The 57671-nt window shown below is 38.4% G+C and carries 48 protein-coding genes and 1 pseudogene (2 of these 49 cut by a window edge); 26 read left to right on the top strand and 23 right to left on the bottom strand.

All coding sequences use genetic code 11. The features are described from left to right. The 3 genes from ZA06_RS13815 to ZA06_RS13805 form a co-directional block, all read left to right on the top strand. Positions 1 to 1376, top strand: the 3' portion of a protein-coding gene (locus ZA06_RS13815) for a SulP family inorganic anion transporter (RefSeq protein WP_053978053.1). Its footprint begins 313 nt before the window's first position; the window shows 1376 of its 1689 coding nt (coding positions 314–1689); the start codon falls outside the window, past its left edge; it ends in the stop codon at positions 1374 to 1376. 93 nt (positions 1377 to 1469) lie between these two features. Continuing rightward, positions 1470 to 2777, top strand: a complete 1308-nt coding sequence (gene nhaA, locus ZA06_RS13810; RefSeq protein ID WP_053978052.1) for a Na+/H+ antiporter NhaA — start codon at positions 1470 to 1472, stop codon at positions 2775 to 2777. A 48-nt stretch (positions 2778 to 2825) separates the two neighbouring features. Further along, entirely contained in the window at positions 2826 to 3359 is a 534-nt protein-coding gene (locus ZA06_RS13805; RefSeq protein WP_053978051.1) for a DUF4251 domain-containing protein, read from the top strand. A 27-nt stretch (positions 3360 to 3386) separates the two neighbouring features. Here the strand turns inward: ZA06_RS13805 and ZA06_RS13800 are convergent, their stop codons facing one another. From ZA06_RS13800 to ZA06_RS13790, 3 genes are all read right to left on the bottom strand, one after another. Beyond that, positions 3387 to 4583 carry a porin gene (locus ZA06_RS13800; protein ID WP_053978050.1) on the bottom strand — a complete coding sequence of 399 codons (1197 nt, stop codon included), beginning with the start codon at positions 4581 to 4583 and terminating at the stop codon, positions 3387 to 3389. Positions 4584 to 4840: 257 nt separating this feature from the next. Next, entirely contained in the window at positions 4841 to 5227 is a 387-nt protein-coding gene (locus tag ZA06_RS13795; RefSeq protein WP_053978049.1) for an META domain-containing protein, read from the bottom strand. Positions 5228 to 5400: 173 nt separating this feature from the next. Further along, a complete protein-coding gene (locus tag ZA06_RS13790; protein ID WP_053978048.1) occupies positions 5401 to 6654 on the bottom strand; it encodes a porin family protein in 1254 nt (417 codons plus the stop codon). 323 nt (positions 6655 to 6977) lie between these two features. On the opposite strand from ZA06_RS13790, the gene ZA06_RS13785 reads away from it, so the two are divergent. Then, positions 6978 to 8108, top strand: coding sequence for an MFS transporter (locus ZA06_RS13785; RefSeq protein WP_053978047.1), 1131 nt, complete (start codon positions 6978 to 6980; stop codon positions 8106 to 8108). Between the two features lie 13 nt (positions 8109 to 8121). Here ZA06_RS13785 and ZA06_RS13780 read toward each other — a convergent pair whose 3' ends face one another. Further along, positions 8122 to 9399 carry a hypothetical protein gene (locus ZA06_RS13780; RefSeq protein ID WP_053978046.1) on the bottom strand — a complete coding sequence of 426 codons (1278 nt, stop codon included), beginning with the start codon at positions 9397 to 9399 and terminating at the stop codon, positions 8122 to 8124. 49 nt (positions 9400 to 9448) lie between these two features. Further along, on the bottom strand, positions 9449 to 10867 hold the full coding sequence (locus ZA06_RS13775) for an MFS transporter (protein WP_053978045.1): 1419 nt from the start codon (positions 10865 to 10867) through the stop codon (positions 9449 to 9451). A 461-nt stretch (positions 10868 to 11328) separates the two neighbouring features. Between ZA06_RS13775 and nirB the strand changes: the two genes are divergently transcribed. The 7 genes from nirB to ZA06_RS13740 all read left to right on the top strand — a co-directional run bounded on the left by nirB (position 11329) and on the right by ZA06_RS13740 (position 22531). Beyond that, positions 11329 to 13842: a nitrite reductase large subunit NirB gene (gene nirB / locus ZA06_RS13770; protein WP_053978044.1), complete on the top strand. Its 2514-nt coding sequence runs from the start codon at positions 11329 to 11331 to the stop codon at positions 13840 to 13842. 18 nt (positions 13843 to 13860) lie between these two features. Beyond that, a complete protein-coding gene (gene nirD / locus ZA06_RS13765; RefSeq protein WP_053978043.1) occupies positions 13861 to 14241 on the top strand; it encodes a nitrite reductase small subunit NirD in 381 nt (126 codons plus the stop codon). Positions 14242 to 14268: 27 nt separating this feature from the next. Then, positions 14269 to 14847, top strand: coding sequence for a DUF4202 domain-containing protein (locus tag ZA06_RS13760; RefSeq protein WP_053978042.1), 579 nt, complete (start codon positions 14269 to 14271; stop codon positions 14845 to 14847). A 10-nt stretch (positions 14848 to 14857) separates the two neighbouring features. After that, positions 14858 to 16669, top strand: a complete 1812-nt coding sequence (locus ZA06_RS13755; RefSeq protein ID WP_053978041.1) for a PAS domain-containing sensor histidine kinase — start codon at positions 14858 to 14860, stop codon at positions 16667 to 16669. 60 nt (positions 16670 to 16729) lie between these two features. After that, complete coding sequence (locus tag ZA06_RS13750; protein ID WP_053978040.1) at positions 16730 to 17392, top strand: response regulator transcription factor; 663 nt, start codon at positions 16730 to 16732, stop codon at positions 17390 to 17392. A gap of 169 nt (positions 17393 to 17561) precedes the next feature. Further along, a complete protein-coding gene (locus ZA06_RS13745; protein ID WP_053978039.1) occupies positions 17562 to 21083 on the top strand; it encodes a nitrate reductase in 3522 nt (1173 codons plus the stop codon). Then, positions 21083 to 22531, top strand: a complete 1449-nt coding sequence (locus ZA06_RS13740; protein WP_053978038.1) for a rubredoxin — start codon at positions 21083 to 21085, stop codon at positions 22529 to 22531. Before ZA06_RS13745 ends, ZA06_RS13740 begins: the two co-directional genes overlap by 1 nt. Here ZA06_RS13740 and moaA read toward each other — a convergent pair. The 10 genes and pseudogenes from moaA to ZA06_RS13695 all read right to left on the bottom strand — a co-directional run bounded on the left by moaA (position 22528) and on the right by ZA06_RS13695 (position 29581). Then, positions 22528 to 23532 carry a GTP 3',8-cyclase MoaA gene (gene moaA / locus ZA06_RS13735; RefSeq protein WP_053978037.1) on the bottom strand — a complete coding sequence of 335 codons (1005 nt, stop codon included), beginning with the start codon at positions 23530 to 23532 and terminating at the stop codon, positions 22528 to 22530. The genes ZA06_RS13740 and moaA overlap by 4 nt on opposite strands. Continuing rightward, the gene (moaCB, locus tag ZA06_RS13730) at positions 23533 to 24441 is read right to left on the bottom strand and encodes a bifunctional molybdenum cofactor biosynthesis protein MoaC/MoaB (protein ID WP_053978036.1); all 909 of its coding nucleotides are present in this window, start codon (positions 24439 to 24441) and stop codon (positions 23533 to 23535) included. Positions 24442 to 24444: 3 nt separating this feature from the next. Further along, on the bottom strand, positions 24445 to 24873 hold the full coding sequence (locus tag ZA06_RS13725) for a molybdenum cofactor biosynthesis protein MoaE (protein ID WP_053978035.1): 429 nt from the start codon (positions 24871 to 24873) through the stop codon (positions 24445 to 24447). Then, complete coding sequence (locus tag ZA06_RS13720; protein WP_053978100.1) at positions 24854 to 25906, bottom strand: HesA/MoeB/ThiF family protein; 1053 nt, start codon at positions 25904 to 25906, stop codon at positions 24854 to 24856. Before ZA06_RS13720 ends, ZA06_RS13725 begins: the two co-directional genes overlap by 20 nt. A 2-nt stretch (positions 25907 to 25908) precedes the next feature. Continuing rightward, entirely contained in the window at positions 25909 to 26145 is a 237-nt protein-coding gene (locus ZA06_RS13715; protein WP_053978034.1) for a MoaD/ThiS family protein, read from the bottom strand. A 1-nt stretch (position 26146) separates the two neighbouring features. After that, positions 26147 to 26731 carry a precorrin-2 dehydrogenase/sirohydrochlorin ferrochelatase family protein gene (locus tag ZA06_RS17165; RefSeq protein ID WP_053978099.1) on the bottom strand — a complete coding sequence of 195 codons (585 nt, stop codon included), beginning with the start codon at positions 26729 to 26731 and terminating at the stop codon, positions 26147 to 26149. Between the two features lie 135 nt (positions 26732 to 26866). Then, a pseudogene (gene mobA, locus ZA06_RS17160) lies at positions 26867 to 27331 on the bottom strand (molybdenum cofactor guanylyltransferase); the annotation flags it as partial. A 2-nt stretch (positions 27332 to 27333) separates the two neighbouring features. Beyond that, positions 27334 to 28080 carry a sulfite exporter TauE/SafE family protein gene (locus tag ZA06_RS13705; protein ID WP_053978033.1) on the bottom strand — a complete coding sequence of 249 codons (747 nt, stop codon included), beginning with the start codon at positions 28078 to 28080 and terminating at the stop codon, positions 27334 to 27336. Then, positions 28077 to 28406 carry a winged helix-turn-helix domain-containing protein gene (locus tag ZA06_RS13700; RefSeq protein ID WP_053978032.1) on the bottom strand — a complete coding sequence of 110 codons (330 nt, stop codon included), beginning with the start codon at positions 28404 to 28406 and terminating at the stop codon, positions 28077 to 28079. The genes ZA06_RS13705 and ZA06_RS13700 overlap by 4 nt, the downstream gene beginning before the upstream one ends. Continuing rightward, complete coding sequence (locus tag ZA06_RS13695; protein ID WP_053978031.1) at positions 28403 to 29581, bottom strand: molybdopterin molybdotransferase MoeA; 1179 nt, start codon at positions 29579 to 29581, stop codon at positions 28403 to 28405. Before ZA06_RS13695 ends, ZA06_RS13700 begins: the two co-directional genes overlap by 4 nt. A gap of 199 nt (positions 29582 to 29780) precedes the next feature. Here ZA06_RS13695 and ZA06_RS13690 point away from each other — a divergent pair, with 199 nt between their 5' ends. The 4 genes from ZA06_RS13690 (at position 29781) to ZA06_RS13675 (ending at position 33235) form a co-directional block, all read left to right on the top strand. Beyond that, the gene (locus ZA06_RS13690) at positions 29781 to 30413 is read left to right on the top strand and encodes a Crp/Fnr family transcriptional regulator (RefSeq protein WP_053978030.1); all 633 of its coding nucleotides are present in this window, start codon (positions 29781 to 29783) and stop codon (positions 30411 to 30413) included. Between the two features lie 66 nt (positions 30414 to 30479). Next, entirely contained in the window at positions 30480 to 31271 is a 792-nt protein-coding gene (locus ZA06_RS13685; RefSeq protein WP_053978029.1) for a sulfite exporter TauE/SafE family protein, read from the top strand. 59 nt (positions 31272 to 31330) lie between these two features. Further along, on the top strand, positions 31331 to 32743 hold the full coding sequence (locus ZA06_RS13680; RefSeq protein ID WP_053978028.1) for an MBL fold metallo-hydrolase: 1413 nt from the start codon (positions 31331 to 31333) through the stop codon (positions 32741 to 32743). Positions 32744 to 32896: 153 nt separating this feature from the next. Next, positions 32897 to 33235 (top strand): DUF4870 domain-containing protein, encoded by a 339-nt coding sequence (locus ZA06_RS13675; protein ID WP_053978027.1) that lies wholly within the window; start codon positions 32897 to 32899, stop codon positions 33233 to 33235. Between the two features lie 84 nt (positions 33236 to 33319). Here ZA06_RS13675 and dnaN read toward each other — a convergent pair whose 3' ends face one another. The 4 genes from dnaN to ZA06_RS13655 all read right to left on the bottom strand — a co-directional run bounded on the left by dnaN (position 33320) and on the right by ZA06_RS13655 (position 38145). Then, on the bottom strand, positions 33320 to 34438 hold the full coding sequence (dnaN, locus tag ZA06_RS13670) for a DNA polymerase III subunit beta (RefSeq protein ID WP_053978026.1): 1119 nt from the start codon (positions 34436 to 34438) through the stop codon (positions 33320 to 33322). An 80-nt stretch (positions 34439 to 34518) separates the two neighbouring features. Further along, entirely contained in the window at positions 34519 to 36906 is a 2388-nt protein-coding gene (gldG, locus tag ZA06_RS13665; RefSeq protein WP_053978025.1) for a gliding motility-associated ABC transporter substrate-binding protein GldG, read from the bottom strand. 72 nt (positions 36907 to 36978) lie between these two features. Then, positions 36979 to 37275 carry a putative quinol monooxygenase gene (locus ZA06_RS13660; protein ID WP_053978024.1) on the bottom strand — a complete coding sequence of 99 codons (297 nt, stop codon included), beginning with the start codon at positions 37273 to 37275 and terminating at the stop codon, positions 36979 to 36981. Positions 37276 to 37314: 39 nt separating this feature from the next. Continuing rightward, on the bottom strand, positions 37315 to 38145 hold the full coding sequence (locus ZA06_RS13655; protein WP_053978023.1) for an SAM hydrolase/SAM-dependent halogenase family protein: 831 nt from the start codon (positions 38143 to 38145) through the stop codon (positions 37315 to 37317). 210 nt (positions 38146 to 38355) lie between these two features. Here ZA06_RS13655 and ZA06_RS13650 point away from each other — a divergent pair, with 210 nt between their 5' ends. The 7 genes from ZA06_RS13650 to ZA06_RS13620 all read left to right on the top strand — a co-directional run bounded on the left by ZA06_RS13650 (position 38356) and on the right by ZA06_RS13620 (position 46679). Beyond that, positions 38356 to 39309: a PhoH family protein gene (locus ZA06_RS13650; RefSeq protein ID WP_053978022.1), complete on the top strand. Its 954-nt coding sequence runs from the start codon at positions 38356 to 38358 to the stop codon at positions 39307 to 39309. 137 nt (positions 39310 to 39446) lie between these two features. Next, positions 39447 to 40394, top strand: coding sequence for a phosphoribosylaminoimidazolesuccinocarboxamide synthase (locus tag ZA06_RS13645; RefSeq protein WP_053978021.1), 948 nt, complete (start codon positions 39447 to 39449; stop codon positions 40392 to 40394). A gap of 124 nt (positions 40395 to 40518) precedes the next feature. Beyond that, positions 40519 to 41757 carry a hypothetical protein gene (locus ZA06_RS13640; RefSeq protein WP_053978020.1) on the top strand — a complete coding sequence of 413 codons (1239 nt, stop codon included), beginning with the start codon at positions 40519 to 40521 and terminating at the stop codon, positions 41755 to 41757. Between the two features lie 107 nt (positions 41758 to 41864). Further along, positions 41865 to 43241, top strand: coding sequence for an alanine/glycine:cation symporter family protein (locus tag ZA06_RS13635; RefSeq protein WP_053978019.1), 1377 nt, complete (start codon positions 41865 to 41867; stop codon positions 43239 to 43241). Further along, positions 43234 to 43491 carry a DUF4212 domain-containing protein gene (locus ZA06_RS13630; protein ID WP_053978018.1) on the top strand — a complete coding sequence of 86 codons (258 nt, stop codon included), beginning with the start codon at positions 43234 to 43236 and terminating at the stop codon, positions 43489 to 43491. The genes ZA06_RS13635 and ZA06_RS13630 overlap by 8 nt, the downstream gene beginning before the upstream one ends. Positions 43492 to 43504: 13 nt before the next feature. Next, the gene (locus tag ZA06_RS13625; RefSeq protein ID WP_053978098.1) at positions 43505 to 45205 is read left to right on the top strand and encodes a sodium:solute symporter family protein; all 1701 of its coding nucleotides are present in this window, start codon (positions 43505 to 43507) and stop codon (positions 45203 to 45205) included. A 109-nt stretch (positions 45206 to 45314) separates the two neighbouring features. After that, positions 45315 to 46679 (top strand): GH1 family beta-glucosidase, encoded by a 1365-nt coding sequence (locus tag ZA06_RS13620; protein WP_053978017.1) that lies wholly within the window; start codon positions 45315 to 45317, stop codon positions 46677 to 46679. On the opposite strand, the gene ZA06_RS13615 is transcribed toward ZA06_RS13620, so the two are convergent. Further along, positions 46680 to 47597, bottom strand: coding sequence for an AraC family transcriptional regulator (locus tag ZA06_RS13615; RefSeq protein ID WP_053978016.1), 918 nt, complete (start codon positions 47595 to 47597; stop codon positions 46680 to 46682). 220 nt (positions 47598 to 47817) lie between these two features. Between ZA06_RS13615 and ZA06_RS13610 the strand changes: the two genes are divergently transcribed. The 4 genes from ZA06_RS13610 to ZA06_RS13595 all read left to right on the top strand — a co-directional run bounded on the left by ZA06_RS13610 (position 47818) and on the right by ZA06_RS13595 (position 52830). Next, complete coding sequence (locus ZA06_RS13610) at positions 47818 to 49317, top strand: aldehyde dehydrogenase family protein (protein ID WP_053978015.1); 1500 nt, start codon at positions 47818 to 47820, stop codon at positions 49315 to 49317. 66 nt (positions 49318 to 49383) lie between these two features. Then, entirely contained in the window at positions 49384 to 49743 is a 360-nt protein-coding gene (locus ZA06_RS13605; protein WP_053978014.1) for a DUF779 domain-containing protein, read from the top strand. Between the two features lie 148 nt (positions 49744 to 49891). Next, entirely contained in the window at positions 49892 to 51799 is a 1908-nt protein-coding gene (gene acs, locus ZA06_RS13600) for an acetate--CoA ligase (RefSeq protein ID WP_053978013.1), read from the top strand. Between the two features lie 128 nt (positions 51800 to 51927). Then, positions 51928 to 52830 (top strand): DUF2167 domain-containing protein, encoded by a 903-nt coding sequence (locus ZA06_RS13595; RefSeq protein WP_053978012.1) that lies wholly within the window; start codon positions 51928 to 51930, stop codon positions 52828 to 52830. Between the two features lie 84 nt (positions 52831 to 52914). Here ZA06_RS13595 and galB read toward each other — a convergent pair whose 3' ends face one another. The 3 genes from galB to ZA06_RS13580 all read right to left on the bottom strand — a co-directional run. Further along, the gene (gene galB, locus ZA06_RS13590; RefSeq protein WP_053978011.1) at positions 52915 to 55632 is read right to left on the bottom strand and encodes a beta-galactosidase GalB; all 2718 of its coding nucleotides are present in this window, start codon (positions 55630 to 55632) and stop codon (positions 52915 to 52917) included. Positions 55633 to 55815: 183 nt separating this feature from the next. Then, the gene (locus ZA06_RS13585) at positions 55816 to 56904 is read right to left on the bottom strand and encodes a Gfo/Idh/MocA family protein (RefSeq protein WP_053978010.1); all 1089 of its coding nucleotides are present in this window, start codon (positions 56902 to 56904) and stop codon (positions 55816 to 55818) included. Between the two features lie 62 nt (positions 56905 to 56966). Continuing rightward, on the bottom strand, positions 56967 to 57671 hold the 3' portion of the coding sequence (locus ZA06_RS13580; RefSeq protein ID WP_053978009.1) for a TonB-dependent receptor. It continues 1758 nt past the right edge of the window; 705 of the gene's 2463 nt are visible here — the last part of the coding sequence; its start codon lies beyond the right edge, outside the window; the stop codon is at positions 56967 to 56969.

The following is a 57671-nucleotide window of genomic DNA, read 5'->3' as shown; positions in this document are numbered from 1 at the left end:
CTGGTGTTATTTCAAACTATTTGCCTTCCAATGTGATAGAGGGAATGCTAGCAGGGATAGGAATTCTAATTATTTTAACCCAATTGCCTCATGCTGTAGGGTATGATGTGATTAATGAGGGAGATTTTTTTCACGTTAACAAGGAGGGAAAGCATGATTGGTTTTCCACAATAATTGATGCCATTAATTATGTGCATTTGGGTGCTGTGTTGGTAATGTTAGCTTCTCTTGGAGTAATTATTGCTTTTAGAAAAGTGCCGAGATTACAAAAAATCAAGTCGGTTCCTAGTTCCTTGGTTGCAGTTTTGGTTGGGGTGGCCATCAACGAAGTGTTTGTATATACAGGGTCTAGTTTAGCTATAAGTTCAGAACATTTGGTAAGCTTACCTATACCAGATTCAATGGCCGCGTTTTGGGGACAATTTAGTTTGCCAGATTTCACCCAAATTGTGAATCCACAGGTATGGGTCGTGGCCCTAACTATTGTAGCTGTAGCAAGCATAGAAACCCTTTTGTGTATTGAAGCTTCTGACAAATTAGATCCCCTGAAGCGTTATACCAATACCAATAGAGAATTGAAAGCTCAAGGGGTTGGGAATATGCTAAGTTGTATGATAGGAGGGATTCCAATGACCTCTGTAATTGTAAGATCTTCGGCCAATGTTGATTCAGGGGGAAGAACCAAATTAGCGACTATTTCACATGGATTCTTTTTGTTGTTAGCTGTTTTGGCGATTCCAACCGTTTTAAACAAAATTCCACTGGCTTCCTTGGCGGCAGTATTGATAGTTATTGGATACAATTTGGCGAGTCCAAAAGTGTTTATGCACATGTGGAGAAATAGCAAGAAATTTCAATTTATTCCTTTTGTCGTTACCGTAATTGCTATTGTATTGACTGATTTGTTGATAGGGGTTGCCATTGGATTGGCTGTGAGTGTCTATTTTATTTTGAGAGGGAATTTGAAATTGGCCTATTTCTTTAAAAAGGACGAACATCCAGAGGGCAAGACCATTCATATGGAATTGGCCCAAGAGGTATCCTTTTTAAACAAGGCAGCAATTAAGCAGACTTTTGCACATCTCCCGGAAAATAGCCGTTTAATTGTAGATGCCTCAAACACCATTTATATAGACCATGATGTATTGCAGCTTATAAAGGAATTTGCAAAAACAGGTTCCAAAGAAAAACATATAGACATTAGTTTGGTTGGGTTTAGAAGTGAATATAAAATAGAAAATTCTACAACTCATCTAACTTCTGTAATATCCGATAATGAACCTCCCGTTTCCCCAATGACTCTCAAAAACGGAGTGAAAGTGCCTTCCAATGTTCTTATTATAAAAGATCTTGTTAAGGCCGAGAATCTAAACTAAATTGTTTATTTATTGGATGTTACATCTCACTTTGACTATCGCTTTTTAGCGATGGTCAAAGTATTTTTATACCTTTAATACAAAATATCCAAAATGGCCAAAAAGTTAAACAGATCCATAGTTGCTCCTATTGCCAAATTTGTGAAAATTGAGAGTTTAAGTGGAATTTTGTTGTTTACGGCCACTATTACTGCCTTAATTTGGGCCAACTCTCCTTACGTTGAATCTTATCAAAACATATGGACTCATCACATAGGCTTTGAGATAGGGAGTTTTGAATTGTCTAAGCCTTTATCGCTTTGGGTAAATGATGGGCTTATGGCCATTTTCTTCTTTTTGATAGGTCTGGAGATTAAGCGTGAAATTTTGTTGGGGGAACTGAATAGTTTAAAAAAAGCGTCACTACCTATTTTTGCTGCCGTAGGAGGCGTTTTTATTCCAATAGGGTTGTTCTTGTTTTTAAACAAAGATCCTTTGACAGCAGATGGATGGGGAATTCCTATGGCCACAGATATTGCATTTTCTTTGGCCATTTTACAATTGTTAGGAGATCGAGTGCCCTTGTCGCTTAAAATATTTCTGACGGCCTTTGCTATTGTGGACGATTTAATGGCGGTTTTGGCCATTGCCATATTTTATAGTCATCATATAGATTGGGTGCTTATTGGCTATGCTTTATTGGTGTTGCTGATTTTGGTGGCTTTGAGTGCCAGAAGGTATTTCAATATGTATATTTATGCTGCTTGCGGAACCCTTGTGTGGCTATTGTTTTTAAAGTCCGGAATACATCCCACGATTGCTGGGGTTTTGGTAGCATTGATTATCCCCATTCGAAGAAAACATCCTTTAAAGGATAGTATTGATTACCTTGATGACATAACGACTAAACTTCACAGAACCAGTAATGATGGAGGAGAAATGCTTTCAAAACGGCAAATTTATTTGATTGATGGTATTCAGGATTGGGTGGCCAACGTACAGTCTCCTTTGCAGCAATTGGAGAACAACTTACATGGATGGGTAGCCTATTTTATCATCCCAATATTTGCCTTTGCTAATTCCGGAATTCCTTTAGGAGGAAGTAGTTCGGGGGATATGAGTCTAGCCATAAATTTAGCGTTGGCTTTATTGTTGGGAAAGAGTTTAGGGGTGATTTCCTTTTCGTTTTTAGGGGTGAAGTTAGGCATGGCTGCTTTACCCAAGGGGCTTAACTTTAAACATATTGTAGGGGTGAGCCTTTTGGCAGGTGTGGGGTTTACCATGGCTATTTTTATTGCAAATCTGGCCTTTGAAGACGAACCAAATTTTATTGAACTTTCCAAATTGGGAATTCTGTCTGGATCTCTTATTTCAGGATTTTTGGGATACCTGTTTTTGAGGATTGTCACGAAAAAGGGATGAGGATATAAGGTTTTAAAAGGTTTATATAGAGTAAAAAAAATAGTTGTTATGAAAAAAATAATAGTTAGGATATTCTTTTTGCTTGTTGCGGTCACAACAGTAAATGCCCAAACAAAAGCAGAGAAAAAAGCAATAAAAGAAGCTCAGGAACAAGAAGAGTTTGTGAAAACTAAAACGCTTGTGGAAGGGGAGGTGTTTACATTTACAGCCGATTGGGCAACTACACAAAAGGGACGCAGGATTAATTTAATAGGCAATCCTAATTTTTTAAGATTGGACCATCAAAAAGTAGATGCAGATTTGCCTTATTTTGGAGTAGCTCAGGTAGCTTCTGGATATGGATCGAGTTCCAGTGGAGGTGTTGTAGCTAAGGGAGATATTTATAATTACAGCCAAAAGATAGATGAAAAGAAAAGAAGAATTACCATTAGTTTTTCAGTTAAAAACAATTCAGAAAACTTTAAAATGATTCTAACAATTTATGGAAACGGAAATTCAAATCTGTCTGTGAGCAGTAGTAATAGAAATCGGATTACTTATGATGGGAAAATAGAAGCAAGTACAGTGGCCGTTGGCGAATAGATCAGAAGTGTGCTTTGATATAAAAGCCTAAATTAATTTTTTGATTTTGGTTTTGTACGTTTTTTCAATATTGATTCTAATTCCGATTGTGAATACATCATAATCTTTAACGCCAAGAGAAGATCTTCCATTGGAAATTCTGTATTCCGAGTAAAAATACGCTCGTTTTAGTGGGCGGTATTCGGCGCCAAGGATTAAATCTTCAATTTTGAACCCGTCAACAACAGGTTTTTGACCATCGGGAGCGGATATTTCTTTGGTTTCTGGATTGTATAGATTATACCCTACAATAAAAATAGCACTATGGTATTGGTATCTTCCGTAGAATTCAAATCCGGTGGCATCAAAAACTACGGAGGGAGAGGTGATTTCTGAATCTACTATTAAAACACCATGAGTTAAATCGCCATTGTTTTGGTGTGACAGCACTGCCGCCAACTGTAGTTTTTTGTCCTTGTATTGCAGTCCAAAAGCATAGTACTGGGGTTGTCCTTCAAGTCCTAAAACCAAATGGTCTTCAATTAGGGTTTCATTTAAATAAGCTTTATTGTAAGCCCCTGAAACTAAAAAGTGTTTTAAAAACTTTATTCTTAAGGAGGCACCATAACTGTCAAAAAACTTATTGTTAGTAGCAGACCTAGCCTGAATTTGAAGCCCGAGTGAAACTGGCCCAAGGGAATTTCTGTATACAAAGGCCTGGTCGGCCCTTCCGGTGCCAAGAGTACCTCCATCGGTCCCTCCGTAATAGGTAGGTGAACCACGGCCTCCAAAAACATTTAAACAGTCCGTAAGTCCGGTGACATCATAAAAGACACTCCATTGTTTTCCAAAGGTGAATTTACCATATTGTTTAAGGTCAAAACCTAAATATCCCAAGCGACTACCAAATACCTGTTCGGACTGGGGGGAATCGGCAACCAAAAAGCCTCCTGATAAATTAGCATCCGCATTAAAACCTAAGTTTCCCTTGAACATTTTAAGTTGAAGTTCACTTCCCATAAAAAAAGTGACACCTTTGGCCTTAATATCAATATTTAAGCCAATTCTGGAGGCATTTTCCTGAAATTCCAACTCCCTTTCAAATACCGCCATATGACCTCTAAAACTGCCATAGGGCTTTACAATAAGCTGTAGGGTATCACTTTTCTTAGTCTTTTCTTGAGCCCTTAGGTTGCAAAAGAGTAGTAAAGCAAGTAGTGTTATGGAAAAGGTTCTTAAATGCATCCCAAAATAGTAACTAATAAAATTATAGTCAGTAAATGTTTGTTGAGAACTAAGTTTTAAGTCGTTCTTATTGTAAGACTGTTATAAAAAACGCAAGTGTTTCTTTACAAGACTAATATAGTTATTTTTGAAGAAATAAAATGTAACTATCTGTAAGTAAATAATTAAGGGGTTCGTTTAATTTCCAAAACTCGCTTCTATGTAGGAAGGATTGAATATAGAAATTCCTCCAATGAAATGAATTTTAAAAGGCAATTTTACAGTTTGTGGAGCCTCATAGCAGCAATATCTCCGATGATCAAGTTGAGTGTATGGCCCTCTTCACTGATTGAGAATTTGTTTATTTTTTTTAAGGTGTCAAGAAATAACTTTTCCCCTGTCATATCTGGACACATTTTTCGGGTAACAGCCATTGCTTCATTGAACTGAATGCTATTGCCGTCAATTTTTATAGGACCACTAAAATTATTACATCCAGTTTGCCCTGCGGTAGTTTCTTTTTCTAAATCAAAAGTAATTTTTGGAGCTCCATGAGGATAGATTTCACTGAAATCTTTTGGACCTCCCATTATGTAATTGGCTTCCCATGTGCCTTCCAAGGAATTTGTGTTTTTCATTTTATATTCATGTGATTCGGATGACATAGTGTTCTCTTTTTTAGAGTCGTTACAGCCAGTGATAAATATTGAGATTATGACTAAAATAGTATAAATTGAGCGCATAATTCTTAGTGTTTAATGACACTACAAGATACTAAAATTAAAGCGTAGCCCTAATTTTAAATTTATTAAATATCTGAAAATAAGTGATTAGTACTCTAAAGTATGGATATTCCTAGAATAAGAGACATAGATTGGTAGCTTGAATCATAATTCAGGTGATGGGTTACTAGATCTCTTGTTGTAAAATATCTGAACTCCAGACTATATTTGTCCCTAAACTTATAACCAGCGCCAAAAGCGGCATTTAGGTAAGTGTTTATTTGTAGCGGGTTTAAGGAAGCATAACTAAGTTCAAATTTAATATCAGATTGTTTTATACCAACATCAAAAACAGCAAGTCCATTAATAAAGAGTTTAGAATTGTCGTTAAGAAAGAAGTAGTATCGCAATCCAAGAGGAGTTTCTATTGACGAGTAGTCTACGGTAGCTTTTAATTCTCCAGCTGCAACATTATTTTCGACATTTTCAGTTTCAGATTTGTAATATTGATATGTAGGTTCAAGAATAATGGCCCATTTTCTTTTATTGAAGGGTAAAACAAATTCTGCTTCCACTCCAAATCCAAAGTTTAAACTTTGGTCGAACTCTGTATCTTTAAAATCTGAACTAAGGTTGTCTACACTTAATGATGAAATATTAAGTCTTGGGCGAAGGGCTAAATTAAAAGAAATCTTCTTTTTCTCTTTAAAAGTTGTGTAAGCTGAGTTGTTACATTCGTTATAATCAATAAAAATATTGAGCAAATCATCTTTGTGATAGTCTAGGGCTTTAATTTGCCCCATAGTAATGGTCTCGCATTTCAATGAATTCCATAATTGCTGTTTGAACTCATTGTTTGCTTTTATCTTATTTTCCTCAACTTTATATTCCTTATAAATTAATTGTTCTATTGGGTTGATATCTGTATTGAAAAAGTATCGCCTAATACCACCGTCTACAAAGAGGTATAAATTAGCCTTTCCCTCTAACAAAACATTTAAGAACAGTTGTTTTTCTTTAAAAATAGGTTCTTTTTGATAGCCGAGTTTTGATAGGTCCGTTGAGGAAATATCAATTTTTACAGAAGCATTTAAATATTTTGATCTGTTGTAAATTCCGAATTCTTTTACGGTGTTGATATTACCCGTTTCAACTTTAGATTCTTCAGCTAATTTGTACTTAAACTCAGTTGGGTTGTATCTCCAATCTGTGTTTTTTATGAGGCATTCTACCTTTTTACCAGAATAATCTATAAAATAGCCTTTTTCAAAAGTTATTTGGGCGTAAGTGTTCAGGAATGAAAAAAATACTAGAATAAAAAGTAAGTGTGGTTTGGCTGTTTTTAAAACAGATTTTTGGGCAGAAAGCATAAACAGTTGGTTGGTTATAATTGAAAAAATAAGATCAAACTTAGGTTAATTTAATGTGATTTTCAACAAAGTTTTTTGTGTTTTCCAAGGGCTTCCTGTAAGTTTTTGCTTTTGAGTGTTCTTGAGGTATTGATATTTTAATATATAAGAGCTTGAGTAAGCAGTAGGAAATTGTAGTTAAAACTAGTACTTTGATAATAAAACTTCTTAAAAATGAGGAAACTGTAATTTTTGCAAAATGGGATGTTGAGGATATTTATCTAACTCATTTTCATTTAATTTTGTAGGCTTAATTCATTTTGAATTTTTATCAAAGTCTCGTTATGCAAGAGAGAGTAAAACAACGTATTGCCTTAAACACTTATTTCTTTTTATCTGGTTTGACCTTTGCTACTTGGGCATCGAGAATTCCTAGTATTAAAACCTATTTCAATTTTAATGAGGCGGAATTAGGGACGATTCTTTTGGCAATGCCCATAAGTTCTATTATTGGGTTGCCAGTGTCCGGTTGGTTAATTTCCAAGTATAACAGCCGTGGACCGTTGGTGGTGGCGTTTGTTTGTTTTGCTTTGGCACTTATTGCTATCGGGTTTGTTACAACACCCTTTTTACTGGTGGCTAGTATTTGTGTGTTTTCTTTTTTTATGCGAATTCTTAACATTTCCATGAATACCCAATCTATCACGTTGCAAAAGAAATATGAAAAGCGAATTGTAGGTTCCTTCCATGGATTATGGAGTACGGGAGGTTTGGTTGGTGTTGGCTTTTCAACTTTAATGGTTAAACTTAATATTGGAATGCCTGTTCACTTGATGGTGGTTTCAATTGTAACTCTGGTATGTTCCATTGTAGCTTATTTTTTTACATTGACTAATGACAAAGCGCCTTCTGGTAATAAGTTGATTTTAGGTAAACCTGATGCTTTTATCTTGTATTTGGGGCTTTTGGTGTTTTTTGCCGCCTTGTGTGAAGGAGGGATGTTCGATTGGAGTGGGGTGTATTTTAAGGAAGTGGTCAAGGCTGAAGTCTTTACCTATGGGTATTTAATTTTTATGACCTTTATGGCGTTGTCGCGTTTCTTTTCAGATCGTTTGGTGGAATTGTTGGGAATGCCAAAAACCTTTGCAATTAGTGCCGTTAGTGTGGCGATTGGAATTTTGATTTCGATTATTTGGCCTTACTTTTGGCCAGCTTTGTTTGGATTCTGTTTAGTTGGTTTTGGTACTGCTTCTGTATTCCCAATGGCCTTCAGTTTGGCTGGAACTTCCCAAAAGTATTCGGCAGGAATGGCCATTTCGATTATTTCTACTTATGGAACCATCGGAATGTTGATAGGCCCTCCAATGGTGGGGTATTTAGCACACGCTTTTGGATTGCGATATGCCTTTTTTGTCTTCGTGTTTTCAGGACTAATGTTGATTCCAATCTCAAGACTGTTTTTCAACAGAAAATAAGGCTAAACCTAGTTTATCCTTTTATAAATTTAGGTTTTATTACTAGCATTACCCATGCCCAGTTTTGCCAATCGGAAGCAGAGTTTTTGGATACACCTTTAAGTTCGTACATTCCATCGCTGCAAAACATTTGTGAGTACCCTGCTTTTATGGCATAGCCGTCAAAAGATTTGGAATATACCAAGTCAAGTTCTGTTCCTAAGGATTTATCGCCGCTAGGAAGTTCCGTTTCCCCTGAAAAATAGAGTCCTTTTATTTCCAAGCTTGAACTTTTCTTGAAGTTGAAGAGGGCACCTGCATGAACATCAATAAGTCCCACGGAATTAGCATGGTTGCCAACATAGAAGTAATCCATTAAACCGTTGAATTTATGGTTGGTGCCATACAGCGGGAAGAAGGCTCCGGTTTTGCCAGGACCTTCATCATTACCGCTGATAAATTCAGTTCCTGCACCTACGGATATGCTTTTAGAGGCTTTAAACTTTACTTCCAATCCTGCCAAATAAGCACCTTTCACATTAATTTCTCCCTGTCTCTTTCCATTCTGAAAGAATATGTTGGATTGCAGGTCCAGCCAAGAATTTTTGTAGCCCAAATGGGTTCCAATGGTTCTAAGGTTGCTGATGCCGTCCTGGGTGCTTCCATCTTCCTTGAAATTTTGAAAGCCATTATTGAGGAATAAGAAGCTTCCACTAAAGTTATCCCAAACATTTTTCAAATAAAGGTACTGCATGGTTTTGTAAGAGAAGAAACCTGTAGTATTATAGGCATTGCCTGAATTTGCAAAGCCTCCTGCATTTGTGTAATCCTGATTGAAAGCGAAACCAACGTCAGCTGAAAAACTATGCTTGTTTTTGTATTTGAATAAAAGGGCATCATGGTTTCTTGCTTGCTGCGCCCAGCCAACACCACCTAAAATGCGTTCATCGTCATAAGCCAACACTTGACGGCCTATCTTTGTGGTAACATGATCCGATAGCTTGACATCGGCCCATGCTTCAAATACAGAAAAACTATTATTGCTATCCTCAGGTTTTAATTGGCGATTTTCCCCCCAAACAAATACATCTTGCAGACTCATATAGAAATTAAAAGACTTCATTTTGTAACCTAGATTTAATCTTAATCTAGTTGAAATACCATATCCAGGTTCTAAGGAATCGGCTATAACTTGGCCGAAACCATGACGGTATTCGCTTCTTGGTCTAAACTCTCCGTCCATTGTAAATTGGGAGTAGCAATTCGATATAAGTGTAAGTGCTAAAGCTAAAAATAGATAGTTTCTAGTCATGGGTGGTTCACTTTAAGGTTAAAATATTATCTAAAATAGTGGTTTTGTGTTAGTTATTTGTGTTTAATTGTAAGGATAATTCCATTTCCTTGGCTACTTTCCTCTCATCTTTAGTTGAAAACTTGATTGCCAATGCTGAAATTGATGCCACGATGATACAAATTCCTATTATCAAAAAGCCATTGGATACAGCTTGGGAAGATGCTGCTGCTTGAGCTGCTTCAATGATGTCTTGTGTGGCCCCTTCATTGGCTGCAATGGCTGCTTTCTCTGCTACTGCTGATTTTGATTTTAATAATAAGGCAGCCAAAAATGCACCTACATTACCTCCCGCACCTACAATTCCTGAAACGGCCCCAATTGCTTTTTTGTTGATGAAAGGAACCACCGAAAATGTTGCACCTTCGGCCATTTGAACTGTAAGACTAAAAGCTATTAGGAATACTATGGCAACAGATAGAATATTGATGCTTGAAAATACAGAAAGCATTAAACCTTCAAGTCCTAAGATAAGTGCTAGAAAATACACGCGACCTTTTAAGCCTTTAAGTTTCCCAAATCGGTCTCCAAAAACGCCACCAAGTGTACGGGCAAAAATGTTCATTAAGGCAAAGGAGAGTACTATGTTTCCTGCAGTTAATCTTGGGAGGTTAAATGTGTTTTGTAAATAATCATCCATAGTCCCGTACACGGTTAACTCAATTCCAAAGCATGCTGCATACACAAAAAATAGGATCCAAACTCTGTAATCCTTTAGAACTTTTAAAAAGCTTGTTTGATCTTTGCTTTTTGTAGGCAATTCACCTTTTTCTCTAAGTTCTTTGTAATTGCCGTTTAAAGTATCTTGGGTGAAGAAGTAGTAAATGATTCCCGTAATAAAGCAAATCACCCCTGCAATAATCATGGAGTATCTCCAGGCATTGGCTTCATTGGCAATTCCAAAACTAATCACGGCTGCAGCAATGATAGGCATTCCCAAACGATTGGCGCCTCCGCCAAGGTTTCCCCATCCAGCAGAAGTGGCGTTGGCTGTTCCTACCACATTTGGAGCAAACATAATAGAGGTGTGAACCTGGGTAATCACAAAGGAAGCGCCAATGAACCCAATAAACAGTCTGCATATTAGGAATTGTAGTGGGGTTTGTACCAGTCCTATTAATATAACAGGAATTGCTCCAAGCATCAATAACCATGTGTAGCAAAGTCTAGGTCCATATTTGTCACAAAGTTTTCCAATCAGTAATCGTGCAAACACAGTTCCTGAAACTGCTAGAATAATAGAGTTCCATTTTTGGTCTGGTGTAAGTCCAAGATCTTTAACTACATTGGGCATAAAGGGGACAATGCCAAACCATGCAAAAAAGCATAAAAAGAATGCAATGGAAGTCATCCAAAACGTTCTTGTGGAAACGCTTTTAAAGTTCAAAAGGGCGAGTTGGGTTGCTTTTGGTGTAAATTTAGTACTCATGATTTCCAATTTTTAGTTGTCATAAAATTATTAAACTAAGTATTTGTACGCAATTAATTTAATTTAAAAAATAAGTATTAATACGTATTTTTTTGTTTTTCTGAAAATAGAAACCTCTAAATTCGCTTTCTTATAAAAAATGAGTGTTGAAAATTTGATATTCGCAAGCTCTTATTTGTTTATTGATAAGTTGTTTAGAATCTTAGATATTGTTTATCAGTTGTTTACTTTTTGTTTTAAAGGGATGTTTAAAGTCCTGTTATGATTGCTCTTCTAATTTCAAGGGAATTGTATTTGTTGTATTTGTAATTATAAGATGCTGATTTTATTAATAATTAAATATAGAGCCGATGTTTTGACGATTTTATAAAAATAAGTATGATTTCAAAAAAAAACTTAGTATTGAAATAATTTTATACGTATAAATACTTAATTTTGATTGAAACTCAATTTTTATACTTATGAAAACTGTCATTGTAATTGGAAATGGAATGGTTGGTTATAAGTTTTGCGAAAAATTTGTAGCTAAAGAGGTAAAGGAGAAATATCGATTGGTGGTATTTGGCGAGGAGTCAAGACCTGCTTATGACAGGGTTCATTTGAGTGAGTTTTTTGAAAGTAGAAATGCTCCAGCCTTAGAGTTAGCCCCTGTGAATTGGTATGATGATCATGGTGTTGAGTTGATTGTTGGAGAGCGTGTTGTGGATATAGATAGGGATCTGAAAATGGTGACTACTGCTAGACATAAATCGTTTTCCTATGATTATTTGGTTTTGGCAACAGGATCTACGCCTTTTGTGCCTCCTATCAAAGGAGTTGAAAAAAAAGGCGTATTTGTATATCGTACTATTGAGGATTTGGAGGATATGTTGGATTATGCAGAGGAATTGAAAAAAAAGAATCCCCATCCTAAAGCTGCTGTTATGGGCGGAGGATTGTTAGGTTTAGAGGCCGGTAAAGCTGTAATGGATATGGGCTTGGAGCCTCACATTGTTGAGTTTGCTTCAAAGTTAATGCCACGTCAATTGGATCTACGCAGCAGTAATATCTTGAAACTTAAATTGGAGTCTATGGGGATTCACATTCATTTAAGTAAGGCTACGAATCAAGTTTTGGGGGATGATTATATTTCTGGGTTGGATTTTGGAGAAGATGACGTTTTGGAAGTTGACATGTTGATTGTTTCTGCTGGAATACGTCCTAGAGATGAGCTCGGAAAATGTTGCGGATTGGAGATGGGAGTGAGAGGTGGTATTGAAGTAGATCATGCCATGCGAACTTCAGATCCTAGCATCTATGCTATTGGGGAAGTGGCTCTGTATCAAAAAATGATTTATGGACTTGTGGCCCCTGGTTATGAAATGGCTGATGTTGCTGTTAATCAAATTATGGGGAATTCAGAAGTGGTGATGAGTGAGGATATCGATATGTCGACCAAATTGAAATTAATTGGAGTTGATGTAGCCAGTTTTGGAGAGCCTTACATGCCAGCAAGTAAAGGGTTGTCCATAATTTTTGAAAACAAAACAAAAGGACTTTACAAGCGAATTAATGTCAGTCACGATGGGAAAACTCTTTTGGGAGGTATCTTGGTTGGCGATGTGGTAGATTATAATATTTTACATCAAATGTATCTTAACGGGATGCCTTTGCCGGAGAATGCGGAAGAATTGATTCTAGGGGCTCGTGGGGAAGGTGGTTCTGTTTTTGGAAGTGTGATGGATTTGCCAGATACGGCGCAAATATGCTCCTGCGAAAGTGTTTCTAAAAGAGCCATTTGTAATTCTTTAATAGAAAATCAAGCTATTGATTTGAAAGGGGTGGTAAGATGTACCAAAGCCACCACAGGTTGTGGTGGTTGTAAGCCTATGGTGGTTGATTTGGTAAATGAAACCCTTAAAAAGCTTGGGAAAGAAGTTAAAGATTCCATCTGTGAACATTTCGAATTTACTCGTCAAGAGCTTTATAGTATTTTAAAAATTAGAGGGATCCAGACTTTTGATGAAGCCATTGACAGTTGTGGAAGGGGTGACGGTTGCGAAATCTGTAAACCTGTAGTAGCGTCTATTTTTGCGAGTCTTTATAACGATACAGCTAATAAAGAGGCTGTAATCCAAGATTCCAACGATAGATTTTTGGCTAATATTCAGAGAAATGGTACTTATTCCGTTGTGCCAAGAATTCCAGGAGGAGAAATTACGCCAGAGCGTTTAATGGTAATAGGAGCTGTAGGTAAAAAGTATAATCTCTACACTAAAATAACAGGGGGCCAACGAATTGATTTGTTTGGTGCTCAATTGCATCAGTTGCCTGGCATTTGGAAGGAGCTCATTGATGCTGGATTCGAAAGTGGTCATGCCTATGGAAAGTCGCTTCGTACTGTGAAGAGCTGCGTAGGTTCTACGTGGTGCCGTTATGGTATGGACGAAAGTGTGAGTTTTGCCATAGAATTGGAAAACCGCTACAAAGGTTTGCGTTCTCCGCATAAAATTAAGGGAGGTGTTTCAGGCTGTATTAGAGAATGTGCCGAAGCTAGAGGTAAGGATTTTGGAGTTATTGCTGTTGAAGGTGGCTGGAATCTCTATGTCTGTGGCAATGGTGGAGCAACACCTAAGCATGCTGTATTGCTGGCAGAACAAATTGATAATGCCACATGTCTAAAATATTTGGATCGATTTTTAATGTATTACATCCGTACAGCGGCGCCTTTAATGCGTACTGCAACCTGGCTGGAAAAATTGGAAGGGGGTATTGAACAGCTAAAACGCATTGTAATCAATGATAGTTTAGGCTTGGGAGATGAATTGGAGCGAGAAATGCAAGGCTTGGTGGAGGCTTATCAATGTGAGTGGAAGCAGGCTATAGAGAGTGAAGAAATGACAAAGCGTTTCAAGCATTTTGTGAATTCTGAAGAGACCGACGAAAATATTGTTTTCGTGCCAATGAGAGAACAAAAAATGCCACAACCGTGGTGAAACTTAATATAAAAAAACATGAAAGAAGTATTTTTTTTTAAGGATGATACCAATGTTAGTAATGAGGTTTCGGTATGGTTTAAAGCGGCCAGAGTAGATGATTTTCCTGTGAATGGAGGAGCTTGTGTAAAATACAAAGATAAGCAGGTGGCTGTATTCAACTTTCAGAGGAAAGGGAAGTGGTATGCTTGCCAAAATTTATGCCCACATAAAATGGAAATGGTTTTATCTCGAGGAATGATAGGTGATGAGAGTGGTATTCCTAAAGTGGCATGCCCAATGCATAAAAAGACATTTTCTTTGGAAAGTGGTAAAAACTTGAATGGCGATTTGGATGCTATTGTTACCTATCCTGTAAAAATAGAAAACAACATTGTTTATATCGGATTTTCTGAATAGATTTGAGAGTAACCAAACCTAATTCAGATGACGCAATTTCAAGAGGCCGTGGCTTTAATAGATGAGGAAAATTCAAAAGATCCCAATCTGGAAGTCTTTAATGGGCTGGAATATCCTAAGGAGCTGTTGTATTCCCAAAGAATGTATGAAAAGTTGTTGGATTTTCGTCCAGATGCTTCCGAAGCATTGAAAATTGCAGCTAAGGCACAGCATATTTGCAGATGGAAAATTGCTAGGGATGAGTACCCAATGGATAAGGTTGGATATTTCAATTGGAGAAATGCTTTAAAAGATTTTCATGTTGAAATTACCTCGGGGATTCTTAAATCGGTTGGTTATAATGATGAGTTTGTAGCTCGCGTAGCGGATTTGATTCTCAAAAAAAGACTCAAAAAAGATGAGGAAGTCCAGACTTTGGAAGATGTGGTGTGTTTGGTCTTTCTTCAATATTACTTCGATGCATTTTCAGAAAAACACTCCGAAGAAAAATTGATAGATATACTTCAAAAAACGTGGCGTAAAATGTCGGAACAAGGGCATCAGACTGCTTTAAACTTAAAACTATCTTCAAGAAGTTTGGAGCTTGTTCAAAAGGCATTGGCTTAAACGGATTTTTATGGCAAAAACAGGCAATTCTTTAGACGAAAGCACTTTTAAAAAGTTGAGTCGTTTGTATATAATTGCCTTAAGTGCTATTGCCTTTTCGGTACTTGTTAGCCAATTTATAGTTAGAAATTTTCTTCAGGATCAGCAAAGCGATTCTACTGTTGTAAATGTGGCCGGTCGTCAACGGATGCTCAGTCAAAAGTTGACCAAGGAATTGTTGTTACTGCCTTCAGTGTCTTCCCATTCTGAACAGATTTCTATAGCAGAAAATTTAAAAGAAACAATTGTTTTATGGAAGACGTCTCATGAGGCATTGTTGCATGGAAGTGAAGTTTTGGGTTTGCCAGGGGAGAATAGCATAGAAGTGCAGCAGATGTATTTGGAATTAGCACCTTATTATGAGGAAATGTTTCAATCTGCAGAGACGGTTCTCGGAGATCTTAAGGAACATGGTGAAATTTCTCAAGCTAATTTAGGGAATGCCTTAGGGATTGTAAAAAGTAAAGAAGCTGATTACTTGCGGCAAATGGATGCTATTGTAAATCAGTATAATGTTGAGGCTAGCGCAAAAGTAGATAGATTGAGGGGGCTCGAATTTATGTTGATGTTATTTACATTGTTGGTGTTATTGGTGGAGTTTTTCTTTGTGTTTGCTCCAACGGCCAAAGGTATTCGTGCAACCATTCATCGCTTATTGGAGTCAGAGCAAAATGCGATTGAGATGGCGCAGGAGGCTCATGTTGTGAGGGAGGAAAATGAGCGTTCTGTTAAGGAATTGCGCACGCTTAATAAAATTATGGACCAAACGTTGTTGTTTGCTCGAGTTGCTTCAGATGGTGCCGTACTGCATGTGGGAGATCGGTTCTCTCAGTTTTTTAAGGTGTCGCAAGAACAGAAAACCTCCTCCTTTTCAAATTTAATTACAAGCAATAAAAGTGAGCAAGAATACATAGATGCCTTGGTGGAAAAGCATTCTAAAACGGGATGGAAAGGAGAGGTAGAGCTATCTAATGGAGAAGGGGGAAGTCTGTGGTTGGAAATGTTTGTTATTCCATATGTTTCAACTAAGGACAAACAGGAATTGTTGATTATTGCGTCGGATATTACTAAGATCAAAAAAGCACAGTTGGAAATAGAGATGTTGACTAAACAACGATATGAGGAGAAAATGAGTCAACAAAAGTTAATCTCCAGCAAGATTATTGAAAATCAAGAACAGGAGCAAAACCGTATTGCAAAGGATATCCATGATGGCATTGGGCAAATGCTTACTGGTTTAAAGTTTAATTTGGAAAGCATCGATTTAAAGGATGTTGAAAAAACACGTCTTAAAATTGAAAACCTTAAGGAAGTTGCGGCAAATATCATTTTAGGAGTTAGGGTGGCGACATTCAATTTAACTCCACCAGAACTAACGGATTATGGAGTTGCCTCGGCACTTTCCAAATTGGTCACGGAACTGGTAAAGTTTACAGGGAAGACCATTAAATTTTTTAATAAATCCAATTTTAACCAGAGATTGGATGCTCTTGTAGAAATCAATATTTATCGAATTACGCAGGAAGCCATTAACAATGCTATAAAATATGCCAATTCAACCCATATTATTGTAATGCTATCCCATAGCGATCATATTTTAAGTATTACTGTGGATGATGATGGGGTTGGGTTTGATGCTTCAAATGTAAAGACTTCCAATTTGGACTCCGGAGGTATGGGGATGACCTTTATGCGGGAGCGGGTTACATATATTAATGGCCGGTTGTTCGTGAATTCTTCTTCTGAAACTGGAACGCGCATAACTCTTAACGTTCCCATTTGAAATTTAGGTACTTTTACTTAAAAAAATCTGTATTTTTGTAAGACTAATACTTATGGTATAATGGAAGAAATACGTATTATTCTGGTAGATGATCATGTGCTTGTAAGGGATGGTATTAAAGCTTTGTTGGAAAACGAACAGGAGTTTTTGGTGATAGATGAGGCTTCCAATGGAGTTGAAGCACTTGAGATTTTAAAAGAAACCCAACCCGATTTATTGATTGTGGATATTAGAATGCCTGTAATGAATGGTATTGAAGTGGTGAACGAGGTAAATAGCACATATCCACACTTAAAAACCTTGATATTATCCATGCATGATTCCGAGGAATATGTATTGAATTCTATTGCCGCAGGAGCCGATGGGTATTTGTTAAAAGGATCTAGTAAGGAAGAGTTTTTAAAAGCCTTGCACACAGTGGCTTCGGGAGGAAAGTATTTTACAGGAGACGTTTCGTCTATTATCATCAATAACATGATGGGGGCTACTGTTGCACAGTCTAAAAAAGAATCTTCACAAAAAGAGTTGCCTTTTAAATTGACCAAGCGCGAGAAACAGATTTTAAGTATTGTTCTTCAAGGCAAAAGCAATAAAGAAGTGGCTAAAGAACTAGAGGTGAGTAAGCGTACTGCCGAAGTACACCGTTATAATCTGATGAAAAAGTTGGATGTAAAAAACCTCATTGAGCTGTCTAAAATGGCCGAAGAGTATAATTTGATTTAGTGCTTCAAAATCATTATTTAACTTTTTTCATTTTTATTCAATTTTTTTAAGGTTAATCCAAAATATGACCTCGTATTTGTGATTCTCGTAATATTGCATTGAACCTTAATGATTTGCTTAAAAAATTAAGTATTTATACTTAATTTTAAGTGTTTTAATTCTTTAAGGCATGCAACAGAAAGTCTTTAAAACCACCTGTTCCTATTGCGGAGTGGGATGTGGAATTCTCGTTAAAAAGGGAGCAAACAACAAGGTATCGGTGGAAGGTGATCCAACTCACCCAGTTAATAGGGGTATGTTGTGCTCTAAGGGAATGAATCTTCATTATGTTGCCAATGATCTTTCCGATAGATTATTGTATCCCGAAATGCGATGGAGTAGATCGCATCCCAGGGAACGTGTTACTTGGGATGCAGCTTTAGATCGTACTGCCGCAGTGTTTAAATCCATTATGCAAAAATATGGTCCTGATAGTGTAGGGTTCTATGTTTCTGGACAATGCCTTACAGAGGAATATTATATAGCCAATAAACTGGTCAAAGGTTTTTTGGGAACCAACAACATTGATACCAATTCCAGACTTTGCATGAGTTCTGCAGTAGTTGGTTATAAAAAAACGTTTGGTGAAGATTCAGTGCCTATTTCGTATGATGATATTGAATTGGCCGATTGTTTCTTGATTACAGGGGCAAACCCGGCATGGTGCCATCCTATTCTATTCAGGCGTATCGAGCAGCATAAGGAGTTACATCCTGAAGTGAAAATTATTGTTGTGGATCCTCGTAAAACGGATTCAGCAAGTTTTGCTGATTTGCATCTTCAGATTCTTCCAGGCACCGATGTGGTGCTATATAATGCTTTAGGCCGCTATATTCTTGAAAAGGGATGGGTAGACAAGCGTTTTATAGAAAAGCATACAGAAAATTTTGAAGAATATAAAAAGCAAGTGAAATCTACCTCATTGAGGGAGGCTTCCAAAATTTGTGGCGTTTCCGTGGATGATATTAAAAAAGCCGCTCAAATAATTGGCAATGCGAAAGCCTTTTTAAGCATGTGGGCTATGGGGCTTAATCAAAGTGCCATTGGAAGCCATAAAAACTATGCATTATTAAACTTATCCCTAATTACAGGGCAGGTTGGGAAACCTGGTGCGGGACCATTTTCGTTGACGGGGCAACCAAATGCCATGGGGGGTAGGGAAGTAGGAGGAATGGCCAATCTTTTGGCGGTTCATAAAGATTTGATGAACTCAGAACATCGAAAAGAGGTGGCCGATTTTTGGAAGGTTGACGATATTGCTCCCAAACCTGGATATACGGCTACGGAAATGTTTGATGCGTTGGAAAGTGGCAAAATGAAGGCTATTTGGATTATTTGTACCAATCCTATGGTGAGTTTACCAAATATGAACCGTATTGAGCGCGCCATGAAAAATGCCAAGTTTGTTGTAGTGCAGGATATTTCAAATAGATCGGATACCCTTGAGTATGCCGATGTGGTGCTTCCTGCAGCTGCTTGGTTGGAAAAGGAAGGAACCATGACCAATTCCGAAAGAAGAATTTCCTATCTGCCAAAAGCAATTGAAGCTCCGGGGGAGGCAAGACCTGATGTGGGTATTCTTTGTCAATTTGCCCAAAAAATGGGTTATTCTGGATTTAATTTCAACAACACCTCGGATATTTATGATGAGTATTGCGAAATGACCAAAGGCACCAGAATTGATATTTCATATCTCAATTACCAAAGACTTAAAAATGAAGGAACATTTCAATGGCCGGTAAATTCATATAAACATCCTGGAACGAAACGTCTTTTTGAGGATAAAGTATTCTATACGCCTTCTGGTAAGGCTATGTTCAATGTGCCTGATTTTGTTTGCAATGTGTCCGATGAGCCCAACTTGGAATATCCGTTGATATTGACTACGGGAAGAATTAGGGACCAATGGCATACCATGACCAAAACAGGGAAGGTATGCAGATTGAAAACCCATTATTCTAATCCGGTCCTAGAGATCAATGATGTTGATGCTTATATCAACAAGATAAAGGACGGCGATGTGGTAGAAGTGAAGGCAAAAAATGGTTTGGTTCGGGTTCGAGCAAAGGTTACGGATACTATTAAGCGAGGTGTGGTGTTTTTGCCAATGCATTGGGGAAAACAATTACAAAGCGACCTCAATAGAACCAACAACTTAACCAATACGATATTAGACCCAATTTCCAAAGAACCAGATTTTAAGTATACACGTGTTTCGGTTTCAAAATACAAAAAGCCTAAAGAGAAAATTATTGTTGTAGGGGCCGGAGCGGCAGCCTTTAGGTTTATTCAAAATTATCGAGACCATAATGAAGAGGATGAGCTTCATGTGTTTTCAAAGGAAGTCCATCCGTTCTATAATCGGGTGCTGTTGCCGGAGTATATCACCGAAGAAATGACCTGGGAACAGCTTCAGAAAATTAAAGCCCACGAGCTGGAAAAATTGAATGTAAATATCCATTCGGGCACTTATATAGTTGCAATTGATAGAAAAGATAAGTTAGTAACTGACAGTGATGGAACCTTCCATGCTTATGACAAGTTGATTTTAGCAACCGGTAGCAGGCCGTTTGTTCCGCAGGATATTAATTTAGATTTGCCAGGACGATTTACCTTGCGAAGCAAAAGTGATGCCGATAGATTTCGGAACTATTTAGCTACTTCTGGAGCTCCTTTGGAAGAGCAACATGTTACTATTGTAGGAGGTGGACTATTGGGATTGGAGCTTGCCGCAGCCTTAAAGCATAAAAATGTCAATATTACCATTGTTCAACGGGGTTCTTGGTTAATGGAACGTCAACTGGATCATGTCTCCAGCAAGCTTTTGGCAATGCATGTTCAGGAATTGGGGATTCAGGTTTATTTTTCAAATGAGGTTAGTACGGTTTTCAACGACGAGGAGACGGGTAAACTTAATATCACTCTTAAAAGTGGTAAAAACTTCAAATCGGATGCCATTGTTTATGCTATTGGAACGCGTACCAATATAGAGATGGCCAAAAACAGTGGGATTGTTTGCGGGAGAGGAGTAAAAGTGAATCAATATTTACAATCGTCCGATCCAAATATTTTTGCTATCGGGGAAATTGCTGAATTCAACAATAATCTATTTGGAATTACCTCTGCGGCGGAGGAACAGGCTACGGTTTTGGCTAACTTTTTAGCTGGGGATGTGAGTAGTATTTATAGAGGTTCCATTACTATGAATATTTTGAAATTTAGTGATCTGGACTTATGTAGTTTGGGTGATATCATGGTGCCTGAAAATGATGAAAGTTATGAGATTATTGTTTTGATGGATATGAGTAAGCGCTATTATAAAAAATGCATTGTGAAGGATGATTTGTTGATTGGCGCCGTATTGATAGGAGACAAAAATGAATTTGCAGAGTTCAAGACGCTAATAGAAAGTAAGGTGGAGTTATCTGATAAACGGGAGACTTTGTTACGTGGATCTGTAACTGCCAAGCCAGTTTTGGGGAGATTGGTATGTTCTTGTGGACAGGTTGGAGAAGACAATATTTTGGAGAGTATTAAAGAAGGATGTCAGGATTTTACAGAATTATGTAAACAAACAGGAGCAGGTTTGGGCTGTGGAAGCTGTAAAACAGAAGTTAGGGAGTTGTTGAATCATGTAAATGTGCCGGTGTGATGAAAAGTTTGTCGAGATTGATTGTAAATGGTGGCGTACTTTCTTTAGGAGAATTAAAGTCTATTTGTGATGCTGCCGAGAGTTTAGGTATCAAAACACTGTCTTTTGGCTCTCGGCAGGACATTTTATTTCGGGAGGAGCTTTCCAAACAAGATTTGGAGGCTTTTGGCAATTTGCAGTTTGGAAATGCGAATTCTGTTGAGGTTGAAAATATTATGTCTTCCTATGTAGCTTCCGATATTTTTCAAAGCACCTCTTGGCTGTCTAGTGAAAAGTATTTGTACATCCTAGAACAGTTTAGAAAAAGTCCGTGTTTAAAAGTCAATATTACAGATCCGAAACAACGATTGGTACCGCTTTTTACCGGCCATTTGAATTTTGTGGCTTCAGAGCATGAAGACTATTGGTATCTATATGTGCGCTTGCCCGAATGGCAGCAAATTGAGTTGTACCCTGCTTTAATATATAGTTGGGATATGGCAAGAATTGAACAGGTTATTGAAAGCTTGCTTCAAGAGGAATTGGAGGACATTGATGTACTGTTTGATTTGGTAAGTGATGCGGTGGATACAAATAACAGAACCATTGATAAAGCTTTAGAGGTGCCGTTTTATCCTTTTCCTTATTATGAAGGGATGAATAGATTTGGTAATGATAAGTATTGGCTGGGACTTTATTGGAGGAACAATAAATATGATATTGCTTTTTTAAGAGAGATGTGCGATTTGTGTGCCGAATGTAAAATTGGAAAGATTTCAATTACACCTTGGAAGTCATTTATTGTAAAGGACATTCCTTCTCAGGATAAAATTAAATGGGAAAAATTTTTGGGTAAAAAGGGAATTAACGTGCGTCATTCCATGTTGGAGCTAAATTGGCATTTGCCAGTTGGTAATGCCGAGGCACTGGATTTAAAACATTATTTGGTTGGGATTTTTGATAAGCAGGACATTAGTACTTATGGATTGACTTTTGGAATTACAGAGCAAATTGAGAGAGCAAATTATTTTACTTCTGTGGTGATCGAAAAGAACCGGCCGCCCAAGGGATTGGGGGATATGAGTATAAGGGATACCTATAATTTGTTGTATGCAAAAGATTTCAATCCAAATTCCATGGAATATATCACCCATGTGCAAGAAGTGGATAAGGTGGAATTGCCAGCGTTATTGGTAGAGTTGAGCCAATTGTATTTTGAAAAGTTGGGTATGCAAAAGGGATCTCAAGTTTCAGAAAAAGAACATGTTGATGTCCTTGAATTTGAGGTATATCAATGTAAACATTGTTTAACGGTTTATAATGAAGCTTACGGTGACGTAACTCAAGACATCCAACCAAAAACGACTTTTGAGGAATTGCCTAATGAATATGTGTGTTCTATTTGTGATGCTCCAAAAGGAGACTTTGAATTAAAGCTAGTAAGCAAAGCAATAGTGAATAGTGATTAACCGCCAATGGTAATCATGCTTCTGTTGTTATGAAGTTCGGTATTGTTGAATTCTTCAAAGCTTGAAAGGCCCGCTCTGGTGGCTTTCTTTTTGAATAATGCCAATTGAATTAGAGGTTCTATAGATTCCTTATTTCTAAGGGATGAAAGCAAATTGGTTTCATTGTTTGAAAACAAGCAATTTTTAAGCTTTCCATCGGCAGTTAACCTAATGCGATTACAGCTATCACAAAAAGGGTTGGTAACTGTACTGATGATTCCAAACTGACCTTTAAATCCTTTGATTTTATAATTTCTTGAGGTGAAATTTTGCTCGTTTTCTAATGTTGCAATTTCAGAGGCTCCAAAATGCTCTTGTACTTGAGTGAGAATTTCTTCTTGGGAAACCAATTTGTCCTTATTCCAATTGTTGCCGTCAAAAGGCATGAATTCGATAAACCTTAAAGAGATTGGAAGATTTTTGGTTAAAGTAATTAAATCCACTATTTCGTCATCATTGAAGCCCTTCATCAAAACGACATTTATTTTAACGTTGAAGCCTTCTTCCAAGGCAAGCAAAATATTCTGATAGGTTTTTTGAAATTCATTTCTTCGGGTAATCAGTTGGAATTTCTCAGGATTGAGTGTATCCAAACTAATGTTGACATCCTTAAGACCATAAGTTTTGAAATCATTAACAAACCGGTCCAAAAGTACAGCATTGGTAGTAATAGACAGCTTTGCCGGTAATGTTGAAAGATGTTCTAAGATATCCGTAAAGTCCTTTCTCACCAATGGTTCGCCGCCTGTGAGTCGTATTTTGGTCACGCCATTTTCTACAAATATCTTGGCGATATCAAAAACTTCATCGGCTGTCATTAAATGACTTTTGGGAGTCAATGGAACGCCATTGGCTGGCATACAATAAGTACAGCGTAGGTTACACTTCTCAGTCAATGAAATGCGGAGATAGTTGTGTTTTCGGCCAAAACTATCGGTCAATATGGAATCGTTTTTTTGCATCTATTCGTGTTGCTGTCCTTTTAAAATTTTGAAAACATGTAGGAGGTGAGGGAACACGGCATCCATAGATTCTTTAGCGCCATTCGTAGATCCCGGTAAGGCCAAAACCAAACAATCGGCTAGTGTTCCTGCAACACTTCGGGATAACATGGAATAAGGCGTGCGCTCTTGCCCATAACTGCGGATGGCCTCTTCAATACCAGGAATACGTCGCTCCAAAATAGGTTCCAGTGCCTCTGGAGTAACATCCCGAAATGATAAACCTGTGCCTCCAGTAAAAATGATAAGATTGTGGTTTTCGGAATTAGTGATTGTTTTTTCTCTTATAATATCGATCTCGTCTGGAATCACTTCATATTTGGAAATTACTACATCATTTTGTTCGAGTTTTTCGATAATTGCTTTGCCTGCTTTGTCTTCCTTTAAACCTGCAGAAATAGTATCGGAACATACAAACACGCAAGCTTTAAGTTGCGATCTATGTTTGTTGTTGAAACTACTTTTGCCACCTTTTTTGTCCAAAAGTTTAATCGTGCCAATTTCAATCTGTTTGTCGATAGGCTTTAACATGTCATAAAGTGTCAAGGCAACCACGGAAGCGCCGTGCATAGCTTCAACTTCAACCCCAGTTTTGTATATGGTTTTTATGGTAACGTCAATTTTGATGTCAAGATCCTCAATCTCAAATTCAACAGAAGTAAACTCAATAGGCAGGGGATGACAATCAGGGATAATGTTATGCGTGTTCTTTACGGCAAACAGTCCTGCAGTTTTGGACATTTCAAACACGTTTCCTTTTGGCACCATATTGTTTTTGATGGCGTCTATCGTACCTTGTTTACTGACTTTAACTACAGCTTGGGCTGTGGCAACTCTTAAGGTTTTTATTTTATGGGTAATGTCTACCATGGTTTATTTATTGGTTTTCCATTGATGGGTTTCGTCTTCAAAAATCTCCTTTCCAAACAGTGGTACTTTTTTCTTTACAATGTCCACTAAATATTGTGTAGCTTCATAAACTTCCGAACTGTGTTTAGCCGAAACGAACACAAAAAAGCAAATTTCTCCAGCTTTCACGGTTCCCAAACTATGGTAAATATGCATGCAGGTAAGGTTAAAGGTTTTGAAGGCCTTTTCCCTGATATCAGTTAGTATTTCATTGGCCATGGCTTCATAACAGGTAAAGTCGATAGCAGCGACCGTTTTGTTGTTCACCACATCGGCGCGAACCTGTCCCAAAAAGATATTGTGGGCACCAATATCGGTTTTTGTTTGGTGCTTGCGAATGGATTCTGAAATGAATTCCGGTGAAATAGGACCGTCAATGAATACTTTTTTCATTTTTCAATAGTTTTGAAATGGCTTCGGCGCCATCGGTGATACATATAATGGATTTGAATTGTTGCTGTTTTAAAATGTTAGCTGCTTGCTTGCTTCTTATCCCACTTTGGCAAAAAATAGCATAGGTGTTTTCAGGATTTAAACTGTCTAGATTTAATTCCAATGCAGAAAGGGGAAGCTTGAGCACATTAGGGTGTTCTACAGAAGGTAATTCACCTGTTTCCCTAACGTCAATAAGGGTTATACCATTTTGAAGTGCTTCAGTAATGGATTGATTCCGAACATTACTATTTAAATATTTTATAGCATAAAACGCATTGTCAATAACCGGTTCCTGTTTTTTAGAAAACGAAAAGATGTGTTGTAACGAGGTCAAGGAATTATACACCAATAGTTTTCCTGATAACAGTTCGCCAATACCTAAAATGAGTTTCATGGCTTCATTGGCTTGCAACATACCTATGATGCCAACCGTAGTTCCTAAAACGCCTGCTTCTTCACAATTTTGAACATTGCCGTTGGCTTCGGGGAACAAACAGCGGTAAGTTGGCCCATTTTGAGAATTACATACCGTGACCTGTCCTTCAAATTGATGAACCGAGCCATGGACAAAAGGCTTGTCCAACAACACACAGGCATCGTTGATGAGATAGCGAGTAGCAAGATTGTCCGAAGCGTCAATTACCAAATCATATTTAGAAATGATGTCCAAAGCATTTTTGCCATTTAAAAATACCTCATAGGTTTGAATAGATACCGTTGAATTATTCCGCTTTAAATGGTCTGCTGCAGTTTTTGCTTTGCTGAGATTGATGTCCTCTTCAGCGTAAAGTGTTTGGCGATGTAAGTTGGTTTCATCAACAGTGTCGCCATCAATAATGCCTATATTCCCAATTCCCGCCGAAGTTAGATAAGGCAATACAGCGCAACCCAAACCACCAGCACCCACAACCAACACTTTGGCATCGGTAAGTTTTTGCTGCCCAGAAATGCCCACTTGAGGCAAATTAATTTGTCTGCTGTATCTATTCATAATCATCCTCCTGCAAATGGCGGCAATAAGGCTATTTCATCGGTATTTGCTACTGCCGTTTCGGCTTCAATGCTAACTAAATTGGCATTTAAAGCAATATGGATTGGCAATTGCTGAAGTTCATATTTCTTAAATAAGTGTTCAAGAATGTCACTCAATGTTTCATTTTTCACTTCTATATGTTCTTCTGTACACTGCGTAATTTCAGCGACGGCACCAAAATATTTTATAACAGCCATATTATTCTTTTTTATTGACCAAACCACTGGTGATTTGATTCATTTGTTTCACTTTTTCTTCAAAATCGCCTTTAATGGTTTTTCTGTAGGCGTTAAGGTTGTTAACCAATTGGTTGATGTCCTCCGGAATGACATCTTCCAAAAACTGCCTGATACGCTTGGCGGTGGTGGGAGATTTTCCGTTTGTGGAAATGGCAATTTTCACATTACCCTTGGTCACGATTCCGCCTAGGTAAAAATCACATTGATCTGGGGTGTCGGCGATGTTGACCAAAAGCTGTTTGCTTTTAGCATCCTTATTTATCTGTAAGTTGACTTCAAGATTATCGGTACAGCCAATTACCAAATGCCTATTTTCCAAATCTGAAATGTCATAAGCTTTTTGAGTAAGTTTTACAGTAGGGTGTTTACTTGCCAATGCAACCAAGTCTTCATGAAATGTCTTAGAAACCACTTCTACTTTGGCACGAGGACTGGATTTCAGCATAAATGATAACTTTTCCAGACCAACATTGCCACCGCCAACAATAAGCACATCGAGTTGGTGTACTTTTACAAAAATGGGATATAGTTCGTTTGTTTCCATAATTTGCAATTTAGTTCCCATGGTATCTTGGGTTTCATTGATTAAAGTTTGTAATTCTTCTTTTGTATTGATATTTCTTAGCGCCAATTGGTCTTCCTCTTCAACAATAACCCGATTACAATTCAATTGTTCGATTGCGCTTCGCAATTTCAAATTGTCTTGCACTAAGGCTTTTTCAAAAATTGGTAAACATGTCTTGGAATAAGCTGCAATAAGGGGAAAATTATCCGTTCCGTTGCTAACATAGGTTACATCGGCTTCAGAAAGATTTGCTATGATGTATTTTGAAATGACCTCGGTGGACACTTCTGGAATGTCGCAACTCAAGATAAGATTGTTTGCGGTTGAAGAATGCTTCAACGCGGTGTAAATACCTCCTACAGGGCCTTTGTTACTATAAATATCGGGGAGCAATTCCAGTCCAAATTGGCGATAGGCTTCATTGGAAGTCACCAAATAGATATTGGATGTAATAGGATGCAAGGCATCGATGACATGTTTAACGAATGGTTGCCCCTTATAAAGCACCAAGCCTTTTTCCTCCTGCATACGCTTGCTGGCGCCACCGCACAAAATATAAGCCGTTATGTTGGACGCCATACTCATAAGGTCATTAACTTAATGGAGGCAATCAGTAAGACTATCGATAAAATATATTTCAATTGTACATTGGTAGAAATTCTACTTCCGTAGAGCGCGCCTAAGGTCCCACCAATTAAAGCGATGGGAATAAATACAAAAGATTCCATAGGAATGGTATTCTGATTGTATGTAAAACCTAAAATCCCTGAAATGGAATTCACAAAAATAAACAGTGCCGAAACAGCCGCAGCTTCTTTCATGTTTCCCCATGCCAATAGAATGATGACAGGACTAAGAATAATCCCGCCGCCAATACCAATCATTCCAGAAAACAGTCCGATTCCAAAACCAATGACCAATGCCAAAGGAAGCTTAATAGGCTTTTGAAGGTTTTGTTCCTTTCCAAATAGCCCAAGAATTCTCATGATGGCAATTGCTAGAAACACCCCTAAAACTTGTTTGTATAAGGTTGGGTTGATGCTCAAATAGCCGCCCAAAAATGCAGCAGGAATAGACGTAATAGCGAAGGGATAGAACAGTTGCCACCTAAAGTGTTTATTCTTTTTGAAAAACCAAAAGGAAATCCCAGACACAAAAATGTTCAGTAAAAGGGCTGTTGGTTTCATAAAGGCAATAGGGAATGAAAACAGGGCCATTAAGGCTAAATAGCCACTGGCACCACCATGACCAACACTAGCGTACAAAAAGGCAATCACAACTAAAATAATTGCAAAAAGGATGAAGGCTTCTGTGCTTAGCATGCTCATAGTTCCAATTTTTTAAATTCCGATTCCAAATAGGCCATACAGTTGTTGTTGATGGTTTCGAATTGTTCAATCAAGGCTTTTCCGTAAGGGGTAAGCGTCGTACCTCCACCATTTTTACCTCCAATGTTTTTTATAAGAATGGGTTCTTTGGAAACATCGTTCATGTCGTTCATCAATTTCCAGGCTTTTTTATAGGACATATTCATGGCCTTGGCCGCAGCATTGATAGAAGAGGTTTCTTCTACTTTTTTGAGCAGCAAAATACGTCCGAAACCTAAAAAGGTTTTGCCGTCATTCTCAATCCAAACCCTACTTTTAATGTTCATTGTTCATTCAATTTGATACATTCTACACTGTCACCCTTTGATACTTCTGTAATATGCTCTGGGATACAGACTAAAGCATTGCTAAGCGCAAACGTATGCAACATAGAAGAGCTTTGTCCTTGTAAAACTTCTACGGCATCATGTTTTAAATGCGCTTTCAAAAACAATGTTTTCCCTGAAGGATTTTTAATGTTGTGTTTGCTTTTGGCCTGTACGCGCTGTAATGCGCCATTATTAAATCCCATATACTTTTTTAGTAGAGGAAGCGCATAGACATAAAAACAGGTTAAAGCCGATGCAGGATTACCGGGAAGGGCAAAAACAAAGGTGTCCTTGTTCTGTCCAAACCACAATGGTTTCCCCGGTTTTTGATTGATTTTATAAAACACCTCTTCGACATTGTTTTTAAGTAATGCCTCTCTTACAAAATCATAATCGCCTACAGAGATCCCTCCAGAGACAAATACCGCATCTGAAGCAGTTATGGCTTTAGAAATGGTTGTTACAGTAGCTTCAAAAGTATCTTCTACTTTATACTTTGTTATATTGGTGATGTCAATTTTTCTCAAAGCAGCCGATAGCATGGCAGCGTTACTTTCGTAAATCTCTCCTGGCCTAAGGATCGTTCCGGGTGCACGTAGTTCATTTCCTGTAACCACAATGGCAACCTTTGGAGAGGTGTAAACTGTCACTTCATTGATGCCCAAACTTGCTAAATAACCTATAGCGGCTTCATTAAGGCAAGTTCCTTTTTCAAGGGCAAGATCCCCTTTTTTTATCTGTTCGCCGGTTGGTCTAATATTGGCCGACTTTTCTGGCAGTTTATCAATAGTAATAGTATCACTGTTCCTTGTAACGTGTTCCTGGATCACTATGGTGTCTGCATCATCAGGGACCAAGGCACCCGTAAAAATGCGTACTGCCTCGCCGTCATTCAAAGAATGGTTAAGCGTGTCGCCGGCCTTCGATTCATTGATTAGCGTATAGCTTTTGGCGTTACTCCATTTTATGGCATAGCCATCCATGGCCGATTGACGAAACGGAGGCATATCAATAGGAGAAAAAATGTCTTCAAATAGAACTTTTCCCAATGCCTCATCCAAAGGGCATATTTCTGATTTATGAGGAATATTGATGCCGTTTAATATGTTTAAAGCTTCGGATACGGATATCATGATTTCACTATCGTTATTTCTTGGTGAATATAACGAATATTCCTCAAATTTTTCTTCTTCTGCATGTATTTTTATGCTGGTTAAAGTTGTTTTGTTTTGGTATTCAATACGATATATTTCTTCTTAGGATTTGTAAAAACAGGGGTGTGGTACATTAGTTTTATAATCTTATCTTTAACACCTCTTAGAATACACATTTATGAAGGACGCGTTACAACAATATTACGGTTATTTGTTTGAAGATGAATTGCTTGAGGAAATTCAGGAATTTGGAACCTTTAAGGAGGTCAAGGAAGGGGATATTTTGATAGAAATAGGAGAGTATATCAAGTTTATGCCTTTGTTGATTTCTGGAGCCATTAAAATTTTACGCGAAGATCAAGAGGGTGACGAACTGATTCTATATTTTATTGAAAGAGGCGATACCTGTACCATGACCTTATCCTGCTGTATGGAGCAGAAGAAAAGCGAAATTAGAGCGGTTGCCGAAACAGATGCGCAGTTGATCATGATTCCTGTTCAAAAAATGGGCGAATGGATGACCAAGTACAAAAGTTGGCAGAATTTTATTCTTCAGAGCTATAATGAACGCATGACGGAGTTGTTGGAAGCCATTGATGCCATTGCCTTTTTGAAAATGGACAAAAGGGTTCTAAAATACCTTAAGGATAAGGCTATGGCCAATCATGATGACCTTATAAATGTAACCCATAGAGAAATTGCCAATGATATGCATACTTCCAGAGTAGTAATCTCTAGACTTCTAAAATCCTTGGAAAAGGAAGGACATATCAAACTTCACCGTAACAGCATCAAAGTCTTAGATCTATAATAAACTGTAACCAATGTTACCATGAATTGCGGTAAGTAAATTACTTTTGCACCAAAATTAAAGACATTGATTGATATAGTTGGTTATGTTGCAGCTCTAGTAATTGGAGTGGTTTTAGGTTTGATAGGTGGAGGAGGTTCCATACTTACAGTGCCTTTATTGGTGTATCTTCTTGGTTATAGTCCCGTTGTAGCTACAGCCTATTCCTTATTTGTGGTAGGCTCATCTTCTTTGGTGGGTGTGGTTCAAAAGCACAGAAAGAAACAAGTTGATTTTAAAACCGGATTAGCCTTTTCATTTCCGTCGTTTTTGGCGGTTTATATGTCAAGACGTTTTTTGGTGCCGCATATTCCCGATGAAATATTCAATGTTGGAGGTTATGTCCTTTCCAAGGATATGTTAATCATGGTATTTTTTGCAGTAGTCATGTTTATGGCTGCTACTTCCATGATTAAAAAGAAGGGAAAAACAGAAGAAGTCCATAAACCGCAACCATATTACAAAACCTTTGTTCAAGGAATGGTTATTGGTGTCATTACAGGTGTTATTGGTGCTGGCGGCGGATTTTTATATGTGCCTGCATTGGTACTTTGGGCCGGCTTGTCCATGAAGAAGGCTGTAGGGACTTCTTTGGTAATTATTGCTATTAATTCCCTTATCGGATTTTTGGGAGACGTTCATACGCAAACCATTAATTGGACATTTTTACTGTTGTTTTCAGCATTGACCATTATCGGTATTTTGATTGGGGGTTCCCTTTCAAAATATGTGTCAAATTCCAAGCTTAAAAAGAGTTTTGGTTGGTTTATATTGATCATGGCAGTTTATATTATAATTAAAGAATTTATTCAATGGTAATAAAGCATATAGTAACTTTGTAAAGTGCTGTAGGCGAATAATTAAGAAAATCATTTATTATGAAGATAGAACAGATATACACAGGATGTTTGGCGCAGGGAGCCTATTACATAGAAAGTAATGGTGAAGTGGCCATAATTGATCCGTTAAGGGAAGTACAGCCTTATATAGATAGAGCAGAAGCAAACAATGCAAGCATCAAATACATTTTTGAAACCCATTTCCATGCCGATTTTGTGAGTGGTCACGTTACCTTGTCCAAGCAAACAGGAGCCCCAATTGTGTACGGACCAAATGCCAATCCTTCTTTTGATGCGATTATCGCTAAGGATGGTCAGGAGTTTAAATTGGGGAATGTTACCATTATTGCACTGCATACACCAGGGCATACTATGGAAAGTACCACCTATTTATTGAAAGACGAAAACGGGAAGGACTACGCTATTTTCAGTGGAGATACTTTGTTTTTGGGAGATGTAGGGCGTCCAGATTTAGCCCAGAAAGGAAAAGAATTGACTCAGGAAGATTTGGCAGGATACCTTTATGATAGCTTACGTACTAAGATCATGCCGTTGGCAGATGAGGTGATTGTATACCCTGCACACGGTGCTGGTTCTGCCTGTGGAAAGAACATGATGAAGGAAACGGTAGATACCCTTGGTAACCAGAAAAAGATGAATTATGCTTTGAGAGCAGACATGACTAAAGAGGAATTCATTAAGGAAGTAACTGATGGATTGTTGCCGCCTCCACAATATTTCCCATTGAATGTGAAAATGAACAAGGAAGGTTACGAAGATATCGATGAGGTATTGGAACGTGGTACCAGAGCTTTAAGTCCTGAAGAATTTGAGGTGGCCGCCAATGAAACTGGCGCTATTGTATTGGACGTTCGTAATCCGGAAGATTTTGTAAAAGGTCATATCCCACGTTCTATTTTTATTGGAATCAATGGTGGTTTTGCGCCATGGGTAGGTGCTTTGATAAAAGATACCAAACAACCCATATTATTGGTATGCCCAGAAGGAAGAGAAGAAGAGACTGTGACTAGATTGTCAAGAGTTGGATTTGATAATACTCTTGGCTATTTAAAAGGTGGTTTTGAGGCTTGGAGTGAAGCTGGAAAGGAGACCGATAGTTTAGTTTCAATTTCTGCAGAAGAATTGAAATCCCGTATGGAAAAAGAAGACTTGCCAATTTTTGACGTTAGAAAAGATGGAGAGTTTACTGCCTCACATATTGAGACTGCTCATTTTACGCCGTTAGATTTCTTAAACGATCACTTGGCAGAGTTCCCGGAGGATCAAACATTCTATGTGCACTGTGCCGGAGGATACCGTTCGGTGATTGCGGCATCCATTTTAAAGAGCCGTGGGATCCACAATTTGGTGGATGTTGCAGGAGGATTTGCAGCCATTAAAAATGCAGGTATTCCCGTAACCAATTATGTTTGTCCTTCTACATTAAAGTAAGACAAAAACTAATATAGATGGAAAAAGGTCTATTCGTAAATCGCGAATTGGCCTTTTTCGTTTTTAAGGAGAGTTTATAAAAATATTTAAGCTGCATTGTAACGTTTTTGAAATTTATCCTACCAATAGGTGTAATCAATTTAATTAATAGCGATGAGAGAAGATAAACAACTATTGGTAATAACACATTTAAGCCAGTTGTTGACATGTCTTACTGGTGTTGGAGGTCTCATAGTGCCTTTGGTGCTTTGGTTGACCCAAAAGGACCGTGTGTACTCTATGGACCAACAGGGAAAGGAAATTGTGAACTTTCAATTAAGTATCATTGTGTACTCACTTTTAAGTATTCCTTTGATTTTTCTGTTGGGTCTTGGAATTGTAACCTTGATTGTAGTAGGATTGATTTCATTGGCATTTCCAATCATTAATGCCATAAAAGCAAGTAACGGAGAAGTTCCTAAATATCCCTTATCTCTTAATTTTATTAGTTAGTTATTTTTATAAAGAGATGAACCAAAAAGAGCTCACTAAAATTGTGAGCTCTTTTTTATTTAACACTTATTTTGGGTCAGTTAATTACGAATTTAGCATTACTGGCATTACCAACATAGTAATCAATTCTCCTTCATCTAAGCCATCAACAGGAGTCAAAATACCGGCTCTGTTTGGTAAGCTCATTTCCAATTGTACCTCATCAGAGTTTAGGTTGTTCAACATTTCAGTTAAGAAACGTGAGTTGAAACCTATTTGCATATCGTCTCCTTGGTAATCACAAGTTAGACGCTCTTCGGCTTTGTTTGAGTAATCGATATCTTCTGCAGAGATATTTAATTCTGCACCAGCAATTTTTAATCTAATTTGGTGAGTCGTCTTGTTAGAGAAGATGCTCACACGACGTACAGAGTTTAAAAACTGCGTACGGTCTATAGATAGTTTATTAGGATTTTCTTTAGGAATTACCGCTTCGTAGTTAGGGTATTTTCCATCAATCAAACGACATACCAACTCTGAGTTGTCAAAAATGAACTTGGCATTAGAATCGTTGTATTCAATAGTTACGGCATCTTCATTGGTTGCCAAAATTCCTTTTAAAAGATTTAAAGGTTTTTTAGGCATGATGAATTCAGCCACTTGAGAGGCTTTTACATCTTCACGGGTATATTTTACCAATTTGTGAGCATCGGTTGCCACAAAGGTCAAACCTTCTGTTGAAAACTGAAAGAACACACCACTCATTACAGGACGTAGATCGTCGTTACCAGCAGCAAAAATGGTCTTGCTAATGGCAGTCGCCAAAATATCACCAGCAATAGTTGTAGTACTTGGATCTTCAAGAGCAATAGCTTTTGGGAATTCATTGCCATCGGCATATGCCAAGGCATATTTACCGTGGTTAGAACTAATTTCAACAGTATTGTTGTCTTCAACCACAAAAGTTAAGGGCTGCTCAGGGAATGTTTTTAAGGTATCAAGTAACAAACGCGCAGGTAAGGCGATACTTCCTGTACTATCACTCTCTACATCTATCACAGAAGACATGGTAGTCTCTAAATCACTTGCAGAAACTACAAGTTTGGAATCGTTTAATTCAAAAAGGAAATTATCTAAAATAGGTAGCGTATTGGAGTTGTTGATCACGCCTCCCAGAACCTGTAATTGTTTAAGTAAATACGTACTCGATACTATAAACTTCATGTATTTGTTTTTATATACTAGATTGTCCTACAAATATATCCTAAACCACTTTTAAATTAAAACAAACTTATTAACAACTGTTAAGTGTATTTTCGCTTTCTGGCATAGTTGAAACCTAGTCCGAAAATTGCCAACAAAAGGAGTGGAAGTACAAGATTTATAAGCTGCCACTTGGTTTTTTGTTCGGCTATTTTTTGAGGATCCAAAAAGTCCAAATCAATTTCCTTGGTTCTAATGTTTATAAGTCCGTCATCCTCCAAAAGGTAATTTACGGCATTTTCCAAGAACTCCTTGTTGCCAAAATTACGCTTGGTAAAGAAATCAAATCCTAATTCCTGAGGTTGGTTTCTAACCACGTCATTTTTGATCACGTCACCATCGGCCACTACTATCATTTTGGTGGGGGCACTGGTAGTTTTATCTTCGGAAAGTTTGAAAGGTTTTACACGGTTGTTGTATACCGAAGTAAATTCGCCTTCCAAAAGAACCGCCAAGGTTTGGTGACCTTTGTTAAAGGTTTCTGGATTTGTCTCTTGGGTAACGATCTCTAAACTTATTTCCCTTGGAACACCTTCCAACTGCGTAAGGCTTGAACTTCTCAATAAAATGGTTTTGTCAACACTGTTTTTCAAGGTATCTATCTGGCTGGCAAAATCAAATTTCACCAAGTTGATATTGTTCGTGATAGGGTGGTTGGGATTGTTGGCTGCCAATGGTGAATAAGGCCATTGTAGTGGTTGAAACTGCGTGTTGTTGCCTTCTCCAATCGCCAAAGTAATTGGCGCCGAATACATGTCCTTAACTAGGACAGGATTAATTCGGACTCCGTATTTAAAGAAGAAATCATTTAGATTGTTGTCCCTCATAACGGCAATGGCGCGTCCAGTTTCATTCAGCAAACTGTCCTTATCCATAATCACAGCTTCCGTTAACCACAAACTTTTACCGCCGTTCATGGTGTATTGGTCCAAAACATATTTTTCTTCTTCGGAAAAAGGAACGGTTGGTTTTGCAGCAATAACCAGATCATAACCTTCTAACTGTTTCAACGTTTTTTCAGGAGCATTGGCAACACTGTCCATGGTGAAAGGCGCAATATTATAATGCTCTTTCAAGGTCTTTAAGAAATCGGCTATATAAATGTCTTCCAGTTCGCCATTTCCTTTTAGGATGGCTATTTTCTTTTCTTTTGTGGTGGTAAGTTTTTTGAAAGCCTCTGCAAAGGCATATTCCAAATGCTGAATGGAATTGTTCACACGTTCTTGGTCTGTGGCTCCAATATTGTTTTTAAGCAACGGAATTTTAACCGTTTGCTCGTTATAGCTGGCCAAAGCCCAAGGGAAAATAAGTTCTTGTGACGATTTGCCGCTTTCCTTTATCGATAATTGAAAGGGCTGTAGGCCACGTTGTGCCAATTGTTGGATATTTTGGTCACGTGTTGCTTCATCGGCTACAGGATTGATGAAATTGAAAGTCACATCGGAATTGTATAAAGCAAACTCTTCCAAAATTTGACGGGTCTCTTCTTTTAAGCGTCTAAATTCAGAAGGGAAATCTCCCTCCAAAAACACATCTACAATTAAAGGGGAATCTACTTCTGCAACTGTATTTAAAGCAGCTTGCGAAAGTGTATACCGGTTATCTTGGGTAAGGTCGAATCTTTTGTAGATGCTTTGGGCAATAACATTAAAAACCAATAAACCTATTACAAATGTAGATAGCCCTATGATATCTTTTTTATTGATGTTTTTTGTTTGGATGCGTTTAGCTGTCAGCAACACAAAAATTGCAATGATACTCAAGAAGTAGAGCAAATCTCGAGTGTCCAAAACACCTCGGCTCATACTTTTAAAGTGGTTTTCCATCCCTAGTTTTTCTAGGTAAACCGTATCACCGAAAAGGTTGAGACTGGAAAGTCCTTCAAATCCAAAATAGAAGAAGAAGCATAAAAATACAGCACTGATAAACGCCACAATTTGGTTGTCGGTAAGTGTCGAAGAAAAAATACCAATGGCAGTATAAGCGGCGGCTAAAAACAACAATCCAAAATACGAACCAAGGGTACTGCCAATATCCAAATTGCCTTCAGGGTTTCCCAGTTTGTAAATGCTGTAAGCATAAAGCAGCGTAGGTAATAAAGCCATGACAATTAACAGCAGGGAGCCTAAATATTTGCCCAACACAATTTGAATTTGGCTCACCGGTTTTGTGAGTAGAAGTTCCAGGGTACCTTGTTTTTTCTCATCACAAAAACTTCGCATGGTAATGGCGGGAACCAAGAAAATTAAAATCCAAGGGGCTAGGGTAAAGAAGGTGGTCAGGTCTGCAAAACCGTTGTCCAAAATATTAAAATCGCCTTTAAAGACCCATAAAAATAAACCGTTGAGCAATAAAAACAACGCAATAACAAGGTAGCCTATGGGGGAGGCAAAAAACGAATTGATTTCTTTTTTAAGTATAGCTAGCATTTCTTGACTTTAGGTGTTAAAAGTAAAAAAATAAATGGGATTGCCTTTGAAGATTTTGAGAGAAGGAAGGTATTAAGCCAATGATTCCAACTTATCGACGCTCCAAGCTTCTGGTTTGGCATTAAAGAGAGGTTTGGTATTGGCCCAAACACCTTTGAACAATTCCGAATGTCTGTAGTTTTCCAAATCGTTTTCGGTTTTCCAATAGCTGTATGTGAAAAAGATGTTGGGGTTGGTTTTATCTCGGTACAATTCCAAAAACTGACAGCCTTCAAAAGCTCGTATTTTAGTTTTATTGGCTTCAAAATTGGAAAGAAATGTGTCTATTTTTTCGGGTTGAAAACTCATTTTCACGATCCGTACAAACATATGTGTAATTTAGTTAATTGAATATTAAAGGGTCTTGCGCTAAAAAAAGTTGATGGTCACCGTATCCCGCATCTGCAGTCCCATAAGGGTAGAGGCGCTTCCTACAGTACTGCTGTTACTTTTGTAAATGGCAATTTCTATATAGTTGGAAGAATTGAATACAACGAGCCCTTTTCCTTGGTCGTAACGTTTTTCTTCAGGAATGTCGAAGTTGATAACATCACTGTATTTGTTATAAATTTCCTTGAACTTGTAGCTGCGTGCCGAAATTTCGAATGCACGTGTTTTTTGGATGGATTCAAAAAATTTTCGTTTGATGTTGGTTACCACATTTCCGTAGTTATCAATGTAAATGACGTTACCAATAATCTGGTTTTTTTCATCATTAACAAAAGGAGTTAGGTTTTTAATAGGTTTGATATCACTGATTACTTTACCTATCACTTCAAGGGTTCCGCCTCTGGCAATATGACAAGCCACTTTTACAAACACATCCAGCACAGGGAAATTGGTTTCAATTTTATCGTGTATGTTGATTTCCACAATTTTCTCCGGAGCAATTTCGGAGCAAATCATGCTCATAATGCCGTTGTTGGCGCAGATAAAATAATGGCCGTCCAATTTAATGGCAATGTGTTTGTTTTCAGGGTTTAACTCAGAATCAATCCCGATAACGTGGATGGTTCCCTTTGGAAAACTGCTGTAGGCACTTTGGATGATATAGGCGGCTTCGGGAACATTGAAAGGGGACACCGAATGCGAGATATCAACAATGCGAACGTCAGGAAGTTGACTGTAAATAGCGCCTTTAACGGCTCCGGCGAAGTGGTCTTTTTCTCCAAAATCGGTCGTTAATGTGATAATTGCCATTTAAAATTGTTGATAGTTTTTTAACCTAAATTTCATTAAAATTATGTAGCTTTCCATTGTGTAAAAAATTCAAATAAAAATAACCGAAGTCAATTTAATTACAATTTATTTCTGCTATTTTTATTCTGAGAATTAAAAAAATGGCGCCCGTTTTATTTACCACAAAACTAATAAAACAAAAACAGAATAATGTACTAAATCACTTAGCTTTTGAATGAACTTATAATTGAATTGGAAGAAATTGCTCCAAAAGAGTTTTTTGGAGCGCACAATGTAAATATCGAACTTCTTAAAAAGTACTTTCCCAAACTGAAGATTGTCGCAAGAGGCAATAAAATTAAAGCTTATGGCGACGAAGATTTACTCGAAGAATTTGACCGCCGCCTTACTATGTTGATGGGCCATTTTGGCAAATACAACAAACTGGATGAAAATGCTATAGAACGTGTGTTGACTAGCCAAAGCACGGATGATTACACAACTTCGGAGCAAAGTGGAGAAACCATTGTACACGGTGTGGGAGGAAGACTGATAAAGGCCCAAACCCTAAACCAACGTAAATTGGTGGAAAGTATGCGTAAAAACGACATGGTTTTTGCCATTGGCCCTGCGGGGACTGGAAAAACCTACACGGGAGTTGCGCTAGCCGTCCAAGCTCTTAAAAACAAAGAGGTCAAACGAATCATCCTTACAAGGCCAGCTGTGGAAGCTGGGGAAAATCTTGGGTTTTTACCAGGGGATTTAAAGGAAAAATTAGATCCTTACATGCAACCTTTGTACGATGCGTTAAGGGATATGATTCCTGCTGAAAAATTGACGACGCTTATTGAAAACGGTACGATCCAGATTGCGCCTTTGGCATTTATGAGAGGACGTACCTTGGATAATGCCTTTGTGATTTTGGATGAAGGTCAAAATACCACTCATGCCCAAATGAAAATGTTTTTGACCCGTATGGGAAAAAATGCCAAGTTTTTATTGACGGGAGATCCTGGACAAATTGATTTGCCTAGGCGTACCATTTCAGGTCTTAAGGAAGCTTTACTCATTTTGAAAAATGTAGAAGGGGTAGGGATGGTATTTTTGGATGACAAAGATGTGATTCGTCATAAATTGGTGAAGAAGGTTATTGAGGCTTATAAAAGCATTGAAAACAGGGAATAGTTTGAGTCTGTAAATTTTGATGTAAGTAACCTTTTTTAATGATACAGGTTGCTTAACTATTTTGTAAATTTGCACCGATTAATCCAAACGGGTTAATTTTTATTGATCAAACTATTCAGACAATTTTTTAAGACCTTATGAGTAATACTATCATAGACACCAATTTTAATTTTCCTGGACAAAAAAGTGTTTACAAAGGAAAAGTTAGGGAAGTATACAATATCAATGACGAGCAATTGGTCATGATTGCAACGGATCGTTTAAGTGCTTTTGATGTGGTGATGCCAAAAGGAATTCCATACAAAGGGCAAATCTTAAACCAAATTGCTACCAACATGATGAAAGCTACCGAAGATTTGGTGCCTAACTGGTTAACAGCTACTCCAGATCCTAATGTAGCGGTAGGTGCTTTGTGTGAGCCTTTCAAGGTTGAGATGGTAATCCGTGGGTATTTGTCTGGTCACGCTGCTAGAGAGTATAAGGCAGGAAAACGTCTATTGTGTGGTGTGGAGATGCCGGAAGGTATGAAGGAAAATGATAAATTTCCACAGCCAATCATCACTCCTGCAACCAAAGCGGAGCAAGGTGACCACGATGAGGATATTTCCCGTGAAGACATTTTGGCTAGAGGGATTGTTTCTGAAGAAGATTATTTGGTATTGGAAGATTACACGCGTAAATTATTCCATAGAGGAACTGAAATTGCAGCTTCTCGAGGTTTGATTTTAGTAGATACCAAGTATGAATTCGGTAAAACCAAGGAAGGTAAAATTGTTTTGATCGATGAAATCCACACGCCTGATTCTTCCCGTTATTTTTATGCTGAAGGCTATGAAGAGCGTCAAGAAAAAGGAGAAGCTCAAAAGCAATTGTCTAAAGAGTTTGTACGTCAATGGTTAATTGCCAATGGATTCCAAGGTTTGGAAGGCCAAACGGTTCCAGAAATGACAGATGAGTACATTACAACGGTAAGTGAACGATATATTGAGCTTTACGAAAACATCACAGGAGAAACTTTCGTGAAGGGAGATGTAAGTGATATCCAAAACAGAATAGAAACCAATGTTTTGGAATATTTAAAATAAAATATAACAATCCCTTTTGGAGTTGGAAATAAAAGGTAGCAGTTAAATGCTACCTTTTTCTTTTTGAGTAAGTTAGTGTGGTTTTGTGTTAAATTTTTTAACTTTAATCGTAAATTAATTAACCATGAAACCACTCTTTACTTTAAGCATTTTCTTATGCCTTTTTATTGCTCCAAATTGTTTTGCTCAAGATCCTTATCTCACTATTACATCCAAAGATTCCATTAATAACATTCCTAAGTTTAAGAGTAGTTTGGGGGTAAATATGAAGCTGAATGGTTATTTGGATTTGTTTGGAGGGCTTCAGGGCAATGACACCTTTAACATTGGCTACATTGACGTATTTGGAGACGATGACGAAACAAGTCTTAATGTTGATATGTACCAAACACAGATTAGGTGGTCAACGTTTATAGTGATCCCAAATGGACAACAGATTAAGGCTATAGTAGAATCCGATTTTTGGGGAGGCAATGGACATGTACGCCTAAGAAAAGCCTATGTGGAAAGCAGGCATTGGCAGATTGGACAAAACTGGAATAATTTTGGAGATGAAGATCTTTGGCCCAATATTATGGAGTTGGAAGGGCCTCCTTCAGGAATCTGGTTACGGAACCCCCATGTGAAATACATGAATACCTTCAATGATGAAAAATGGAAATATGAAATAAGTATTGAAGCCCCTCAGGATGATTATTTTACGCTTCAGGAAATTCAGCCGTTTTTGGATGATACACACCAATCCACACCAGATTTCACCTTTGCAATGACCTATCAGAAACCTTGGGGACATTTGCGTTTGGCATCTATTTTAAGAAACATCAAATATAAACTCAACGATAAGGTTGATAATTTTTTTGGGTATGGGGCTACAATAAGCGGAAAGCATACGGTGGATCGCAATTGTTTCCAATTTCAATTGGTTGGTGGTAAAGGGATTTCTTCTTATCTCACAACCATTTCAGGATTTGGCTATGACGGATACCCTGCTGTAGGAAATGATTTTAAAGCCACTTTGGCTTTTGGTGGATGGCTTACCTATGAATATTTTTTTAATGAAAAACTACATGGCAATGCTGTTTTTGGATATACACGTTACAGTACCTCCGACTCGGAACGCTATGTGGTCATTGATGAAACGGATGCTGAATTGGACTATATCGCAGGTGATTTTCGTCATAGGCATTATTATGGTATCCTGAATGTGATGTACGATGCTTACGATAGAATGACATTGGGCTTAGAGGTAGACTACGGGGTGAAGTCCGTAAATTTTGATGGTAATATCGACGGCATCTACTTTGACGATACATTTAAACGGGATGCCATGCGTATCAGTTTTGGGTTTATGTTTTCTCTGTAGAAAATTAAGCTGATAAATGGGATATTCTCAAAAAATTGTCTTTCAAATAATATAAAATTCAAAATATTCATTGGCTTTTCTTACATTTATCATTCACTAAAGCCAATATGAACCAGCTTAACCAACTCGTCTCCGAATTTTCTTCGCTTGCTTGGGGATTACCTTTATTGATGTTGTTGATAGGAGGGGGCTTGTATTTATTGGTGCTATCCAGATTTATGTCCTTTAGGCTTTTTGGTCACGCCATTCAGGTTTTAAGGGGAAAATATGACAATCCTAACGATCCTGGAGAAATCAGTCATTTTCAAGCCTTGACCACCGCATTATCTTCAACCATTGGTATGGGAAACATTGCGGGAGTGGCTGTGGCCATTTCTATAGGAGGTCCTGGAGCTGTATTTTGGATGTGGATTAGTGCTGTAGTTGGCATGTCTACCAAGTTTTTTACGTCCACTTTAGCCATTATGTATAGGGGAAAAGATAGTGCAGGTAAACTGCAAGGTGGCCCAATGTACTTTATCATAGAAGGACTGGGAAAATCTTGGAAACCTTTGGCGGTATTTTTTAGTATGGCTGGGTTGGTTGGAGCATTGCCAGTATTTAATGCCAACCAATTGGCGCAAGCCATCAATGATATTTTGTTGATTCCCAATGGGATTTCTGTAGATTGGAAATCTAAGATTGTCTTGGGAATTGTTTTGGCATCCATCACGGCTTTGGTGGTATTGGGTGGTTTAAAACGCATCAGTCAAACAGCTTCCAAATTAGTGCCGAGCATGGTGGTGTTGTATTTTGGCTTGGTCATGGTCATTCTTGCGGTTAATTTTAAGGAAGTGCCCAAATATTTACTGATGATTTTTACAGATGCCTTCGCAGCCAATAATTTTAAGGGTGATGCTTTTCTTGGAGGCATGGTAGGAGGATTGATCCTTTTGGGAATTCGTCGGGGCGCTTTTTCCAACGAAGCAGGAATAGGAACAGCCCCCATGGCCCATGGTGCCGCCAAAACATCGGAACCTGTGCGAGAAGGTCTAGTGGCTATGTTAGGTCCTGCCATTGATACCTTGGTGGTATGTACCTTGACCGCTTTAGCCATTTTGGTCACAGGAGTATGGCAATCTTCAGAGAAGGATGGGGTATCCTTAACCGCCATGGCATTTTCTGAGGCAATTCCGCATATAGGAACTTATCTCCTTTTATTATGTATTGCCGTATTCAGCTTCTCATCCTTGTTTACCTATTCTTATTACGGAGGAAAGTGCATGTCCTTTTTGTTTGGAGCCGATAAAAAACACTATTACAATTATATCTATATCGCAAGTATCATCTTAGGTGCGACCACTTCATTGAGTCTAGTTATTAATTTAATAGATGGGGTATTTGCCTTGATGGCATTCCCCACGATGATTGCCACGTTGATCATGGCACCTAGAGTTGTGAAAGAATTGCAAAAATATCTTCAAAAATTAAAATCAAATGAATAATAAAGAGCGATCTAAAGCCTATTGGAAAGAAAACATTAGGTATGTACTCATTTTGTTGGCCATATGGTTCGCGGTGTCCTATGGTGCTGGAATTTTATTAAAAGAGGAATTGGATGCCATAAAAATTGGTGGATTTAAAGTAGGCTTTTGGTTTGCCCAACAAGGCTCTATGTATGTATTTGTGGTTTTGATATTTGTGTATGTGAGGCTGATGAACAAATTGGATAAAAAATATGGCTATGATGAATAATATCTTTTTGACAGTGGATGTGCAAATGTGGACCTATATCTTGGTGGGAGTAACTTTTTCATTGTATATAGGCATTGCCATTTGGTCCAGGGCAGGATCTACCAACGAATTTTATGTTGCGGGTGGAGGTGTCTCTCCTTTGGCCAATGGAATGGCCACCGCTGCCGATTGGATGAGCGCGGCGTCCTTTATTTCCATGGCGGGAATCATCTCTTTCAGTGGGTATGACGGTTCCGTTTATCTTATGGGCTGGACTGGAGGTTATGTATTGTTGGCTTTGTTGTTGGCGCCTTACCTGAGGAAGTTTGGGAAGTTTACCGTGCCAGATTTTATTGGAGATCGCTATTATTCCAAAACCGCTCGAATTGTAGCTGTGTTTTGTGCTTTGTTGGTGTCCTTTACCTATGTGGCAGGACAAATGCGTGGCGTTGGCGTAGTATTTTCGAGATTTTTGGAGGTGGATATAGATACCGGTGTGATTATCGGGATGCTTATTGTCTTGTTTTACGCTGTATTGGGAGGGATGAAAGGGATTACCTATACACAGGTGGCTCAGTATTGCGTGTTGATTTTCGCTTTTATGGTCCCTGCTATTTTTATTTCTATTCAAATGACGGGAAACCCGATTCCGCAATTAGGATTTGGAAGTCAATTGGCCGATGGTTCCGAAACCTATTTATTGGATAAATTGGATGGCCTCAGTGCCGAATTAGGCTTTTCGGAATATACCAACGGCTCAAAATCTTTAACGGATGTTTTCGCTATTACTTTGGCCTTAATGGTTGGAACGGCCGGATTACCACACGTTATTGTTCGGTTTTTTACGGTGAAACGAGTAAAGGATGCCCGTAAATCGGCAGGATTGGCCTTGTTGCTAATTGCTATTTTGTACACCACGGCTCCAGCTGTGGCGGTATTTGCTAGAACCAATATGATTGAAACGGTGTCGAATAAATCTTATGCCTCTGTTCCGGATTGGTTCAAAAAATGGGAAACTACAGGTTTAATTTCCTTTACGGATAAAAATAATGATGGCATCATCAATTATGTGGCAGATGAAACTCAAAATGAACTCAAGGTTGATAATGATATTATGGTTTTGGCAAATCCGGAAATCGCCAAATTGCCCAATTGGGTGATTGCCCTTGTAGCAGCCGGTGGTTTGGCAGCGGCTTTGTCTACAGCTGCGGGTTTACTTTTGGTGATTTCGGCATCGGTATCTCATGACTTGATCAAAAAAATTATCAAGCCAGATATTTCTGAAAATGGAGAACTCATAGCTGCTAGGTTATCGGCAGTTGGTGCAGTTTGTGTGGCTGGATATTTTGGTATCAATCCTCCAGATTTCGTTGCGGCTGTTGTGGCCTTGGCTTTTGGGTTGGCCGCCGCTTCCTTTTTTCCGGCCATTATCTTGGGGATTTTCTATAAAAGAATGAACAAAGAAGGGGCTATTGCAGGAATGATTGTGGGGATTTCTTTAATGCTATTCTACATGATCAAATACAAATTGGGTTGGTTGGATGAAGAGCTTCCGGATAAAAGTGAATGGTGGTTTGGTATTTCTCCTGAAGGCTTTGGGAGTATTGCGATGCTCTGCAATTTTATAGTGTCTATTGTCATCATGAAGTTTACAAAGGCTCCGCCAGAGGATGTTCAGGAAATTGTGGAATTGATTAGAATTCCGAGTGGTGCCAAAGAAGCGCAGGGACATTAGAGAAAGTTTCTGACTATTACTGTTATATTTTATTCAATTTTGACAAAATATTACTACCATGTCTGCGCATTAATAAATAACTTGCCGACTCAATAAAAACTACTGAAAAATGAAATTTCCGAAGGATTTTGTATGGGGTTCGGCAACCTCTTCCTATCAAATTGAAGGAGCATGGAATACAGATGGTCGAGGGCCATCTATTTGGGACGCTTTTTGCCAAATACCGGGTAAAGTGTTTGAAGGAGATACGGGCGATGTCGCTTGTGATCATTACCATAAAATGAAGGAAGATGTGGCCCTAATGAAGCAAATGGGGCTTACGGCATACCGATTTTCTATTTCGTGGTCCCGAATTTTCCCTCAGGGACGAGGCGAAATCAACGAAAAGGGAATTCAATTTTATTCAGAGTTAATTGACGAGCTTTTGGCAAATGACATAGAGCCTTGGGTGACTTTGTACCATTGGGATTTGCCTTTGGCACTTCAACTGGAAATGGACGGTTGGCTTAACAAGGACATCACCGATGTGTTTGTGGACTATGCCCAATTGTGTTTTGAGCGTTTTGGAGATCGTGTAAAACATTGGATTACGTTCAATGAGGCTTGGGTTGTGGCTATTTTGGGTTACGGCCAAGGCGTGTTTGCACCGGGACGTATCTCGAATACAGAGCCTTATTTGGCTGGACACCATATTTTGATTGCCCATGCTAAGGCCGTACAGCTTTACAGAACTAAATTTCAAAAGGAACAAGAAGGAAAAATTGGCATTACCAATAATTGTGATTGGAGAGAGCCTTTAACCGATGCTGTTGAAGACCAAAAAGCCGCTCAACGTGCTTTGGAATTCTTCTTGGCTTGGTTTGCTGATCCCATTTATTTTGGAAAATATCCAAAATGTATGGAGGATCGTTTGGGAGACCGTTTGCCTAGGTTTACAGAGAAGGAGCGCCAAATGCTTTTAGGATCCACGGACTTTTTTGGATTGAACCATTATACAACCATGTTGGCTTCGGAAGCTAAGCAAATCAATGCAGGTTCGGTTTATGGTAACGGAGGTTTGAGTGAGGATCAAGATGTGAATTTAGCATTGGATCCCAATTGGGAATTAACCGAAATGCAATGGGCTGTGGTGCCTTGGGGCTGTAGAAAATTGTTGCATTGGATTTCCGACCGTTATGACCATCCAAATATTGTCATTACTGAAAATGGTTGTGCTTATGACGACCAACTTGTAAATGGAGAAGTCAATGATGAAAAGCGTGTGGAATTCTTTAAAGGCTATTTGGAAGAATGTGCCAAAGCCATTGAAGAGGGCGTGAACCTAACAGGCTACTTCGCATGGTCTTTTATGGATAACTTTGAATGGGCGTCAGGTTACAGCAAGCGTTTTGGAATGCACTATGTAGATTTTGATACTTTGGAGCGCACTCCTAAAGCTTCGGCTAAATGGTTTGCAGACTTTTTAAAGAAATAGCTATTTACTTATCGAAGCCTTAAATTGTTGCGGTGTCATCAATTCCAGTTTTTTGAACTGTCGGTTGAAATAGCTGGTATTGTTAAACCCTGATTTAAACGCAATTTCGGACATTCTAAAATCCTTGACTTCCTTCATTAACTTTTTCGAGAACTTGATTTTTTCGGAGTTAATGTAATCTATAGGGGAAATACCTAAGGTATTTTTGAATTTCTTATGGAAATGTGAGGTACTCATACAGGCTTTTTCAGCCAATACATCCACGGTTATATCCTTATTGGTAAGATTGTCTTTAATATACTTAAGGACCATTCCAATACGGGTATCATTAAACATATGGTCAGGGTCATTTAGTAAAAAGGCCTTGGCTTTTGTTTGTAATAACCTTACAATTAACTCTTGAATCATCAAATCCAAAAGCACATCTTTGGATTTGTTACTATTGGTAAAAGTATACACCAAGCGCTCCACCAAATGGTTTACATCGGTATTGTTGATTAGGTGAGAGGCCGTTTCATTCAATTTCCAAGAATTATTTTCATTCTCTATGGTCACCTTTTGATTAAACTTTTCTACCACTTCATCTATTTTGCCTTCATCAATTCCCAAAGCCAAACACTGCGTTGGACTTTCAGCGGTTGCCAAAGGAAAATCAATAACCATTTCCTTGTTGGTAGGCATCACTACCGATTCTCCTGGATAAAAATCAAAAGCAGGCATGCCATCCAAATGCATCACTTTCTTTCCTGTTAGCATACTGGCAATAATGGGAAAGTCGAATGTTAAGGAAACCTGTTCTGCATAGGCGTGGGTTTCGTAAATGTTCAATTCGGCATAGTCCGCATTATAGGTTGTTCTGTTCTCTACAAGTGTGGTTAGTTTCCTGTGTTTTTTATGTTGATTCAACAAGGAATTCATAGCGTGATTTTCAAATTATTCAAAAAAAGGTTGAAATGATAGGTTTGTTCAAAAATATGATAATTTTGTTCAATAAATTGATAATATGGTAAAATATATTTATAAAAGTTACACAATAGTCAAATATTTATGCTTCAAATTGTAAACATGGCAATTTTAGTTTGTTTTGTAACGTTTTGATTTGAAGTTGTTTAAAAGTTAAACCTAAAAAGTTAAAAAAATGAGTTATTCTAAACCAAAATTTAAGGACACCTACCACAATTTTATCAACGGCAAGTTTGTGCCACCTGTTGGGGGCGATTATTTTGAAAACACGTCACCAATTGATAATAGCTTAATCGCTAAGTATCCTAGATCACAAAAAGAGGATATAGAATTGGCCTTGGATGCGGCCAATGCAGCCAAAGAAGCGTGGGGCAATACTTCGGCCACTGAGCGCTCTTTATTATTGAACAAAGTAGCCGATATTATTGAAGCCAATTTGGAAGAGTTTGCTTTGGTGGAAACCTGTGATAACGGAAAGCCAATCCGTGAAACCTTAAATGCCGATGTGCCATTGTCGGTAGATCATTGGCGCTATTTTGCAGCTTGTATTCGTTCAGAAGAAGGGACGGCTTCCGAATTGGATGCCAATACACTTTCCATGAATATTAAAGAGCCACTTGGTGTGGTGGGGCAAATCATTCCTTGGAATTTCCCTCTGTTAATGTTGTCGTGGAAATTACCGCCAGCTTTGGCTACAGGCAACTGCGTGGTGTTGAAACCAGCCGAACAAACCCCTTCCTCAGCCACTTTGTTGATGGAAAAAATTGCGGATGTGTTTCCTCCCGGTGTTGTTAATGTAGTACATGGTTTTGGGCCAGAGGCAGGAAAACCTTTGGCATCGAGTTCAAGGGTGGATAAAGTAGCGTTCACTGGTGAAACCACCACAGGGCAATTGATTATGCAATACGCGTCTAAAAACCTAAATCCTGTGACCATGGAATTGGGAGGTAAATCACCTAATATTTTCTTCAATAGTGTGATGGATGCAGATGATGCTTATTTGGATAAGGCTATTGAAGGAGCGGTATTGTTCGCCTTTAATCAAGGGGAAGTATGTACATGCCCTTCCAGGCTGTTGGTCCAAGAGGATATCTACGATAAGTTTATGGAGCGCGTTATTGCAAGAACCAACGCCATCGTTCAAGGGAATCCATATGATACCAATACGATGGTGGGAGCTCAGGCTTCGAATGATCAGTATGAAAAGATTCAATCTTATTTAAAAATAGGGAAAGAAGAAGGAGCCAAAGTGCTCACAGGAGGAGAGGCCAATAAGTTGGATGGTGATTTGGCTAAAGGATTTTATATTAAGCCAACCATTTTGGAAGGGCACAACAAGATGCGCGTATTTCAAGAGGAAATCTTTGGGCCAGTGGTATGTGTGACCAAATTTAAGGATGAAGCTGAAGCCATTGAAATTGCAAACGATACACTTTATGGATTGGGAGCAGGAGTTTGGACACGTGACGCCCACCAATTGTATCAAATTCCTAGAGCAATAAAAGCGGGTAGAGTTTGGGTAAACTGTTACCATGCCTATCCTGCGCATGCGCCGTTTGGAGGCTATAAAAAATCAGGATTTGGTAGAGAAAATCATGTTATGATGCTTAACTATTACCGCCAAACCAAGAATATGCTCATTTCTTATGACAAGAATAAACTAGGCTTTTTTTAGAAGTAATTGATAGCAATTGAAGAAGGCTGATGTCCCCAAAGTCAGCCTTTTTTTTATCTTATAACTATGAAACGAATAGCAATTACAGAAAAGGCCGCTGAAATAGTAGAAACACTAAAGCAGAAGTATGGAGCGCTTATTTTTCATCAAAGTGGAGGCTGTTGCGATGGGTCTTCGCCAATGATTTTAGAAAAGGAAGACATGTATATTGATGAGAGCGATGTGCTATTGGGCTATTTGCAGGACCTTCCTTTTTATATGAATCGCGATCAGTTTGAATATTGGAAACACACCCATTTAACAGTAGATGTCACTGAGGGAAGAGGGGCCAGTTTCTCTCTGGAAATACCTTTGGGTGTCAGGTTTTTGATTCATTCAAGGTTGTTGACCGAAGAGGAAGAAGCCTTTTTCAATAAAAAAGAGTAGGATTTATCGTTAATCTTTTGAGTAGGATACTTCCGTCGACAGAAAAATGTTGTCGGTAGAAAAAGAACTGTCTCTAAACATAATTTTTATAACTTAGAACCAAATCAATTCTCTCAATTTGTCAAAATTGGGGTACAAATTTTAATACATGAGTCATTATCATATAAAACATTTAGAAGAATATTACCAAGTTTACCGAAAGTCGGTAAGGGAACCTGAAAATTTTTGGGAAGAAATTGCGGAAGAACACTTTTTGTGGCGAAAAAAATGGGATAAAGTCCTGAGTTGGGATTTTACCAAACCGGAAGTAAAATGGTTTGAAGGGGCCCAATTGAACATAACAGAAAACTGTATCGACAGACATCTGTCCACAAGAGGGGACAAAACCGCGATTCTCTTTGAACCCAATGATCCAAATGAACCAGCAGAACACATTACCTACAGACAACTTTATGAACGGGTTAATCAGTTTGCCAATGTGCTGAAGGAACAGGGCATTCAAAGAGGCGATAGAGTATGTATTTATGTGCCGATGATTCCTGAATTGGCCATTTCCATTTTGGCCTGTGCTAGAATTGGGGCTATTCACTCGGTGGTATTTGCAGGCTTTTCTTCCAAAGCATTAGCTACAAGAATCAATGATAGTGAATGTAAACTGGTAGTTACTGCAGATGGTTCGTATCGAGGGGCCAAAACTATCGATTTAAAAGGTATTGTAGATGAAGCCCTGCAGAATTGTCCTTCCGTAAAAAGTGTTTTGGTGGTGAAACGCACCAATGAAGAGGTCCATATGGAAGCAGGTCGTGACCATTGGTTGCAACCTTTATTGGATAAGGCCCCCAAAGAAGGAAAGGCGGAAATCATGAATGCCGAAGATCCTTTATTCATTCTATATACTTCCGGTTCTACTGGAAGACCCAAAGGAATGGTACATACCTCGGCAGGTTACATGGTATATACAGCCTACACATTTAAAAACACGTTTCAGTATAGAGAACATGACATTTTTTGGTGTACTGCCGATATAGGTTGGATTACTGGTCATAGCTACATTGTTTATGGACCGTTGGCAAATGGCGCCACCACCGTAATGTTTGAAGGTGTGCCAAGTTACCCTGATTTTGGACGCTTCTGGGAAATTGTTCAGAAACACAAAGTCACCCAATTTTACACCGCACCTACGGCCATTAGAGCTTTAGCAAAACAAGGTGTGGAATTGGTTGATAAATATGATTTGTCTTCATTGAAAGTGTTGGGGTCGGTTGGTGAGCCTATCAATGAAGAGGCCTGGCACTGGTACAACGATACCATTGGAAAGGGTAAAAGTCCTATTGTAGATACCTGGTGGCAAACTGAAACAGGAGGGATTATGATCACGCCGATTCCTTTTGTAACACCTACAAAACCTACCTATGCCACCTTGCCATTTATTGGGGTGCAACCAGCATTAATGGATGATAATGGCCAAGAAATAAAAGGCAACCAAGTAGATGGTAAATTGTGCATTAAATTCCCTTGGCCTTCTATGGCACGAACCATTTGGGGAGATCACCAAAGGTATAAGGACACGTATTTTTCGGCTTTTGAAAATAAATATTTTACAGGGGATGGAGCCTTGCGAGATGAAGTTGGCTACTATCGTATCACAGGTCGAGTGGATGATGTAATTATTGTTTCTGGACATAACCTTGGAACAGCACCAATTGAGGACGCCATCAACGAACACCCGGCAGTGTCAGAATCTGCAATTGTTGGGTTCCCGCATGATGTGAAAGGAAATGCGCTATATGGTTATGTAACTTTGAAAGATACGGGTGAAAGCAGAAACCATGAGAACCTTCGTAAGGAGATCAACCAATTGATAACCGATCGTATTGGACCTATTGCGAAATTGGACAAAATTCAGTTTACCCAAGGATTGCCAAAAACACGAAGTGGTAAGATCATGCGTCGTATTCTTCGTAAAATTGCGAGTAACGACACGTCTAACCTTGGGGATACCAGTACACTATTGAATCCTGAAGTGGTTCAGGAGATTATGGATAACGTGCTATAGGTTTGACAATTATTAAGTTAGATTCATAGGTTAAGTATTTTCTTTATTTGTTAAGATTTATTGGTCAAAAGGGGGCATTATTTTTTATATTTCAACTCTTTAACAATAACCAAACCTAATCTTAAAACATGAAAAAGATTGTACTTAACCTATGCTTTTTAATGCTATTACAGCTGGGTTATTCCCAAACTGAAACTGACACCATTTCCTTTGACTTGGATGTTGTAAAGTTTTACACAGATAGCATCAACAATTCCTTTGAATTTCAAAAGGGAACAATCACTTTGCAGGATGGCATTGCCACTTTGGAAGTGCCTCAAGGCTTTAAATATCTAGATCCAGAACAAAGTAATTATGTACTTACCGAGTTGTGGGAAAATCCACCAAGTGAAACCTTAGGATTGTTATTTCCTGAGAATATGTTTCCACTTAGTGATAATTTTACCTATTGTGTAGAAATAGGGTATTCCGAGGAAGGTTATATCGAAGATGAAGATGCCGAAGATTTAGACTATGACGATCTTTTAGAGGAAATGCAGGAGGATATCAAAGCAGGTAATCCAGAGCGTGTGGCACAGGGGTATGGCGAAATGGAATTGGTACGATGGGCTTCTGCACCATACTATGATAATGTGACTAAAAAGCTGCACTGGGCCAAGGAATTACATTTTGAAGGAACAGATATCAATACGTTGAACTATAACATTAGAGTGCTGGGGAGAAAGGGATACCTTAATTTGAATGCCATTGGGGATATCGATATGCTGGATACATTCAACCGAGACAGAGATCAAATTATTGAGAGTGTAAGATTTTCAGAAGGTAATCGCTACTCAGATTTTAATCCTGATTTAGACGAAGTGGCTGCCTATGGAATTGGTGGACTTATTGCCGGTAAAGTACTGGCTAAAGCAGGCTTTTTTGCATTGCTTCTAAAATTTTGGAAAGTTATTGCCGTTGGAGCTGTAGCTTTATTCAGTGGTTTTAGAAAGCGTTTGTTTGGAGGTAAAAATGAGGAACCGGAAGCCTAATATTTCAAAACATATAAATAAAAAAGGAGTATAAAATTTATGCTCCTTTTTTATTGGATTATAGGGACATAGTCATACTTATGTTTATTGACAATTTATGGTTACAGAGCTACTCTGTAAACCACTAGAATTCGCCGTTACTTTTATTTGGCCAATAGCCCCTTTCTTTGCTTTAATAATAACCAGAGCCAATCCATTAAAGGCATTTCTTTCTGAGGAAGCAAAGGAGGTCAAATCAGTTGGATCTCCGTTGTCAGTGGCAACTATCTCACCAGGGCCTTCAATTGTAAAGGATATGGGATTGTTGGCATTGGCCACAAAATGATCCTTGTTGTCCGTGATTTTTACTGTGATAAATACCAAGTCTTTTCCATTTGATAACAAATCGTCCTGATCTGTTTTTAATACAAATTTTGAAGGTTCCCTAGTGGTGTGAACAGTTTCTTCACTCCAAAATTGGCCATTTTTATAAGCTACAGCTTTTAGAGTTCCCGGTTTATATACAACATCATCCCAACGTAAACGGTATTCAAAAGGTCCTTTCTTTTTGCGGCCCAAGGATTTTCCATTCAAAAACAATTCTACTTCATCTCCAGAGGTGAAAATATGCACTGGAGTAATTTGTCCTATACGTTCTGGCCAATTCCAATGCGGTAGAATATGTACCATGGGTAAATCAGGTCGCCATCTGGCTTGGTATAAATAAAAACGGTCCTTTTTAAAACCAGCAAGATCAATAAGTCCAAAATAGGAGCTTCTAGAAGAATAGTAGGGAGTAGGTTCTCCTAAATAATCCCATCCGGACCAGACAAATTCCCCTGCTACAAAAGGGTGTTTGTCCTGCGATGCAAATACTTTATCTGCGGAAGATCCAAAATTGGCAGTATACAATTCATAGGAACTTACATAACCAGTTTTGGGATCACCTCCAATACCATCTGAAATAGGAGAACTGATATCTCCTGTTACTGGAAACAGATAAGTTCCTCTCGAACTTAAGGCCGCAGCCGTTTCACTGCTGATAATAGCTTTGTTTGGAAATGCTTCGTAGAAGGCTGGATACAAAGGAGATGTTTTGATACCTTGTAGATGAGCATAAGCGGGAGCATCCCTAATGCCTTCACCTTGATAATTTAAGCTGATAACATCCATAATGGAGGGGAAGGGCATATTGGGCTTGGCATAGTTCATAGAGGCGGTGGTGGGTCTTGAAGGGTCTTCGCTTTTAACAATAGCACTTAATTTAGCACCCACTTTGGCACCTTCTTCAGCAGTATATTGCTCCCCAACTTCATTGCCAAAACTCCATAATATTACGGAAGGATGGTTCCTGTCTCGTCTTACAAAAGAGCGTGTGTCGGCTTCAAGCCAATCATCAAAAATAAGATGGAAATCATGAGGTGTTTTTTTACGTTCCCAGCTGTCGAATATTTCATCAATTACCAAAAATCCCATTTGGTCTGTTAACTCCAAAAGTTCTGGAGCAGGAGGGTTGTGCGCCATCCTAATGGCATTGCATCCTAACTCTTTTAGAGTTTCCAATTGACGTTTGGCCGCTTTTAGGTTGAAGGCTGCCCCCAGAGCACCTAAATCATGGTGCTGATTAACACCTTGTATTTTTATAGGTTCTCCATTCACTATAAGTCCTTTTTCACCATCAAAAATAACTTCACGAATGCCAAAAACAGTTTCATAATTGTCTATAATAGTGCCATCTTGAGCATGAATAGTTGTAATCGCCTTGTAGAGATTTGGTGTTTGTGTTGGTGGCGGGCCCCATAGTTTTGGACTTTTTATGACGGCTGATCCCTTTATTGTTGTTTGACTGTTAGAGTTTAGGATTATGTTATTTTTCTTGATGCTCGCAGCTCTTAATCCTAATCTTTTAAAGCCATTTTCCAAGGGATAAATTTCTGTTACGACATCAACAGTTGTATTACTCAAGGCATCATTGGAGATAGCTATTTTAAAATCGATGGTTGCGGAGTCTTTAGATGACTCTTTGGAAGTCACATAAGTGCCCCATTGACCAACATGAATTTTGTTGGTTTTGGTTAGCCAAACATTTCTATAAATCCCACCTCCAGGATACCATCGAGCCGAATGATTAGGGTTATCAATTCTAATTGCTAGTTGGTTACTTTCTCCAAATTTGATATATGGTGTTAAATCCAATCGCCATGAATTGTAGCCATAGGGCCAACCTCCAACTAAATGACCATTAAGCCAGACCATAGCGTAGGACATGGCTCCGTCAATATCCAAGAAAATAGATTTTTCTTTATCTGTTTCGGGTATTTCTAATTGCTTTCTGTACCAAGCCGCGCCATTACTAGGTAGCCGTCCCATGCCGCCGCCAACTTCAGCATCATCACCTTTCATAAAAGGACCTTTAATAGCCCAGTCATGGGGTAAATCTACCGTTTCCCAAGTATTGTCGTCAAAATTGGTTTGTACAAAAGGGAAGTTTTCTCCAGGATTACCCTGTGGTCTTTTGTGATGCTTGGTACTGTCCTTAATAAAAGGATTAGCGGTTGGTAGAATATAGGGTTTTAGAACTTCGGAAGAAGTGGCTATTTCAACAGCTTCGGTTGGTTTGGAATCGGCTTCTTTGGTGTCATCTACGTTTTCAATTGGAGGTCTTACATCATAAATAAGCTTGTCGGCCAATGTTTCAGATTCATATTTCATGAATTTCCAACCTTCATTTATAGAAATACGCTCCCTGGGATTGTCATTTTTATCAGTGGAATTGGTTGTAGTACACCCCAAAACAAAGAGATAAAACATGGTAAAAACCATGGGCTTAAAACAATATTTTAAAGTATTGAAATTAATGCGTAGAAGATATTGTATATTTCTCAATGTGACACGTCATTTATTGGTATAAATATAAAGGATTCTTGTTGAATAGTTATTCGAAAGTACTCGAAGATTGGCTATGGAATGTTAAGCTGAAAATTAAGTTCTGAACCTATACAAATACTAAGCTATTGTAATTCTTTTTCCATTTTGAGCCGCTGATTTGTAGATGGCTTCAACCACTTTAATATCTTTCAAACCTTCTTCACCAGGGACTATAGGTGCCGTTTTATTCATGATTGTCAATGCGTCATCATCCATTTGTTTGGCTTGTTGGTTTCCTTGGAATGGAGAAATTTTCTTCCCATCACTTCCTAGCACACTAACCCCGCTATAATATTGTAAAGGTTCGGCTTTGTACCAGCCATTGGCACAATCAACCTTCATGGTATTAATATTTTCAGCAAAAGAGGTTTTGCATTGAGCCGTGATGCCATTTGGAAATTCTAAGTTGAAATGGGTAATTTCATCTGCAGTGAAAATATCTGGACGTGTATATTCGTGGGTGGCACTCACAGAAAGTGGTTCCAGTCCTGTAGCGTAACGAACCGCATTGAGTGGATACACTCCCATGTCATACATAGCGCCCCCACCTAAAGTTTTATGAAGTTTCCAATTATTATGGTCGCTTGCTCTATTATAGAAACCCGCTTCGGCATACAAGGAATTTATAGCGCCATAAGGTTTGGTTTGTGACCATTTTATGATGGTTTGGGTTACTGGTTCATGCTGAAGACGGTAACCGATGGTTAACTGCACTTTGTTTTTATTACAGGCCTCAATAATCGCTTCACATTCCGAAATATTTAAAGCCATGGGTTTTTCGCACCAGATATGTTTCCCTGCTTCGGCGCCAATAATGCTATACGGTTTATGAAGTGCATTGGGAAGGACAATGTAGACAATATCGATATCGTCATTATTAGCAATGGTATGCATGTTTTCATAATTGTAAACATTGGCATCCGGGATATTGTATTTCTTCTGCCAAATAGGAATTTTTTCAGGGGATCCAGTTACAATACCTCTTAATTGACAATATTTGGTTAACTGGAGGGCAGGAGCCAAAATATCTTTACTGTAATAGCCTAAACCCACCAAAGCTACTCCTAATTTTGTTTTCCTTTTGGGAATCATAAAACTGGATAGAGGCATTGCACTTGCCGCCAAAAGAATCCCTGAAGTTTTTAGAAATGACCGTCTATTGCCCATAATTTGACTATTTGTGAATTAGCTTCTCTAATTTACAAAAAATATGGGCAGTTGTTTTGAGATTATAAACGAGCAGATAACCTTACATTGAAAACTCTTGGCGTTAAATAGTTTGGAATGGCATACTGACGCTTGCTGTAAACATCCCTCACCCAAGTATTGGTAATGGAGTTTTGAACATCAAACATGTTGAAGATTTCAAATCCTAAGGTAAGGTCTTTAAAATGACGTTTCCAACTATCGTAAGTTTTGTTTTGATCCACCAATACATAGCTTACCCCTAAATCGGCACGTTTGTAGTCGCGAAGCCTGTTTTGGTATTGGTAAGGATTGGCATAACTTGGCGAACCTCCAGGAACTCCCGTATTGTAAACCAAATTCAAGTACATTTTAAGTTCTGGGATGCTTGGCACATAATCCTGAAAGAGAATTCCAAACTTTAAACGTTGGTCTGTTGGTCTGGCAATATAGCCTTGGTCTTCGATGTTTTCTTCAGTTTTTAAATATCCAAAGCTGAACCAAGACTCGGTGCCTTTAACAAATTCTCCATTAAGTCGCATATCCAATCCATAGGCGTAAGCTTTGGCATTATTCTTTGCGCGATAGCGAATACGAACATTTTCCAAAGTATATGGATTCACATCTGAAAGGTGCTTGTAATAGGCTTCGGAAACCAATTTGAAAGGTCTGTCCCAAAGCTCGAAGCTGTATTCATTCCCAAGTACGATATGGGTTGACTTTTGGGCTTTTACATGAGGTTGCACCAC

The sequence above is a fragment of the Mangrovimonas xylaniphaga genome, assembly GCF_001280435.1.
Taxonomy (GTDB): domain Bacteria; phylum Bacteroidota; class Bacteroidia; order Flavobacteriales; family Flavobacteriaceae; genus Mangrovimonas_A; species Mangrovimonas_A xylaniphaga.
This window is presented reverse-complemented; position numbering and strand designations above follow the sequence as displayed.

Coding starts and splice junctions, on each gene's coding strand:
- nhaA (WP_053978052.1), top strand. CDS start 1,470: ATGGCCAAAAAGTTAAACAGATCCATAGTTGCTCCTATTGCCAAATTT.
- ZA06_RS13805 (WP_053978051.1), top strand. CDS start 2,826: ATGAAAAAAATAATAGTTAGGATATTCTTTTTGCTTGTTGCGGTCACA.
- ZA06_RS13800 (WP_053978050.1), bottom strand. CDS start 4,583: ATGCATTTAAGAACCTTTTCCATAACACTACTTGCTTTACTACTCTTT.
- ZA06_RS13795 (WP_053978049.1), bottom strand. CDS start 5,227: ATGTCATCCGAATCACATGAATATAAAATGAAAAACACAAATTCCTTG.
- ZA06_RS13790 (WP_053978048.1), bottom strand. CDS start 6,654: ATGCTTTCTGCCCAAAAATCTGTTTTAAAAACAGCCAAACCACACTTA.
- ZA06_RS13785 (WP_053978047.1), top strand. CDS start 6,978: ATGCAAGAGAGAGTAAAACAACGTATTGCCTTAAACACTTATTTCTTT.
- ZA06_RS13780 (WP_053978046.1), bottom strand. CDS start 9,399: ATGACTAGAAACTATCTATTTTTAGCTTTAGCACTTACACTTATATCG.
- ZA06_RS13775 (WP_053978045.1), bottom strand. CDS start 10,867: ATGAGTACTAAATTTACACCAAAAGCAACCCAACTCGCCCTTTTGAAC.
- nirB (WP_053978044.1), top strand. CDS start 11,329: ATGAAAACTGTCATTGTAATTGGAAATGGAATGGTTGGTTATAAGTTT.
- nirD (WP_053978043.1), top strand. CDS start 13,861: ATGAAAGAAGTATTTTTTTTTAAGGATGATACCAATGTTAGTAATGAG.
- ZA06_RS13760 (WP_053978042.1), top strand. CDS start 14,269: ATGACGCAATTTCAAGAGGCCGTGGCTTTAATAGATGAGGAAAATTCA.
- ZA06_RS13755 (WP_053978041.1), top strand. CDS start 14,858: ATGGCAAAAACAGGCAATTCTTTAGACGAAAGCACTTTTAAAAAGTTG.
- ZA06_RS13750 (WP_053978040.1), top strand. CDS start 16,730: ATGGAAGAAATACGTATTATTCTGGTAGATGATCATGTGCTTGTAAGG.
- ZA06_RS13745 (WP_053978039.1), top strand. CDS start 17,562: ATGCAACAGAAAGTCTTTAAAACCACCTGTTCCTATTGCGGAGTGGGA.
- ZA06_RS13740 (WP_053978038.1), top strand. CDS start 21,083: ATGAAAAGTTTGTCGAGATTGATTGTAAATGGTGGCGTACTTTCTTTA.
- moaA (WP_053978037.1), bottom strand. CDS start 23,532: ATGCAAAAAAACGATTCCATATTGACCGATAGTTTTGGCCGAAAACAC.
- moaCB (WP_053978036.1), bottom strand. CDS start 24,441: ATGGTAGACATTACCCATAAAATAAAAACCTTAAGAGTTGCCACAGCC.
- ZA06_RS13725 (WP_053978035.1), bottom strand. CDS start 24,873: ATGAAAAAAGTATTCATTGACGGTCCTATTTCACCGGAATTCATTTCA.
- ZA06_RS13720 (WP_053978100.1), bottom strand. CDS start 25,906: ATGAATAGATACAGCAGACAAATTAATTTGCCTCAAGTGGGCATTTCT.
- ZA06_RS13715 (WP_053978034.1), bottom strand. CDS start 26,145: ATGGCTGTTATAAAATATTTTGGTGCCGTCGCTGAAATTACGCAGTGT.
- ZA06_RS17165 (WP_053978099.1), bottom strand. CDS start 26,731: ATGGAAACAAACGAACTATATCCCATTTTTGTAAAAGTACACCAACTC.
- ZA06_RS13705 (WP_053978033.1), bottom strand. CDS start 28,080: ATGAGCATGCTAAGCACAGAAGCCTTCATCCTTTTTGCAATTATTTTA.
- ZA06_RS13700 (WP_053978032.1), bottom strand. CDS start 28,406: ATGAACATTAAAAGTAGGGTTTGGATTGAGAATGACGGCAAAACCTTT.
- ZA06_RS13695 (WP_053978031.1), bottom strand. CDS start 29,581: ATGATATCCGTATCCGAAGCTTTAAACATATTAAACGGCATCAATATT.
- ZA06_RS13690 (WP_053978030.1), top strand. CDS start 29,781: ATGAAGGACGCGTTACAACAATATTACGGTTATTTGTTTGAAGATGAA.
- ZA06_RS13680 (WP_053978028.1), top strand. CDS start 31,331: ATGAAGATAGAACAGATATACACAGGATGTTTGGCGCAGGGAGCCTAT.
- ZA06_RS13675 (WP_053978027.1), top strand. CDS start 32,897: ATGAGAGAAGATAAACAACTATTGGTAATAACACATTTAAGCCAGTTG.
- dnaN (WP_053978026.1), bottom strand. CDS start 34,438: ATGAAGTTTATAGTATCGAGTACGTATTTACTTAAACAATTACAGGTT.
- gldG (WP_053978025.1), bottom strand. CDS start 36,906: ATGCTAGCTATACTTAAAAAAGAAATCAATTCGTTTTTTGCCTCCCCC.
- ZA06_RS13660 (WP_053978024.1), bottom strand. CDS start 37,275: ATGTTTGTACGGATCGTGAAAATGAGTTTTCAACCCGAAAAAATAGAC.
- ZA06_RS13655 (WP_053978023.1), bottom strand. CDS start 38,145: ATGGCAATTATCACATTAACGACCGATTTTGGAGAAAAAGACCACTTC.
- ZA06_RS13645 (WP_053978021.1), top strand. CDS start 39,447: ATGAGTAATACTATCATAGACACCAATTTTAATTTTCCTGGACAAAAA.
- ZA06_RS13640 (WP_053978020.1), top strand. CDS start 40,519: ATGAAACCACTCTTTACTTTAAGCATTTTCTTATGCCTTTTTATTGCT.
- ZA06_RS13635 (WP_053978019.1), top strand. CDS start 41,865: ATGAACCAGCTTAACCAACTCGTCTCCGAATTTTCTTCGCTTGCTTGG.
- ZA06_RS13630 (WP_053978018.1), top strand. CDS start 43,234: ATGAATAATAAAGAGCGATCTAAAGCCTATTGGAAAGAAAACATTAGG.
- ZA06_RS13620 (WP_053978017.1), top strand. CDS start 45,315: ATGAAATTTCCGAAGGATTTTGTATGGGGTTCGGCAACCTCTTCCTAT.
- ZA06_RS13615 (WP_053978016.1), bottom strand. CDS start 47,597: ATGAATTCCTTGTTGAATCAACATAAAAAACACAGGAAACTAACCACA.
- ZA06_RS13610 (WP_053978015.1), top strand. CDS start 47,818: ATGAGTTATTCTAAACCAAAATTTAAGGACACCTACCACAATTTTATC.
- ZA06_RS13605 (WP_053978014.1), top strand. CDS start 49,384: ATGAAACGAATAGCAATTACAGAAAAGGCCGCTGAAATAGTAGAAACA.
- acs (WP_053978013.1), top strand. CDS start 49,892: ATGAGTCATTATCATATAAAACATTTAGAAGAATATTACCAAGTTTAC.
- ZA06_RS13595 (WP_053978012.1), top strand. CDS start 51,928: ATGAAAAAGATTGTACTTAACCTATGCTTTTTAATGCTATTACAGCTG.
- galB (WP_053978011.1), bottom strand. CDS start 55,632: ATGGTTTTTACCATGTTTTATCTCTTTGTTTTGGGGTGTACTACAACC.
- ZA06_RS13585 (WP_053978010.1), bottom strand. CDS start 56,904: ATGGGCAATAGACGGTCATTTCTAAAAACTTCAGGGATTCTTTTGGCG.